The following is a 55,397-nucleotide window of genomic DNA, read 5'->3' as shown; positions in this document are numbered from 1 at the left end:
CTGAGACAGCGCAAGCGCCTCGACACGGCGACCGATCTCTGGCGGGCCCGCGTCCTGGTCAAGGACAGCCCGGGCGCTTTGAAGCGTATCTCCCACCAGTTGGCCCGTCGTGGCGTGAATATCCTGTCGCTGCACATCCACCCCGGCGCACAGGCCAGTGTCGATGAGTTCGTCCTCGCCGCACCCGCAGGCGTCGGCGAGCAGGACCTCGTTCGGGCCTTCACCGCTGGTGGCAGCCCATCGGCCCGCGTCTGGCCGTCGACGGCTCTGGCTCTCGCCGACGGGCAGACGAAGGCGCTCTCGCTCGCCTGCCGGGTCGCGCAGGACCCCGTGGAACTGCGCTACGCCGTCGCCGAACTCCTCAGGGCCGAACCCGTGCTGGCGCCGTCGCCGACCGTCAGGTCGTTCGTCGAAGGATCCGTGGTGCTCAAGATCCCCTCCCCCACAGGGGAACCGCTGGTCTTCTCCCGGGCCGGGGAGCCCTTCACGGCCGCCGAATCGGCGCGGGCCCATCGGCTGTCGGAGCTGGCCGCGGCGGCCACGCACCCCACGCATCGCACTTTCTGAGGGTGTGGCGCCTATACACTCCGGCGCAGCAGGCCTTGCCTACCGGTGACCAGGCACTCCCCTGGCCGGCCACGACTGACAGGGAATCAATTGGGGACCTGAGGTTTACCGAAGAAGACGAACCAGTTAACATGCCTGTGCGGCTTGGCGTCGACGACCCGCCTCACTGGTGTAGGTGAGTAAGGCGGGCTGTCGGCGAGACCGATCGTCCCTACTGGGCGGCAATATCTGGGCTGCATCACTCGATTCCGCGATTGTGAGGTCAGGTCGCCAGCGGCCCAAGAATCGAAAGGTCTGTCATGTCCGTCATTCGGCGACATCCCGTCCTCACCTTCTTCCTCCTCGCCTACGTCCTCTGCTGGGGTGCTATTCCCTGGCAGAGCTTTTTCGCCCCCGGCGTCTTGGTCGCGGCCCTGATCGTCGTATCCCTGACCGAGGGCGTCGACGGATTGAAGGCGATGGGGTCACGGTTGATCCGCTGGCGCGTCCGCTGGGTCTGGTACGCCATTGCGATCGTCGTGCCGCTGGCGGTCAAGTTCGCGTCCATCGGCCTCAACGTCACGTTGGGCGCCTCGGTTGCGGAGATCGCGGAATTCAGTGTCTGGTACAGCCTGCCGATGGCAATGGCGATCAACATCGTCAATCCCCTCAACGCGCAGTTACCGGAGGAGTCGAGCTTCCGCGGCTGGGCTCAGCCGAAGCTGCAGGCCACTCGCACCCCGCTTGCCGCGACCGTGCTGATGGCCGTCGGCGTCACCGTTTGGCATATCCCGTTCTTCTTGATGCCGCAGTTCGGGTCGAGTCCGGTCGAGGCCGCCGCCACGGTCGCGGTGACATTCTGGTACGCGTGGTTGTTCAATCACGCCTCCGGCAGCTCACTGATCACCTTGATCGCTCACGCGACCGAAGCACGATCGAAACGAGCACTCTGTGGCGGACCCTGGACGACACAACCCGGATGATGTGGCTCTACAGCCTGGTTTGGTGCCTGGTCGCCTTGGGCCTCCTGGTCTTCGACCGCAAGTTCTGGACCAAGCCACCGGAAGTCATCGAGTCAGGCCGGAAGACCTCACCCGTCGCAACAGAGCCCGAATAGAGCCTCGACACAGCCGCTGACCGTGCAGCGACTGAGCATCGAAAAAAGAAGCCACCCTGCCCGATGGGCGTTGTCGGTCGGCGAACTCATGGCCACTTGGCGGTCGGCCGATGCGCAGGAGGGTGACCGTCACGGGGCTTGGACGGGCAGGCGGAGGAGCTGATCGTCCGCCTCGGAGGGCTCCCCGCGTCCGTCGGTGTTGCTGGTGAGGATCCACACGTCGCCGTCGGGACCGACGGCGACGTCGCGGAGCCTGCCGTAGTCTCCGGTGAAGTAGTCCACGGATCGCCCGGGGTCGGCTGCCGGCACGGTGCGCAGCACCTGACCGCGGAGGTTGGCGATGTACAGGGTGCCGTCACGATGGGCCATGCCACTGGGGCTGGCAGCCTTCGGGTCCCATTGCTGGACGGGATCGGCGAACCCGTCCGTGCCGGCGATGCCTTCGACGACGGGCCACCCGTAATTGGCACCGGGCGTGATGATGTTGAGTTCGTCCCAGGTGTTCTGCCCGAACTCCGTGGCGAACATCGTGCCGTCGTCCGACCAGGCCAGGCCCTGGGGGTTGCGATGCCCGTAGCTGTAGGTGAGGGAGCCGGGGAACGGGTTGTCGTCCGGGGCGTCCCCGTCAGGGGTCATGCGGAGGATCTTCCCTGCGAGGGAGGTGCGGTCCTGGGCGGTGTCGCGTTGGCCGGCGTCGCCGGTCGTGGCGTACAGCATCCCGTCGGGGCCGAAGGCGAGACGGCCGCCGTCGTGGTAGTTCGCCGCAGGGATACCGTCGAGCAGTGTCTCCGCCTGCCCCAGCTCAAGGCCTCCCGGGTCCCCGGCGAGAGTGAAGCGCTGGATGCGGTTGCCGTCCGCGGCCGTGGAGTAGACATAGAGCCGCTGCTCGTCGTCGACCGCCAACCCGAGCAGGCCACCCTCCCCCGCTGCGGCGACGCCCTCGACGGTCCCGATGACACGGGTCGAACCGTCATCGAGAACCTCGAGGATCCTGGCGCTGTCCCGCTCACTGACGAGTGTCGCCCCGTCGGGGAATACCACCGACCACGGGGCCTCGAGACCCGAGGCGACGGTGACGGGCTCGGCAATCGCCGCCGCTCGGCCCTGCGACGGCGTTGCGCCCTGCGGTCCCGGCTGGTTCGCGTCGCCGGTTCCGCCGCAGGAGGTGATGAGCGCCGCAATGCTGAGACCGGCCACGGCGAGGGCCCTGCAGTGTGTGAAGCGAATATCCATGGTGGTCCTCCTGCGGCTGGGTCGATCGGCGCTCGTTCGGTGAACGTAGCATCAGTCGAGGGTCAGGAGGACCTTCGTGGCGCGGCGTTCTGCCATGGCCCGGGAGCCTTCCGCGGCGTCCTCGAGGGGCAGGGTGAGGTCGAAGACCTTGCCGGGGTCGATGGTGCGGTCCCAGATCAGCTGGATCAGGTGGGGCAGGTAGCGGCGCACGGGGCCGGTCCGCCGAGGGTGTGGATGCCGGCGAAGAACAGTTCCATGCCGGGGATCTGCACGTCGTGGTTCACGCCGACGTAGCCGAGGTGTCCGCCGCCGCGGTTGGCTCCGACGGCCTGCATGAAGGACTCCTGGGTTCCCACGGCCTCGATGACCGAGTGGGCGCCGAGTCCGCCGGTGAGTTCCTTGATCCTCGCCACGCCCGCCTCGCCGCGCTCCTCGACGATGTCGGTGGCCCCGTAGAAGCGGGCGAGTTCCTGGCGGTCATACCCCTGGTGGCACCCGGCTCACCGTCCGGGGTGAGCGAGCCAGGCCTCGAGCGCGTCCCGGACGAGTTCCGCGCCGCCCCGGCCGCCGTAGTTCACGGCGAACCGTGGATCCTGGACGTACATCGCCCCGAGTCCCCGGACGTACTCGGGCAGGAGTGCCCCGTCGTCGTCGCGGGGCACACCCGGGACGGAGGAGAGCCAGGCGATGTGGCGCCCGGCCAGCTCCTGGGCTTCGCTACCGGTCGGTGCGACACCCCGGGCCGCTGCGTCGGTCCAGCCTGCGTTGAGCTCCGCGACCTCCCGGCCGAACGCCTCCCTCTCCGCGTCGGTCCGTCCGCGCCACCAGGCATCGCCCTGGGCGTAGGCGTCGCGGCCCCACCGCTCCTCGACCTCCTCCCGGTAGCGCGTGTGGTCGAATCCGTCGAACATCTTCTCGGGCATGGGTTCCTCTCCTCGTTCCAGGGCCTCGACCGTCGTGAGGACCGCTCTGATCTGGCGGTCGAGCCGTTGCTGCTCCCCGCGGAGGTGGTCGAGGTGGGCGCGCAAAGCGGATGCCGGGGCCATCGCGTCGCCGTCGTCGAGCACCGCGCGGATGGCCGGTATCGGCAGTCCGAGGGATCGCAGCAGCAGGATGCGCTGCAGCCTCACGAGTGCCGTGGCGTCGTAGAACCGGTACCCGTTGGCGCCCACGCGGGACGGTCGTAGCAGGCCGGTATCGCCGTAATGGCGCAGCGTGCGGCTCGTGGTCCCGGCAAGCCGAGCCACGGTGGTGATCGGGTATTCCACGTCGCGCGCCTCCATCCGCCTCCTCCCGCCGCACGGTGCGCCGGGAGGATTCAACTGTAGGAATTGACGCTGCGTAAAGGTCAAGCGGCCCTATCGAGGCTGGGCCGCAGCGGGACGGGCGGGTCGGTCAGTTGTACCAGAACCATTGCGGCGGACGCCACGACGCCGGGACGGCGTGCGCGTTGAAGGTGCCGCATTCGGAGCACGTGTAGCTCGCGCTCGCGGGGAGGAGCTCGGTGGAGTGGTCGGCCTGGCGCGCGGGCACGAACTCCTCGAAGATCAGGTAGTCGTCCGTGAGGCACAGGGGGCAGGAGGGAACTTCTTCAGTGAGCGGGGCTGAGACGGCGGAGCTACTGGTACGCAGGCTCCGCCCGTGATCGATTGTTGTCATGAGGTTCACCGTTTCCGTACCTGCAACCGACGCTGGGTGCAGGTACTTGGGGTACGTATACGGCGAGAATAGACCTCTACTACTCAATGCGGAAGCCCAGGATCCCACGTAATCACGCCGATTACGGGCCCGGCTGGCACAATGGCCCCATGATCATCAGGGCTCCCAGATCGACGGCGGCACTTCCGCCGGAACAGGCCGCACCCCTGCGCCGCGCACTCGGTGGCAGCGCCGACGTCACCGTGTTCGTCGACGGCACCGCACACCGGCTTCCCGCAGAAGCCCAGGCCGCCGTCGTCGACCTCCTCGCCCGCCTGTCCGACGGCGACGCCGTCCAGGTGACGTCGGTCGCCGAGCTGCTCACCACCTCGCAGGCGGCCGAGCTCGCCGGCATCTCGCACAGCTACCTGCGCAAGCTCACCGATGCCGGCACGCTCCCGGTGGAGTACCGCGGATCGCACCGGCGCCTGCGCCGGGCCGACGTCGAGGACTGGCTGCGCAGCCAGCTGCGCCGCTCGGCCCCCTCGGCCGCTGAGCCTGCAGCGTCGGACCCCTCGTCGACTGCGCCCGACCAGGCGTAGCGGCGTCGTCGCCGTGATCGGCGGCGATCCTAGGACTGCTCGAAGCGGGGTCTGGAGCGCCACCTGCGGGCCTTGAGCGCGAGGTGCAGTTCCAGGCGCACCATGCCGGCCAGCGGGTCCGCGCCGATGATTGAGCGGATCCTCGTCAGGCGGTTGTAGACGCTGCTGCGGTGCAGGTGGAGTTGAGTGGCGACGTCCTGCACGGAACCGTTCTTGTCGTACAGCAGTTCGAGGACCGGCAGGAGTTCCCCGAGCCGGTCCGCCTCGCACAGTTCGTCGAACCGCACGCTGCCGTGTGCCGGGAACTGCCAGCCCATGGCGCCGAGGAACTGGTAGACGCCGATCTCGGCGAACGCCGACACCCCGCCGAGCTGGGGATCCACCGCGTCGGCCTGCGCTGCGTGCTGCGCTTGACGGAATGCGTCCGCGAAGTCCCGTGGGTCGGCGGCAGGTTCGCTGAGCCCCAGGACGAACCGCCCCGCGGGACGTCCTGCCCGCTTGGCCACTTCGACGCGGCACCGGTCCACCACATGCTGGAGGGCGCTGCGGCCCACCCTGGCCTCGCACAACAGGGCGGAGTGGGTGGACGCGCCGGCGCTGAACAGGACGGGCTCGACGCCGACCGTCGCCTGGAGGGCGATGGTGCGCTGGAGCAGGGCGGCCTCGTGCGGGTCCTCCCTCCCGGCGCGGGCCGACGACTCCGACAGCTCGTGGACGAGGGCCACGCGCCACGGCCCGTGCCCACCGAGCTCCCGCCAGCCGCGCAGGTCCTCCACCGCTGCGGGGACGCCGCGGCATGCGGCGAGGAACGTGGCCTCCCGCTGTGTGCGCCGCTCGGAGGATGCCGTGTCCGTCTCGAGCAGCAGTTCGGCGAGGCGGTCGATGGTCGGCCGGACCGCCGGCAGGGCGGCAAGGATGACCGGGGCGGGATCCTCGCTGGAGTGCTGCTGCACCCACAGATAGCCCACGCGGAAGCCCCGGACGAGGAGGGGGACGCACACCCGCCCCAGCATCCCGAGGTCATCGTTCGCGGGGACGACGACCGCGCGGACGGCCCGTTCGATCCCGTGGCGCAACTGCCACTCGCTGACGTCCGCCGGCACCTTCTTGCTCAGCAGGAAATTGACCCGGACGCGGTCGGCGGAGGTCTGGTGACTGCTGTACGCGAGGAGGACGCCGTCGGGATCCTCGAGGGACAGACCGCGCCCGAGCGTCTGCGCGAGCGACTCGACGAGGTCCTCGATCTGCTGGTTCTGCACAGCCCAACACTAAGTGGGGCCGGCCGCCATGGGCGACACTTGCCGCTTGCGGACTCGACAACTGTCGATGGCCCCGGCAGCGCCGATCTGCTAGTGATCCAGCTCACATCCCGCACGAATGGCGGTAGGACGGGGATCGACGACCACGAGGCACGGTCTGCGCCGCCGGGAATCGCCTGGCCGCCGGGACCGGCCCCGGGTCGCGCCTCGAACCGCTCCCTATTCTGGAGCTACCCCGTCCGCCCGATCGACCCCGTGGAGAACCCAATGATCATCGGCGTCCCCAAAGAAGTGAAGAACAACGAATTCCGCGTCGCCATCACGGCGTCCGGTGTGCACGAGTTCCGGGCCCACGGGCACACGGTGCTCGTGGAACGCGGAGCGGGGGTCGGTTCGAACATCACAGATGCGGCATACGAGGCTGCAGGCGCCGAGCTCATCGACGCCGCGGACGACGTGTGGGCACGCGCGGACATGGTCCTGAAGGTCAAGGAGCCGGTCGCCGCGGAGTACCACCGCTTCCGCAAGGGCCTCATCCTCTTCACCTACCTCCACCTCGCGGCGGAACCCGAGCTGACCCGTGCCCTGGTGGACGCCGGCGTCACCGCGATCGCCTACGAGACCGTCCAGGACGGGCGCGCCCTGCCCCTGCTCGCCCCGATGTCCGAGGTGGCCGGGCGCCTGTCCGTCCAGGTCGGCGCGCAGGTCATGACCGCGCCCGCCGGCGGCCCCGGCCTGCTGCTCGGCGGCGTGGCCGGGGTCCGCCCCGCCAAGGTCGTTGTCCTCGGGGCCGGCGTCGCGGGCACCAATGCGACGGCGATGGCGGTCGGAACAGGAGCCGAGGTCACCATCCTCGACATCAACATCGCCCGGCTGCGGGAGATCGACGCCCTGTACGCCGGGCGCGTCAAGACCGTCGCCTCGAACTCCCTGGAGATCGAGACCTCGGTCCTCGAGGCGGACCTGGTGATCGGATCCGTCCTGATCCCCGGCGCCCGTGCCCCGAAGCTCGTCACGAACGATCTCGTCGCCCGGATGAAGCCGGGCAGCGTCCTCGTGGACATCGCCGTGGACCAGGGCGGGTGCTTCGAGGACTCCCGCGTCACCACGCACGAGGACCCCACCTTCACGGTGCACGGATCACTCTTCTACTGCGTGGGCAACATGCCCGGCGCCGTCCCGAACACGTCGACCTACGCGCTGACCAACGTGACGCTGCGGTACGCCGTGGCGCTGGCCGACCGCGGCGTCCGCGCCGCCTTCGACGCCGATCCGTCCCTGGCCCGCGGGCTGAATGTCGCGTCGGGGCGGGTCGCACACCACTCGGTGTCCGAGGCGCACGGCCTGGAACTGGCGAAGGACTGGTCGGCGCTCGTCTAGTGCTGGGGGCACCCGGCCCGCCCGGTCAGGTGCCCTGCGGCCGGGACGGGTACGCGGCGTGGACCTGTTCGATCAACCGCACGACGTCGAGGGCGTCGTCCACCTGGACGGGCGGCGGCCCGTCGCCGTGGATCGCTGCGACGAGCCCCGCGTAGAAGTCCGGGTACCGGCCGGGGCCGACGGCGAGCACCTCGGTGGCGCCGTCGCGCCCCATCAGACCCCGGGGCGGCACCATCAGGGCACCGGCTGCGTCGGCGGGGCCGTCCGGCCTCACCCCCGCCGTGAGCAGTGCCTCCTGCGGGTCCGAGCCCGTGATCGTCAGTCCGCTCCGCGCGCCGGTGAGGTGGAAGCGGGGTCGGGCGAGCGGTGCGAGGGTCCCGGCGTGCAGCCGGCTGGTGACTCCGCCGTCGTGGCGCAGGACGAGGAACGCCGAGTCCTCGGCCGCACCCCCGCGGTCGTTGCGTAGTTCGGCATACACGGGGACGGCCGGTCCGAAGAGGGTGAGCGCCTGATCGATCAGGTGTGAGCCGAGGTCGTAGAGCACTCCCCCGCCGTCCGCCGGGCCGGCGTCGCGCTTCCACGGCTTGCTGATGGACGGCTTCCACGATTCCATCGCCGACTCGAAGATCCGCACTCCGCCCAGGGATCCCGACCGGACCACGGTCTGCACCGTCAGGAAGTCCCCGTCCCACCGTCGGTTGTGGAACGGGACGAGGAGCTTGCCGACCGCGCGTGCTGCGTCGATGAGCCGCTTGCCGTCGTCCACGTGCACCACGAAGGGCTTGTCGACGACGACGTGCAGGCCCCGCCCGAGGGCTGCGGCGGCCAGCGGCGCGTGCGAGGCGTGAGGGGTGGCGATGACGGCGAGGACGAGGTCCGGCACGGCCCGGAGCGCGTCGTCGAGGGTGGCAGCCACCTGCGCGGCCGGATAGGCGGTCCGTGCGGCGTCCCGACGTCCGGGGCTCGGCGTGACGACGACGGCGAGGTCCAAGCCGGGATCGTGCTGGATCAGCGGTGCATGGAAGACGCTGCCGCCGTGGCCGAAGCCGATCAGCACCGTCCGGACGGGCCGGTGCGGCATCGGGCCCACGGGCGTCAGGAGGGCTCGAAGTGGGCGCGGGGAACGGTGCCGTTCAACCCGGCGACCATGCCCGCGGCGAGCACCCGGAGCTTCACGTTGCGGGAGTTGGAGGCCCGGCGCATCTTGTCGAACGCATCCTTCTGCGAGCAGTTGTCCTGGCCCATGATGATCCCGACGGCGAGGTCGATCTCGGTGCGGGTCTGCAGCACGGCGTGGAGGTCCTCCGCCGTGGCAGCATGCTGCGCCACGCGCACGGCGAGCTTCAGGGCCTGCGACGCCTGCACCGTGAAGGCGCGGGCGACCCGCCGGTAGTCCTCGCTGAAGACGGAGACGTCCTCGGCGTAGAGGTTGAGGGCCGCACGCGCCGAGCCCTCGAGGTCCAGGGGAAGGCAGAACATGGCGCCGACGCCGTTCCGCGTGATGTGTTCCATGAACTCGGGCCAACGGGCTTCGGTACGGGCATCCGCGATGAACACCTCGTCGTGCACACGCAGGGCGTGCAGGCATGGGCCGTCATCGTGCTCGTACTGCACCTCGTCCATGGCTTTGGCCTTCTCCCCGCTGCTGCCCACGGTGAGCTGCTCGTGGACCGAACGCTGCAGGGTGATGCCGCAGTAGGTATCGTCCTCGGCGCCGAGCGTCTCGGCGGTGAACTCGGCCAGTTCCTGCAGGAAGGTCTGCACGTCGGGGTGGTCCACCAGGAGGTCCTGGAGCCGCGCGGCGGCGGTCTCGGGGGAAGGGAGGTCGACGTCGTCGGCCACGAGGTGGAGGCGCGGTCCGCCCATTGCCTCGTCCTCGACGGCTTCATGGGAGTCGGACATCTGCTCGGGTACCTCCTCCACGCTCCACCAACTTCACTCGACGGCCGGCAGGGCGCCGGCGCCTGCCAGTCTACAAGGGCCCGCGCTCGGTACGGCTGCGGTCGGCGTCCGACGCGAGGGCGGAGACCAGGGCGCACCATGCCCCGGCCAGGCGGGCGTTCGACATGCCGCGGTGCTCCTGCAGGTGCAGCAGCAGTCCCGCGTTCAGGAACGCCGACAACTGGTAGGCGCCCAGTTCCGGATCGGGAACGTGCAGGCCGCGCAGCAGCATGGCCAGGTGCAGCCGCGTGAGCTGCTGCGTCGGGTGTTCGAGGTCCGGCCCGCCCTGCTGCTCGGCCGCCCGGAGGATCTGCCCGTCGAATCGCATGCGCTCGATACTCGCCTCGCCGAAGGCGATCAGCCGTTCGAGGGGTGGCGCCCCCGGCCCCAGGGGAGGAGGGCCTGCCATGAAGGCGTGCTGGAAGGAGCGCCCTGCCTCGTCCGCGAGCGCGTGCATGAGGCCCGCCCTGTTGCCGAACCTCCGGAAGACCGTGCCCTTGCCCACTCCCGCGCGCCGCGCGACGGCGTCCGTGGTCAGCCGTTCGGGACCGCAGGTCGCGACGATCTCGGCCGCGGCGTCGAGGATGAGGCGGCGGTTGCGTGCCGCATCGGTCCGCTCTCCGTCGTCGCCCGTGACCCGGAGCAATTCCTCGCCCTGCATGCCGCAACTATAGCGGCGGAATAAAACGGACTGTAGTCCGCTTGCAGCAGGGGATGCATCTGTCGCAGTACCGAACACCCGGGCCGTACGGCCCCACAGCCTTGGAGGAAACCATGTCCACCACGATCCTCACCCTCGTCGGAAGCCTGCGCGAGGGCTCCATCAACCGCCAGCTCGCGGAAGCGGCGGCTACCCATGCCCCCGAGGCCGTCGACGTCGTCACGTTCGATGCGCTGAACGACGTGCCGTTCTACAACGAGGACATCGACAACGACACCGACCGCCCCCAGGCCGTCGATGCCCTCCGGGCCGCGGCAGCCGATGCGGACGCCGTCCTGCTCATCTCCCCCGAGTACAACGGCAGCATGCCGGCGGTGCTGAAGAACGCCATCGACTGGCTCTCCCGTCCCTACGGCGCCGCCGCGCTCTCAAGCAAGCCCGCAGCCGTCATCGGTTCGGCGTTCGGCCAGTACGGCGGGGTGTGGGCCCATGACGAGGCCCGCCGCTCCCTCGGCGTCGCAGGCGCCACGGTGCTCGATGAGGCCCGGCTCTCCATCGGCAGCTCGATCACGCGCTTCGCGGAGCTGCACCCGAAGGACGACGCCGAGGTCTCCGGCCTGGTCACCGGGGTACTGATGGCCCTCGCCGGGGCGGCCACCCCGATCGCGGCCTGATCCCCAGCATCCGCCCACGCAGCACCGATAGCAGCGCGGGGACGACAGGACGCCGGCGCATTCCGCGCCGGCGTCCTGTCGTTCGGCTGCGTTCGAGGTCCCCTCAGTGCCAGAGGTTGTCTGCCCAGGCGGCATCCCTCAAATAGTCCCGCGCCGGGCCGATCTCCCAGAGCTGGCCCTGCGGGGCGAGGACGCCGTCGTTCTGCATCGACTCGACTTCCTCCGACGAACAGCCGAGCGCCTCGGAGAGGTCGGCGTCGTCCATGGCCAGCACGATGGTGGTCCTCGCGTTCATGGTGCAGTCCTTCGGTCGATGGGTGGGCCGGTCTATGGGGCGGTGCGTGAGGCTCGGGCCGGGGCGGCCAGCGGCTTCCAGCTCCGCGCGTACAACCCCAGTGCCGCCTCCTCCCGGGCGGCGAAACCGAGGCGGTTCAGCGCCATGTGCGCCTGGTACACGGTCAGGTGCTGGGCGCTGCGGCTGACGCGGACCTTGTCCGCCCGGTACAGATAGGTGTCGAGTGCGCGGAACCAGCGCCGCCGCCAGTTCTGAACGGCGGATTCCGCGGCCGTGGCCGCCATGAGCGCATGGAACCCGGGGGCTTTCGCGGCCACCTGCGCGGCCATCGCCTCCCGGACCCCCGGGGCGCGCGGGCCGACGTCGGCGGTGCACGTGCGGAGGTGGCTGTCCCAGTAGAAGTCCCAGGAGAGTCTGCGGCGGTCCGGCCATCCCGCGGAATGGGGGCCGCGCATCATGCTCTGCGCGGAGTCGAAGAGGATCAACGCCCCGAGCGCCGAGCGGCTCTGCATGCGGGGGAAGCGCTGATAGCCCCAGAGGGCGAGCTCGGAGCCGAGTTCGAAGACCTCTTCGGCGAGGTGCAGACCCTCGACCCCGCCGTATCTGACGAGGTTGGCCTCGAGCTGTGGATCGGCCATCTCCCGGCCGCCCGAGTAGTAGGTGTTGCTGGCGGGAGCGGTGAAATGCTGGCGGACCACCAGCAGGGGCATGCTCCGTGCACTACGGGCCTGGAGTGCCCGCTCGAAGGTGCGCAGGGGTTCCAGGACGCGGGGGTGGGCGTGGATGCTGAGCTTGACCTGGCCCACGAGGCCCGTCGACGGATCCTCGCACCGGGTAAAGTACCAGCGCTTGGCCCCCAGTGCCCGGGCCTGCGCCACCAGCGGGGTGACCAGTTCTTCGATGATGCCGTCCGCTACATCGAAGCCACCCGTCGAGAGGGAGAGATGCCACCACTGAGTGCTGACGGCTGTCCGTGAGGCGGTACGAACGGCGGTCAGCTGGCTCATGGCTCTCTCCTTCAGGGTCTGTGATCACCCCCGCTGGGGCGGGCTCCGGGGGCGCCCTCCGGACTCCGGTCCGGGGGCACCTGTTACTTCGGCCAGTCCCAGCTCGCCGCTGTGGGCTGACCCTTCGGCCAGTCCCAGCTACCCGCACTGACGGACTGGCCTGCCGGCAGAACAGCTCCCACCACGATCAACAGGCCTGCAGTTGCGCCGAATACCTTCTTCATGGCGATCCTTCCTTGCCCGTGTCCGGGTGGTCGAGCTGTCCCCACACTGCCGATCGGCAGTGCCCGATCCGTTGCGGGAAGGCCCCCCTCGGGACTTCCACTGGATCGGCTTCATCAGAATGTCCGCCGCCGACAGGTAGTGTCCAGCAGTAGAGGTGGCCGTTTGCGGACATGGCGCGATCAGGACGCGGGGGCGCTCCGTGACGATCCGAGACAGCGGTGTTCCGGGCTCAGAACCGCGGAATCACGCGGATCCCGGCATTGCCGGGACGGCTGGATTGCCACCGTCCCCGCTGTGTCATTAACTGGACATGTCATCTTTTTTGCACGCGATTCGCCGCTGGTACCAGCGGCCGGACAAGGAGCTCACATGCTGGGTGCGACGTCGATCGAGGTGTACCGGTACGCCGTCGGACATCCGGGCTGGACGCGTTCCGAGGCCTCCGAGGCCCTCGGCCTGACGCTGCGCCGCATCGACGATGCCGTCTTCGAGTTGTCCGAGCGCCGACTCCTCAGCCCGCAGGCCGGCAGCCCGGACGGGCTCGTGGCGGTCTCCCCCGACGTCGCCCTCGCGGACCTCGTCGACGCGGACGAACGCGCCATGCAGGAACTCAAGGCGCGCATCAGCGTCCAGCGGCGCGAACTGTCCAGCCTCCTGCCCACCTTCCTGGACGCGCGCAAACACGTCCTCGCCAGCACGTCGGTGGAGACCCTGGAGGACCCGCACCTCATCCACCGGGTCCTCATCGACTACGGGCGCGACGTCACCGAGAAGGTGTACATCGCACAGCCCGGTCAGGGCTCGACGGCGGACGTCCACGAGGAGAGCGTCCGCAAGGATCTGGAGCTCCTGGGGAACGGGGTGCGACGGCGGACCCTGTACGACACGAGTACGCGCGACCACGTGCCGACCCGCAAGGCCGTGGAGGCGATCGCCGCGGGTGGCGGGGAGTTCGGCGTCCTCCCGTTCATCCCCCTCCGCATGCTCATCTTCGACGAGAAACTGGCCCTGGTGGGCCGCCAGCTCTCGCGCGACGACAAGGCCGCCCTGGTCATCAGGGACCACAGCCTCATCAACATCTTCACGCACCTGTTCGAGATCGCGTGGGAGATCAGCGAGTCCTTCCTCTCCCCGCAGCAGGTCGGGTCACCCTTGACCGCGATGCAGCGTTCCATCATCCAGGGCCTCGCGAACGGGCTGTCCGACGAGTCGATCGCGCGGCGCCTGGACATCAATGTGAGGACCTGCCGCCGGCACATCGCCTGGATGCTGGACACGCTGCGGGCGGACAGCCGCTTCCAGGCAGCCCTGAAGGCGCGCGAGGCGGGATGGATCTGAGCAGCACCGATGGGCAACACCTGTTGCCTGATAGTGAACCCGCGCCTAGACTCTGGGCGTGACGTCCTCCAGCGAGACCCCGACCGACTTCCTGCCCGCCGAGACCGAGGCGGCCCTCGAACGCGCCGTCGATTCCGCCGCGCGCCACGACCGGCTCTTCTCCCTGCGCGCGGCCAACATCAAGCAGTCGGCGGTGCGCGATGTCTTCGACATCTCCATCCGTCCGGGCCTCGTGTCGCTCGCGGGCGGGAGTCCGTACCTGAAGTCCCTGCCGCTCGAGGACCTCGGCCGGACCGCCCAGAAGATCATCGCCGAGCGCGGGCTCGAGGCCCTGCAGTACGGCGGCGGTCAGGGCATGGACGAGCTCCGGCGGCTCGTCTGCGACGTGATGGCGGCCGAGGGCATCGAGGGCGCGAGCCCCGATGACATCGTGATCACCACCGGCTCGCAATCGGCGCAGGACGTCGCGGCGAAGGTCTTCTGCGATCCCGGGGACGTGATCCTCTGCGAGGACCCCACCTACGTGGGCGCCCTCAACACGTTCGAGGCGTACGAGGTCGACGTCGTCACCATCCCGATGGACGACGCCGGGCTGATCCCCGAGGAGCTCGAACGGGTCATCGCCGAACTCCGGGCGCAGGGCCGCGCGATCAAGCTGCTGTACACGATCCCCAGCTTCAACAACCCGAGCGGCATCACGATGGCCGACGACCGCCGCCAGCGGGTCGTCGACATCTGCCGTGCCCACAACATCCTCGTCCTGGAGGACAACCCCTACGGCATGCTGCGCTTCGACGGCGAGCCCCTGAAGCCCATGCGCGCGGACAATCCCGACGACGTCATCTACCTCGGCTCCTTCTCGAAGATCTTCGCGCCCGGCGTGCGGCTCGGCTGGGCCCTGGTACCCAAGCACCTCTACCGCCGGTTCTATCTCGCCTGCGAGGCCGTGGTGCTGTGCCCGTCCCCGCTCACGCAGATGCTCGTGAGCGCGTACCTCACCGAGTACGACTGGCGCGGGCATCTGGACTCGATGCGCAGCCTCTACCGCGAGCGGTGCGATGCCATGCTCGGCGCCCTCGCCGAGGAATTCCCCGAGGGCGTCCACTGGACCACCCCGGACGGCGGCTTCTTCGTCTGGGTCACCCTGCCGGAGGGCATCGACACCTATCCGCTGCTCTACACGGCGATCGACGCCGGCGTCGTGTTCATCCCCGGCGCTGCCTTCACGCCGTCGGACGAGCCCTCGAACAAGCTCCGGCTGGCCTTCAGCGCCGTCTCACCCGAGGACATCGTCGAGGGCGTCCGCCGCCTCGCGCCGATCCTGCGCGGCGCGATCGAGCAGAACCGGTAGCCCACCGGCCGGGTCACGCCTACTGCGGCGGCCGCTTCTGCTGGCGGAGCGTCACCGCGATGGAGATGAGTGCGGCGACACTCACGAGGATGGACAGCCGCGCCACCGCGCCGAGGTCGGGGAAGACCCACTGGAGGACGGTCGACGCGAGGAAGCCGATGAGCACCACCAGCAGGAGCCTGCTCAGGGGGTAGCGCGGTCGCGGGCTGCGGCTCGTTCCCCCGCCGGGTAGCTGCTGGTCCATGGCCCCACCCTAGTCGAGCAGCAGGGCGGGCTCCTCGAGGATCGAGGCGACGTCGGCCATGAAGCGTGCGCTGAGATCGCCGTCGACCACCCGGTGGTCGAACGATCCGCCGAGCGTGGTGATCCAGCGCGGGATCACCTCCCCGTCGAGCACCCAGGGCTTCTGCTTGATCGTGCCGAAGGCCACGATCGCCACCTCCCCCGGATTGATGATGGGTGTCCCGGTATCGATGCCCAGCGCTCCGATGTTGGTGATGGTGAGCGTGCCGCCCTGCATCTGGGCCGGTTGGGTCCTTCCGGCGCGGGCCGTGGTCGCGAGGTCGTTGAGGGCGAGGGCCAGTTCCTTCAGCGAGAGATCCTGGGCGTCCTTGATGTTGGGCACCATGAGCCCCCGCGGTGTCGCGGCGGCGATGCCGAGGTTCATGAAGTGCTTGACGAGGATCTCGTCCTCGGCCCAGGTGGCGTTGACCGACGGGTTCCGCGCCGCCGCCCAGATGACGGCCTTCGCCAGGATGAGCAGCGGCGAGACCCGGATACCCTCGAAATCCCGGGACGCCTTGAGCCGCTTGACGAACTCCATGGTCCGGGAGGCGTCGACGTCCACGAAGATGCTCACGTGGGGTGCCGTGAACGCGCTCTGCACCATGGCCTTCGCCGTCGCCTTGCGGACCCCCTTGACCGGGATGCGTTCGATGCGGCCGCCCCCGAGGAGCTTGCGGTCCGACCAGAAGGAGTCCGCGCCGTCCTGCTCGGCGTCACGCTGGGACTGGTAGCTCATGAGGTCCTGCTTGGTGACCTCGCCCGCGGAGCCGGTCGCCGTGACGTCCGCGAGATCGATGCCGAGGTCCCGCGCGGCCTTGCGGACCGGCGGCTTCGCGAGCACGCGGCTGATGAGCTGGTTCAGCGGGTTGGTCCGGACGGGTGTCTCGGCGGGACGGCCCGTGCGCGTCCCCGTCGGAGCGGGTGCCGCCTGTGCGGGGGACGTAGGGACGGGCGACGTAGGGACGGGCGACGCCGGCGCGGCGGCCGGTGCGGCGGCCGGTGCGATCGGTGCCACCTGCGCCGCGGCAGGTGCGGCGGGTGTCCCCTGCGCGGACGGCGTCCTGCGTGGTCGGCGCTTCACGGCGTCGGCCTTCGGTCCGGTGCCCACCAGCGGACCGGGCGTGGGCTCGGGGTCCGCGGCCCCGGGACCGGTGGCGTCGACCCCGTCCTGTCGTGCCCCGGCGAGCTCCCCGGGCATCTCGGGCACAGGGACCGGGGCGTCGCCGGTCGGGGCATCGCCCGTCGGAGCAGCCGATCCGCCCCCGGCAGCACCGGGGGCCGCACCATCACCGACATGATCGCCGACATGATCGCCGGCATGATCGCCGGCATGATCTGCGCGATCGGCGCCGCCGGAGCCGCCCGCAGCCGTGTCCGGGACACTGCCGTCCCCATCCGGGGCGACGCCATCCTCGACCGCGAAGATCGGCGTCCCGACCTCGATGGTCTCGCCCTCCGCGACGAGCAGCTCGGACACGATTCCCGCGTAGGGGGAGGAGAGTTCGACGAGCGACTTGGCGGTCTCGATCTCGCAGATGATGTCGTTGACCGCCACCGGAGCCCCGGGGGCCACCTTCCACTGCACGATCTCCGCCTCGGTGAGGCCTTCACCGACGTCGGGCAGGTTGAACGTCTTGAGCGTCATGATGGTCCTTCAGTATGCGAAGGCACGGTCGAGTGCCTCGAGGATGCGGTCGATGTCCGGCAAGTAATGCTCCTCAACGCGGGCCACGGGGTAGGGCATGTGGAACCCGCCGACGCGGATGACGGGGGCCTCGAGCGACAGGAAGGCGCGTTCGGAGATCCGTGCGGCGATCTCCCCGCCGATACCGCCGAACGTCGGCGCCTCGTGGGCGACGATCAGGCGGCCCGTGCGGGTGACCGATTCGGTGACGGTGTCGAAGTCGATCGGCGAGATGGAGCGCAGGTCGATCACCTCGACGCTGCGGCCATCCTCCGCCGCCGCCGAGGCCGCGGCGAGGGCGACGGGCACGAGCGGGCCGTAGGCGACGATGGTGGCGTCCGTCCCCGCGCGCAGGACGTGGGCGGAGAACGGGTCACCGGCGGGCGCCGAGGTGTCCACCTCGCCCTTGAGCCAGTAGCGGCGCTTCGGTTCGAACACGATCACCGGATCCTCGCAGCTGACGGCCTGCTGGATCATCCAGTAGGCGTCCTGCGGGTTGGACGGCGTGATGATCCGGAGCCCGGCGGTGTGCGCGAAGAGCGCCTCGGGGGACTCCGAGTGGTGCTCGACACTGCCGATGCCGCCACCGTAGGGGATGCGGATCACCACGGGTGCGCTCAGCATGCCGTCGCTGCGCGTGCGCAGCTTGGCGAGCTGGGTGGTGATCTGGTTGAACCCGGGGAAGACGAAGCCGTCGAACTGGATCTCGCAGATGGGCCGGTACCCGCGCAGGGCGAGCCCGATCGCGGTGCCGATGATGCCGGATTCGGCGAGCGGGGAGTCGACGACGCGCAGGGCCCCGAAGTCCCTCTTCAGGCCGTCGGTCACACGGTAGACGCCCCCGAGCTCACCGATGTCCTCGCCCATCAGCAGGGTCTTCGGGTCCTGGGTCAGGGAGGCGCGGAGGCCCTCGTTGATCGCCTTCGCGATGGTCATCGTCGCCATCAGGCGTGCTTCCCCTCGTCGACGAACCCGGCCTCGTACTGCTGGAAGAAGCGGAGTTCCTCCTGCACCAGCGGGTGCGGCTCGGCATACACGGTCGCGAAACGGCTCTCCATGTCCGGCACCGTCATGGACAGCACGGCATCGCGGAGCGCGGTGGCCATGGCCCGGGCCTCCGCGGCGAGTTCGTCGAAGAACCCGCCATCGGCCAGGCCCTGCGACCGCAGGTGGGCCTCCAGGCGGACCAGCGGGTCGCGCGGCTGCCACTCCTGCTCGTCCCCGGACAACCGGTACTTCGTGGGATCGTCGGCGGTCGTGTGCGCACTCATCCGGTAGGTGTAAGCCTCGATCAGGACCGGTCCCTTCCCGGACCGGGCATGGTCGAGCGCCCAGCGCGTGACGGCTTCCACGGCGACGACGTCGTTGCCGTCCACGCGGACGCCCGGGAACCCGTATCCCTCGGCACGCCGCGCGAGGGGCACCCTGGTCTGGACGGCCGCAGGGACGGAGATGGCCCACTGGTTGTTCTGGCAGAAGAACACCACGGGAGCGTTGAAGGACGCCGCGAACACCATGGACTCGTGGATGTCCCCCTCGGAGCTCGCGCCGTCACCGAAGTAGGCGACCGAGGCCGCTTCCGGCAGCGAGGGGTCCGCGAGCTGGTCCCGCTGGATGCCCATCGCATAGCCGACGGCGTGCAGGGACTGAGCCGCGAGGACGAGCGTGTAGAGGTGGAAGTTCCGCTCGCGGGGATCCCACCCGCCGTTCGTCACCCCGCGGAAGAGGCGGAGGATCTCCGCCGGCTCGACGCCGCGGGTCAGGGCGACGCCGTGCTCCCGGTAGGTCGGGAACGCATAGTCCTGGGGCTGCAGAGCGCGTCCGGAGCCGATCTGCGCGGCTTCCTGGCCCGTCAGGGGCACCCAGAGCGCCAGTTGGCCCTGGCGTTGCAGGGCCGTGGACTCCTGGTCGAAGCGCCGGACCAGGAACATGTCCCGGTAGAGCGAGCGCAGATGGGCGGCGTCCGTTGCGGCGAGGTAGGGCGAGAAGTCGACGGGCTCGCCGTCGATCTCCGCGGTCAGGCCGCCGGCCATCGTTCCGTCGGGGGCGAGCACCTGCAGCATGTCCACGGCTGCCTCCTGCCGCCCGCCGATCGCGGAGTGGGCGGCGCGCAGGACCTCCTCGACCTCGAACTCCGCTGCAGGCACACGACTGCCGCTCATGATCACTCCTCACGTGACGCATTACATTCCGCTTGAGGAATGTATGCAGTAAGTCATACACGGGACAACATATGTTCCCGGGACGTACTGATCAAGACTAGTCAGCGCCGACCCGAGGGCCTATTTAAGTCCGCTTCTCCCACGGAGGGGCGGTGCGTGTACTCTCCGCACAGCTCGAGGAAACGGGTGTTGGCGGCCTCCTCACCGATCGACACGCGGACGCCCTCCGACCCGAAGGCCCGGACGGACAGGGCCCGCTCCGCTGCCTTCGCCGCGAAGTCCTGGGTGTGCTCGCCGAGCGCCAGCCAGACGAAGTTCCCCTCGGCCTCCGGGATGCGCCAGCCCAGCTCGCGTAGCCCCTCGACGACGCGGACGCGCTCGTCGACGATCGACTGGACCCGGGCTTCGACCTCCTCGATGTGCCGGAGCGACGTCACGGCAGCGTGCTCGGCGATCTGCGACACGGCGAACGGGACGGCGCTGACGCGCAGGTGCTCGGTGAGCGCCTGCTGGGACACCGAGTAGCCCACCCGGAGGCCGGCGAGGCCGTGGGCCTTGGAGAAGGTCCGCAGCACGATCACGTTCGCATGCTCCCGGTACAGCTCGATGCCGTCGACGGCGTCCGGGCGTCGCACGAACTCCTGGTACGCCTCGTCGATGACGACCACCACGTGCGAGGGCACCTTCGTCAGGAAGCCGACCACCTGGTCCCGCGTGAGAATGGGCCCGGTGGGGTTGTTGGGGGTGCAGAGCAGGACGACGCGCGTGCGGTCGGTGATCGCCGCAGCCATCGCGTCGAGGTCATGCGTGCCGTCCTCCCGGACCGGGACCTGCACACCCGCAGCACCCGCGAGGCCCACGCTGATGGGGTAGGCCTCGAACGAGCGCCAGGCGTAGATCACCTCGTCGGGTGCGTCGAAGTCGTTCTGGCCGGCGAAGGTGGCGAGGATCTGGTTCAGGGCGCCGAGGCTGCCCGCACCCGTGACGATGTCCGTCGCAGGAACGCCGAGGTAGCCTGCCAGTTCGGTCCGCAGCGCCGTCGTCATGGGATCCGGGTAACGGTTGATCGACGTCTCGGCGGCGATCGCGGCCAGGACCGCGGGCAGGGGCGGCAGCGGGTTCTCATTCGAGGACAGCTTAAAGCTCTCCAGTCCCTCGACCACCACGGGCGGTTTCCCGGCCGCATAGCGGGGAAGCCTGCCGAGGACCCCACGCGGGCGGATCCCGGCGGCCTCGGAAGCTGCGGCCGCGGGGCCTGGAGATGGTGCCGGACGGTCCTCGATCGATGTCATGGCCATAGCCTAGACCGGCCGTCCGCCTCGCGGCGCCTGCTCCCGGACGGCGGAGTGCGGCCGGTCGGCTCGACGCGTGGCCGCGAAGGAGTAGCGGCGCGCCACGCCGCCGGCGCCGGCGGTGGCCAGGAGCGCCGCCGCGGGGGCGAGCGACGGCGCGTCCCCGGCATCGACGAGACGCGCACCCCGCGCATAGTTCTCGAGTTTGTGGGCCGGACCGAAGCCCCGCGGTTCGGCCGAGCCATCGGGCCCTCGACCCGGATCCGGCACCGGGGTGGCGAGGGTGACGGTGGTCGTGTGGCGGTCGTCGCCGTTCGGCGAGGAGTCGAGATCGGGGACCACGTCCTCCTCGTGCTCCAGGTGCAGGTACTCCGTGGCGCCGGTCGCGGACCATCCGGTGGGTGACCCGACGGTCAGGACCAGCCGGACGTCGTAGCGGCCGCCCACGCCTGCCGACTCCGCGAGATTGACGGCGTGCAGGCCGCCCTGGCTGTACCCCGCGACGAGGAGTGCGTCCCCCTCCTGCGCGCCGGCTCGATCGAGGGCCCGCAGGACGGCCTCCTCCGTGAAGCGGCTGTCCTCCGCGAGGGCCTCCGCGATGCCCGACGCGTCGAAGGGATTGCTCCCCGCCTGCCCCTCGGGGCTCCCCGCTTGGGTGCCGGGCAGGACGACGACGTAGACGGGCTCGTCGTCGGACCCCGCCCGCAGCACCTCGAAGGTGCCGGGAGCATCACCTTCGACCGCGGCCAACCGCTCCAGCACGCCGCCGACCGTCCCGTCGAAGCGCACGGCCGCCCCCGTCTCGGCCGCGGTCAGCTCGACGGGGCCGACGGTCAGGACGCCGTGGTCGATCGCCGCACGCGCGAGGCTCCGGGCCGCATCCTCGGACGCCCGGCGTGCGGCCTCGGTCGCTGCGAGCGCGACGTCGTCGGCCAGGCGGTAGGCGAGTAGACCGGCACGGAGCCGCGCCTCCGCCGCGGCGAGCGCCCGGGCGTTCGCCAGGGCGGCGGTCCACGCTTCGTCGAGCTGTGCCAGGGCCGCCTGGTACTGCGGTCCGGCCACGCCGCCGGGGAGGTGGAGGTGCATGATGCGCCACGGGAGCTCGCTGACGTCGCGATCCAGGAACCCCAGGCCGACGGCGACGTCCCCCGCGTCCGCGGCGAGGAGGGCCAGCACGCGGGCGGCCTCCTCCAGCTCCTCCCACTGGAACCGGATCCCGCCGACGCCTCCGCGCACGGCCATCCGACCGTCGTCGCCCACGACGGGGTGCAGCCCGTCCGTCACGGCCCCACCCCGTGCTGCCATTCCTCGGCGTCCCGCACCAGGCGGGCGAAGGCGCCGAGGTCCTGTGCGGCGCACTCGAGCAGGTCCATGGTGCGGTTCAATTCCTCGCAGCGGTCCGCCAGGTAGGCACGGAAATTGCTGCCGGCGGGAGATTCCCAGGAGAGCAGGCCGACCGACAGGGCATGCGTGCGGATGTCCCCCAGCTGCCCTGCATGCCACCGGAGCCGGACAGCCATTGCAGCCACCTCGGAGCTCACGACCGCCCACGTTTCGCCCGACCCTCCGCCGTCCACGCCGGCGTCCATGGCCACTCCTCTCCTCCGCCCGTCCGTCAACGCTAGGAGGGGAGCGGGAGAGTCCGGACGGCGGGGCGGGTATGTGGACAGGGACGACGACGGGTCAAGGCCGCGGGACGCCCGACGGCGGGTGAGACCCGCCGTCGGCACCGTGAAAGGATGGGGGAATGGCTGACTCCGCGCTCCCCCGGGTTGAATTCGCTGCTCTGTCCAGAGGGGAGGGGACATCCCTGACGCTCGGCCCGCTCGACGGCCGGTATCGCGAGGCCGTCGCCCCGCTCGTCGACTTCCTCTCGGAGGCGGCGCTCAACCGGGACCGCGTCCACGTCGAGGTCGAATGGCTGATCCACCTCACACGGCACTCCGTGCTGCCCGGGACCGGTCCCCTCGACGCCGGCCAGGAGGCACGGCTGCGCGCGATCGTCACGTCCTTCGACGCGGGGTCCGTGGCGGAGCTCGGCGAGATCGAGGCCGTCACGGTGCACGACGTCAAGGCGGTGGAGTACTTCATCGGACGAAGGCTGGACGGGATCGGGATCGGCCACCTGAAGCCGCTGGTCCACTTCGGCTGCACGTCGGAGGACATCAACAACCTTTCCTACGCCCTCGGCGTGAAGGGTGCCATCCTGGACGTCTGGCTGCCGGCCGCCCGGGCGCTCGTCGCGTCGATCGCGGACCTGGCGCGCACGTCACGGGACACCCCGATGCTCTCGCGCACACACGGCCAGCCCGCGACCCCCACCACGCTCGGCAAGGAGATGGCCGTCGTCGTGCACCGCCTGACGCGGCAGCTCGACCGCATCGCGGCCACGGACTTCCTCGGGAAGATCAACGGGGCCACCGGCACGTACGCCGCCCACTACGCGTCCGTCCCGCAGGCGGACTGGCAGGACGTCGCGCGGTCCTTCGTGGAGGGCCTCGGCCTGACCTGGAACCCCCTCACCACGCAGATCGAGTCGCACGACTGGCAGGCGGAGCTGTATTCCGACGTCGCCCGCTTCAACCGGATCCTCCACAACTTCTGCACGGACGTGTGGAGCTACATCTCGATCGGGTACTTCGCCCAGATCCCGGTGGCGGGCGCCACGGGATCCTCGACGATGCCGCACAAGGTCAACCCGATCCGTTTCGAGAACGCGGAAGCCAACCTGGAGATCTCCTCCGGCCTGCTCGACGTCCTGGCGTCGACGCTCGTGACCTCCCGCTGGCAGCGCGACCTGACCGACTCGTCGAGCCAGCGCAACATCGGGGTCGCCCTCGGGCACTCGCTGCTGGCCGTCTCGAACGTCGTGAAGGGCCTCGCCCGGCTGGATGTGGCCGAGGACGTCCTCGCGGCGGACCTCGACGGCAACTGGGAGGTCCTCGGAGAAGCGGTGCAGATGGTCATGCGCGCCGAGGCGATCGCCGGCGTGCCGGGCCTCGACGACCCGTACGAGCGGCTCAAGGATCTGACCCGCGGGCACCGCGTGGATGCCGGACGCATGCGCGAGTTCGTCGGCGGCCTCGGCCTCAGCGCGGAGGCCGAGCAGCGGCTCCTCGCCCTGACGCCCGCGCGGTACACGGGGATCGCGGCTGACCTGGTGGACCACCTCCGCTGACCGGGCGCCGGCGTAGCGCCGGGCAGCAGCCGCCATGCACGTGCCGCACCGGAAGGGCCCCATGCCACGAATACCCACAGCATCGCCGTCACCCGCCCTGATCAGGACCGGCCGCCACTCCCTCCACGTGATGAGCTTCAACATCCGGTACGACCGCCCGGCGACGCAGCCCGACGACGTGGACTACTGGCCGGACAGGATCGCACCCCTGCAGGACCTGCTGCGCCGGGAGGTGCCGACGGTCCTCGGGGTGCAGGAGGCCCTCCACCACCAGCTGCCGGTGATCGAGGCGGCCCTGCCGCCGCGGTACCGCATGATCGGTGCCGGCAGGGACGGTGGCAGCCGCGGCGAGTACTCGGCGATCTTCTACGACGCCCGGCGCCTGCGGCTCATCGAATGGGACCAGTTCTGGCTGTCGGACACCCCCAGGCTCATCGGCTCGTCCACCTGGGGCAACGGCGTGACGCGCATCGTGACATGGGGCCGCTTCCACGACGGCGGGACCGACCGGGAGATCCTCCTCGTGAACACGCACTTCGACCACGAGTCCGACGACGCGCGGGTCCGCAGCGCCGCCGCGGTGCTGGACCTCGTGCGCTTCTTCCGCCCCGCCCTGCCCGCCATCGTGATGGGCGACTTCAATGCCGACGCCGGACCGTCCTCCGCGTACCGCCGATTCCTCGACTCGGGAGTCCTCGTCGATGCGTGGGCCCGCGCCGACGAGCGCCTGACGCCCGCGTACGGCACCTACCCCCGCTACGGCCGTCCCGTGGACGGCGGTGCGCGGATCGACTGGATCCTCACCACACCCGACGTGCTGGTCCGCCAGGCGGCCGTGAACACCTCCACTCTGGACGGCAGGTACGCGAGCGACCATGCCGCGGTGCAGGCACTCGTCGATCTCCCGCCCCGACGCCGGGAATCGGGTCCCCCGGAGCCGATCAGCTAGCAGGACAGCCCGCTCCGAGGCCGCAGACTCGGGGGTCGAAACGCCCTTGACGCCCCCTCGCCGGGGACCGGACGCTGAGGGGATGGAGTGGGTCGCCGGCGTCCTCGCCGCCGAGGACTACGAGGTGGGGCGGCAGATCGCGCAGCGCGGGGTCGCCGCCGTGTACCTCATCGCGTTCCTGTCCGCCGTCGCCCAGTTCCCGGCCCTCCTCGGCGAGAAGGGCCTGCTGCCGGTCCCCGTGTTCCTCGAACGGGCCGGCACCCGGGCCGGTCCGTCGCTCTTCCGCCGGGGCTATACGGACCGCCGCCTGCGGGCCGTGGCCTGGACCGGCGCGGCCGTCTCCGCCCTGCTCGTCCTCGGCATCCCGCAGGCCGGACCGCCGTGGGTCCCCCTGATCGCCTTCCTCCTGATCTGGTGGCTGTACACGTCGATCGTGAACGTGGGTCAGGCGTTCTACGGTTTCGGCTGGGAGAGCCTCCTGCTGGAGGCGGGGTTCATCGTCGCGTTCCTGGGGTCCACGGAGATCGCACCGCCGCTCCTGGTCCTACTGATGATCCGCTGGCTCGTCTTCCGGCTCGAATTCGGGGCCGGGATGATCAAGATGCGCGGTGACCGCTCCTGGCGTGACCTGACGGCCCTGTACTACCACCACGAGACCCAGCCCATGCCGAACCCGGCCAGCCGGTTCTTCCACCTGTTGCCGAAACCGCTGCACCGCCTCGAGGTGGCCGGGAACCACGTCACGCAGCTGGCCGTCCCGTTCCTCCTCTTCGCGCCGCAGCCGGTGGCGGGCTTCGCCGCGCTGGTCATCATCGTCACGCAGGGCTGGCTCGTGCTCTCCGGCAACTTCGCCTGGCTCAACACCCTGACGATCATCCTGACCTTCGCCGCGGTGCCCGATTCCTTCTACGAGGCGGTGGTCCCGGCCCTCGACCTGTCCGGCGCCTACCGGCCGACGCCGCTGTACGTGACCGTCGTCGTCGTCCCCGCGATGCTCCTGCTCGCCTACCTGAGTTGGCCGGCGCTGCTGAACCTGTTCGCCCGGCGGCAGCTCATGAACGCGAGCTTCAACCGGTGGCACCTCGGCAACGCCTACGGGGCGTTCGGAAGCGTGACGAAGGTGCGGTACGAGGTGATCGTGGAGGGGACGCTCGACGACGTGGGTCCCGGTGCACGCTGGCGTGAGTACGAGTTCAAGGGCAAGCCCGGCGACCCGTCGCGGATGCCGCGCCAGTTCGCGCCGTACCACCTGCGGCTGGACTGGATGATGTGGTTCCTCGCCCTGGGCTCGGAGCGGGGCTGGTTCACCCCGTTCCTGGTGAAGCTCCTCGAGGCGGACCCGCTGATCCTGAAGCTGCTCCGCCGGGACCCCTTCGACGGCGCGCGGCCCCGCTACGTCCGGGCCCGCATCTTCATCTACCGCTTCTCCACCCGGGAGGAGAAACGGGCCACCGGGCTGTGGTGGATCCGCGAGCCGCAGGGCGTCCTGGTGCACCCGGCGTCACTGCGGGCCGAGGCCTCCTGAGTGCGGGTCTGATGCGCCGTGGCAGGGTCAGCCCATGGTCGCTGCTGCAAACATGTCCCGCTTCTGGACCCGGCAACGACGAGTGCGTCGAGTTGCAGCCGCGCGTCCTAGGTCGATGTGCTCACGCGGGTGCATCCGAGATGCCTCATCCGACCAATGTGCCTCAGAAAGTCCTAATGAGACGGCGACTGAAACCGTTTGTGGTAAGACGGATTTCCGAGACAGGGCGTGCCCCAGATTCCCGCGGAAGTTCTCGGGCTCAGCGGACGCCGGCCAAGTGCCTTAGAAAACTGTAGTTTTATGAGACATGCACGGCGGGCGGCTGCCCTGGATGGGCGTACCGCTTGTGGTAGCTTTGCGCCCGTTTTCATCGTCCCGGCTAAACGCCTTTCCTCCGGCTTGGCGCGGCCGGCAGGTCCGGATCCCCTGCGTGGCGCCAGTGGACGACCGGCTTACGAACGCTGGTGGCTCGCTGTGATCGCTGAGCGGCGATGTTGGCCTCCGCGAGACGACAGGGTCGAGGTAGATAAGGTTCCTATGTGTATCGCCTTGAACCTTTCGGCCGCCGTCGCCACCAGGGTCGTTGACGCAACTCGCCCTGCGCGTGGGCGAGCAGGAGTTGAGTCTCGCGAAGAAGTTCTAGCGACGTCTCTTGAATTTCTCGCGACGCATCCGTCGCCGCCTCTGCCTTCTCTGCCGCACGGCGGGGCAGGAGAAATTCGATAAGAAGCGTTGCTGCGGTGCCGAGCAAGACGCCTGACAGCACCAGTAGGAATTGCGCCATGGATCGCATCTCGGGAACGGTCCAGCGGACGACGAAGCCGTAAGCGATTGCGGGGAGGCGAGCTATCCGCTGATCCAGGTTGTCAGCCACCCACGGACCCTTGGGACGAAGGGAGAATTGCACGACCGCGACCCATCCGATGTCGTTTAGGAGGACAGAGATCGTTTGCTGGTCAGGGGTGTCTGCGATGCCGTTCTGCGTCGAGTGGAGACCTCGTGAGGGCACAGGCCAGACCCTCCCTCCTGCCGGAGGAGGGCAGGTGACGGGGTGGTGGGAGCAAGCGCTTACTTGACGGCTCCCCAAAATCCGCGCAGGATTTGCGTCCATGGGCGACTCGCACGAGGAAATGCTTCGTCACTACGAGCCGGGCGGACTTCTGCCGCGAATCGTGGCGGGGTTGCAAGCTCTCGGCAAGGACCTGGACTCGGTCACGCACGAAGATCTCGCGCCGTCCGACGAGTTTCACTCCGCGGGACGTTTGGCCACGCGCGCATTGGTGGAGCTTGCAAAGATTCCGCCAGGATCGCGAGTGCTCGACGTGGGCAGCGGGTTGGGCGGCCCGGCGCGTTACCTCGCCGCAACTTTGGGTTGCGACGTGACAGGCATCGATCTCTCGCCTGAATTCTGCGGGGTGGCCAACGCCCTTTCTCGGATGACGCGGTTGTCCGATCGCACCCGCTTTCAGGCGGGTGATGCCCTGGAGCTTCCGTTCGCCGCGTCCAGCTTCGACGTGGTGTGGACGATACAAATGCAGATGAACATCCGGGACAAGCGCCGCCTGTATTCCGGAATCGCCCGGGTACTCAGGCCGGGCGGGCTGTTCGTCTGCCAGGAAATCTGCGCGGGGAACGGCGAGCCGATCGAGCTTCCGGTCCCATGGGCGAGCCGCCCCAACCAGAGCCATCTGGCCGATGCGGAATCCCTCCGCGGGTTGATCCGCGGTGCAGGTCTCCTGGAGCGCACCTGGCGCGACATTACCGCCGACATCGTGGCGGCGCGCAAGGCACAGCAGGCGAAGGCGCAAGCGTCGGGTGCGAGCGGCTCCAGCGCCCCTCCTCCGCTTGGAATGCATCTCGTGCTGGGAGAACAGGCAGCCGTCAAAATGAGCAACTCCGGGCGCAACACCGACGCCGGGCGCACGGTGTTCATCCAGGGCGTATTCGACAAGCCTGGCTAGTGGTCCGATCCGCTGATCCCGCTGGAAACTCTGTCGAAAGCACGGGCGCGGCGAATCTCCATTGATCGTCCGGTCAAAGGGCACATTCGGTCACGACGACCGAGATTCGCCCGCTGAGGGATCGGTGGATTCTGGCGGTCATCGCAACAGAATGTCTCCGATGACTTCGATCGGTGGGACGCCTGGAATTACCGTGATTCGTCGGCTCGCGCAGCTGAGTCCGGCACCATCGTGGGCTATCCCGTTCACGCCTCCGATGGCGACATCGGCAAGGTCGACGAGGCCAGCAACGCGGTCGATGAAAGCAGCATCGTGGTCGACACCGGCCCATGGATCTTCGGCCGGAAGGTAATTCTTCCGGCGGGCACGATTCAGCGTGTCGACGACGCGGACGAGAAGGTCTACGTCGATCTCACGAAGACCCAGATCAAGGATTCGCCAGAACTCGATAATGCCACCGCTGACGATCCCGCCTATCGAGACCAGCTCGGGACCTATTACGGCGAGTTCTACCGTTAGCCCTGCGGGTGCCCGGCGCCTGCCGGGCACCCGGCGCCGCTGCCCGCTTCGCCACCCATCCGCCCATCCGCCCATCCACCCATTCACCCATCCACGGGATCAGCACACTCAAACTCAGGGGAGTCCGCACTGGACGTCCTCGCGTCGGCCTGCCATGTAGAAGCCGACTGCGATCGGTGAAGGAACCTTCTACGGGACGGTTGCCAACGATCTCGTGACCAGTGCCCGGGTAGGGATCCCTCAGTGTGCTTCTGCTGGGATAGGCCAACCATCAGGTAGTAGAGCCCCTTACCAGCGTCCTGCCTCAAACTCTCCAATGACCGTCTCACCGTCGGACTCGTACACCGGGATCAGTGCCACTGTTCCTTGTCGTGCCTCCTGCCAAGACTGGGCTTCGGACGGGCTGGTGAACTCGGTGGATGCGGTTTTTCCTGAGGCTTCGTTGAGTTCGTCGGCGTAGACGTAGCCGAGTTTCCCGTCGGTGGTGATTACGGAGATAAGGTCCGGCTCGCCCCTGGCGTTCGTGGCACCATAGGTGTCGCCGTTTTCGTTGACGGCCCAGTCGGTGGGGGTCGTGCTCGTGTACGTGATGTGCGCCTGATAGCTCACGTCAGCAGCGCTTGTACGTACCTCGAGAGAGTTCTGTCCCGGCGATAACGCCAAAGATGTGGACGTTATTGCGCCTGTACCGATGTCGGGGCAGGTCGTGCCTGCTCCGTCCGGCAGGTAGATGCTGCCGCCACTGAGACATGTCAGTTCCACCATGATGGAGGTCGCACTGTCAGGTGCTGCCCCCAACTCGATGGTCTGCGGGCCGGTGTAGGTGCCGGAGACCGGGTTCCCGTACTCGGTGACAACGTCTGCCCCTGGCTCGACGAGGAAACCTGCCGCTGTCGCTCCAACCCCGCCAATGAGTCCGATGCCGGCGAAGACCCCGGCTCCGATCCACCATCGGTGTCGGCGCACCCGGGCGGGTGAGGTGGCGTTGACCTGCTCGATCAGGGCGGTTCGCAGTCCCTGGGCGAAGGTGGGGTCCATCTGGTTGACGTTCATGCCTGTCCCTCCTGGGAGAGCGTGAGTGGTCGTGCCGGTGCGGGGTCCGGTGGCTGGTCGCGGAGTCGTTTCCGGGCCCGGTGCAGCCTGGTCTTCGCGCTTCCCGGAGTGAGATGCAGGATCGTTGCAGCCGCGGCAATGTCTCAGCCCTCAAGGGCTACGACGGTGATGAGTTGCAGGTCCACGGGCTTCAGCGCCCGCAACGCGTGCGCGAGGTGTGCGTCGACGCTGTCCAACCCGCCGCGCTGCAGGTGAGTGTCCGCGGGGTCCTCAGCGTCGGGGCCTGGACTTCTACTCCACGACCCCGGACGCCTTCGACGCCACAGGCATCACGGTGGCCGATGGCCTCGCCCGCGATGCCTCACGCTCCCTCCGCCTGGCCGTGCGGATCGCGAAGCTCAGCGAGGACACACAGCACCTCAAGGCCGCCATGACGACCCGCACCACGATCGACACGGCCGTCGGCGCGATCATGGCCCAGAACAGGTGCACCCAGAAGGAAGCGTTCGCGATCCTCCGACAGGCATCCTCCACGCGCAACGTGAAGGTATCGGACCTCGCCGCCGGCATCCTCGCCTCCGTGGGCCAGGCAGAACCGCTGACCACGCACTTCAACCACTGACGACGACCACGCGTCGCATGCACCAGCCCATAGGGCGTTCCATGGTGCCCGATGGAGCAGGTTTCCCTTGAGGCATCCAGCTACCTCTGGCAGGCGGCCTCTTCGCCTGAGCAAATCAGGTGGTGGGCGACGTAGACGAGCTTGCGGTGGCTGAGGTTGCTGTGGCGCACTAGCGTCGTGAAGGCGGCCTCAGCGCTGATTTTGTGCCTCTCCATGAGGATGCCCTTGGCCTGTCCGATGATGTCGCGACTGTCAATGGCTTGGTGGAGCTGCTGTACGGTGTCGCGTTCTTGTTCTAGTTGGGCGCGTGTTGCTTCCAGTTCGCGGGTGAGGGCAGCGACGTGGGTAAGTTCCTCATTGCGAGCCTGGGCGGCATCGAGGGCGACCAACGAGTTCGACGGGTTGTCGCCTTGAACGGGCTCGGGAGACCCGGTGGGTTCATTGGAATCGAAGGTTTTTCGCTGATCAGATCGGGCGGCTAAGAGGGTCTTCTCGTAGTGCGCTGTGATGACCTCGTAGGTGAGGTCCTCGACGCGTGAGAGGCCAAGGACCCGCAGTGCTTGATGCAGGTGGCCTTGTACTGTGCGCAGCGGGAGCATCAATTCGAACGCGATGTCCTGGCAGGTGACCCCGTTTGTGGTCATGACCGCGATGACAGCTTGGCGATCGCTGAGTCCACGGGCCCTGGCAGGATGAGGCGGTCTTATCTGTAAAACACGATTGTCACGAGGATCGGTACGGGGATCGCTTGCGGGAGTGTTGCGGGTGAGGTGATCGATTGCGTGTGTCATGGGGCTCCCTGATTGGCACGGCAATTGCGGCTCGGTGCCAGGGTCCGGGGCAATACAGTAAGCATGCTGTCATTCGAAAAGGGTGTCAAGGAAACGATGAAAGTTTTTGCCACTGCAGCAATCGTCTCGGCCGTACTACTAGGCGTCGGGTTTGGGTCCTTGGCAGGGTAACGCTTCTAAAGACAATTGCGGTGATAGCTATTTCTCTGCTGGTCGCTTTGGTCGCGGGGCGCCTTCGCGAATCCGATGCGAGACTCCCGGTCGACGATGAAGGGCAACGCCATAGCCGTGGACGCGGCGGCAGTGGGCTGGTGTGAGGGCGTACCGGCTAGTCATCACGTCCTCCTACGGGTCTGACGATGGACAGTTCCAAAGCTGAGGATGCGCTGGATCATGACGGACTAGCCGAGCAGCACCACTCGGGCGGAGCATGAGCTCATCATCGAACGCGTGTCTGTTCAACCACCGCGGGGGCTTGGTCCTACGTACGTGTCAGGACGCGCCTTCAAAGGTTCGGTCACCGGAGACAGGCACCGGGACAGAACGGACTCCAGATATGCGGGTATGAGTGCCCTTTTGCTGGCTGCGGTGCGAAACGACAGCTTCTCCGTCAAGGTCCCGCTGCGGGTGTTGATCATCCTCGCTCCGACCTTCGGGTCCTTCCACTAGATGGGGACGACTCCTCAGCGGGCCATCTCGAGGCGGACCAGCGCTCGAGCATGCTCTCGAAATACACCGTGCACGCCCAGAGCTTTCGCCACGGACGGGTGGTCGGGAGGGCTCCGCCAGGATCCCGCAAGGGACATCGGTCAAGTGATTGACGTCACAGCCCTAGCTGTATACATTTTTAGTCAACTGTAGACGGGACGGATAGATGGCATACCCAAATGCATCGGGACGAGTGGTCGATCAACTGCGCGAAGAGATCCTCTTGGGTGTTCTCGCGCCGGGAACCAAACTCTCGCAGGTGAGGATCGCCGAGCGATTCGGGGTGAGCCGCATTCCTGTACGTGACGCTCTTCAGCTGCTGGCCGCCGAGGGGCTGGTCAATCCAACGTCGGGTTCCACCGCACTCGTAACGGGGATGTCGGTACCCGAACTGCAGGAAATCTACGAAATGCGAGAAGCGATCGAGCCGGTCGCGACACACCTCGCGGTCCCCAATGTGGGACGGGCGGAAATCCTGCAGATGCGGCAGGAACTCGAAACCATGAGTGTCAGCAACAATGCCCGTACCTGGCTTGCGGCCAACGCCGACTTCCATGCCACTGTCTACAAGCGCGCCAACCGCCCCCGCATGATCGACACGGTCGAGCAGTTGAGGAAGCTCGCGGACCGTTATCTCCACCTTCATCTGGAGGTGATTGGGAATACGGAGCATCTGCATGCCGAACACACCGCCATCCTCGCGGCGGTCGAGGACGGAGATGCAGCCCTCGCAGCGTCGCTGACACGGGAGCACCTGGCCACGTCGCACGATTTCATCCTGAAGTACCTGCTCGAGAGTGCAGCTGCCGAACCAGAGCTGCTCGCTGCATTACACAAAACCCGCCGGTAGCACCTACCTGCCATTCCGCAACGATGCGGATGGTTCACACCTGGAAGGAAACGCACCATGACTCCACGCAGTCGCCTTGGATTCGCAGCCCTTGCCCTGTGCACGGCTCTGACCGTCACATCCTGCGGAGGGGCTGGCAACAGCTCATCCGCAGGAGGTGGTGGGGCCTCGGAGAACACCATCAGGTTCACCTTTGCACCTGACCCGGTTTGGGACTACATCACCGACGAGGGGATCCTCGCGGAGATGGAGGAGGAGTCAGGGATGCGAATCATTGCTTCGTCGACGTGGGACGAATTCGGCGTGTTCGCGGGAGGCCATGCCGATGTCGTCTCCACTGCCAGTTACGAGATTCCGATCATCGAGAAGGAAACCGGCCGAGACACGTCGACGATCGGAAAGTACAACAAGGACCGCAGTGTGGTCATTGTCAGTGCTGACAATCCTGCAGAAACCCTTGAGGACCTCAAGGGCGAGGACATCGCCGTTTTCACCGCGGTCTCTGCGACGCTCGTATGGGGCGCGTACGCGAACCAGATGCACGGCGTGGATTTCCGGACCGGCGGCGGCGATTACAACCTCATTGTTGCCGACCCCCAAAACCAGGCGGACCTCGTGGAGCGCGGCGAAGTGGCAGCCTGCGTCTGCCTGCCCGAATTCGCAGCGCCCGGACTCCGCAGCGGTGAATTGAAGGTGCTCTACGACGGAAAGTCCTCATCCGACCTGTACTCCGAGCAGGTCGTCGAGGGCCATGAAGGTCCGATGATCAACGTCTTCCTCGCCGGCGCGGAGTGGGCGGAGGAGTACCCGGAAGAAGTGGAATTCTTCCTCGACGTATGGCAGCGCGGCCTCGAGGAATGGTCCGCCAACCAGGAAAAGATCATTGAGACCTACCCCCAGCACTTCGCCGTTGAAGACCCGGAAGACGTCAAGTTCGTGCAGGAATACATCGCCGAGCACGACTGGTTCGTCGACGACATTCGATTCGACGAGCAGTGGGTTGAGGGCGAGTCCCAGATCTTCGACCTGCTGAAGTCGACGGGCTTCATGGAGGAAGACCAGGAAGTGCCCGCGTTCCGGACCGCAGGAAGCTGAGATGGCTACGACCAACCTCGCGCGGCCGCGGAAAGCGCCTGCAAGTGCGAAGAGCGTCCGACCGAACGGCAAGAGCCGCTTCGATATCCGCCGGGTGGGCCTGGTAATCGCCGGCTACGTTCTCCTGCTCGCCGTCTGGTCCTTCTTCTCGACCTACTATTTCAATCCGTACATCCTGCCGACGCCACTCGCCGTCGCAGAGGAGATGTGGAGCCTGGTCAAGGACGGCACCGCTTTCGTGCAGTTCGGTGCGAGCATTGGCAAGATCACCGCCGGCTTCGTCATCGGGGCCCTGATCGGCGCCCCCATCGGACTACTGATGGGCCGCAGCACCTACTGGAAGAACTTCTTCCAGCAGCCACTGCTGGTTCTCGGAAACGTGCCCGGGCTGACTTACGCCGTCTTCGCCCTGATCCTGTTCGGCATCGGTGCCGTTGGCCCGGTAGTAGCAGTGACACTTGTCGCTATCCCGTACGTTGCCCTCAACGTCGCCCAAGGCGTGGAGGAAGTGGACCCCCACCTGGTGCACATGAGCGGCGTCTATGGCCGCAACCGCAGGGAGATAGCTTGGTCGGTCTTCCTCCCCTCGATCATGCCGTACCTATTCGCTGCGCTCCGATACGGGTTCGCGATGGCGTGGAAGGTGGAGGCACTCACAGAAGTGTTCGGTGGCAGGAGCGGCATCGGGTTCATGATCCGCGCTGAGTACCAGGAGTTTTCGGTAACGGGCGTTCTGGCCTGGACCGGCTTCTTCGTCCTATTCATCCTGATCGTCGAGCGGGTCTTCCTCGCTCAGATCGAAAATCGCATTTTCGCATGGCGAGGGGGACGGTAGACATGAGCACAACAATTCCCCGCGAATCAGACACGCAGGAGCCCAGTTCGCTGAAGAACTGGCTCGTTGGCCCTACCGGGGCCGCCGCCACAGCCGCCGTGGTGTTTCTCCTCATCTGGCAGTTCTCCGACCTGGTCGGCGACCGCATTCCGGGACCGATAGCCACCGTCCAGGCTGCGCTCGAAGAGGTCGGTCGGGGCGAATTCATGCTCAACTTCCTCATCAGCATGCAGAGGTTCGGAATAGGCATCGCCCTCGCCATCGTCATCGGTACAGCGCTCGGACTTGCAATCGGAGCTTCACGATTCCTGAATGACCTGCTCGGAGACCTGAACTTGGTAGGACTGGCAATCCCGGCCGTCATCTGGGCGCTGCTCTGCGTGATGTGGTTCGGATTCGGGAACACCGCACCGATCCTTACGATCGTGCTGTCGGCCGTACCATTCATTGCCGTGAACGTAGCAGCGGGCGCACGGTCGATACCGCCCCAGTTGCGCGCCATGTCCGAATCCTTCGACGTTCCCTTCCGCCGCCGCCTTCGTCACGTCATGCTGCCGGCCGTTTCCGGCTACCTGGTTGCCGGCATCCGCTTTGCCGTCATGTCGGGCTGGAACGGCCTGCTGCTTTCGGAGTGGTTCGGGGCTTCGGACGGAGTAGGCCACCGTGCGCGGTACTGGTACGACGCCAACCAGATGCCCGGATTCATAGCCTGGATCGCGTTCTTCATTCTCTTCATGGTTCTGACCGACCGGTTGCTGCTGGAGCGGATGTCACGGCATGCATTCCGCTGGCGCACAACCAGCACCAAGGCGCCGCGTGTTGGACTCACCACCAAAGCCGCCGTCTGAGCAACGACACCAAAACCTCAAGCTAAAGGAGTGTCCCCATGGCTACAGTCACCGTCGACAGCCTGAACAAAGTATTCGAAACACCTACCGGACCGCAGATCGCACTCGACAACCTCAGTTTCGAGGTGGCTGATCGGTCCTTCCTCTCACTGGTCGGCCCGTCGGGCTGCGGCAAAACCACCCTGCTCAACGTCATCTCGGGTATCGAACCCGCCACATCGGGCACCGTCGAGATGAAAGAGGACGGCAAGCCGGCCAAGCTCGCCTACGTATTCCAGGAACCACGGCTGCTCCCGTGGCGGTCCATTTTCGACAACCTCATGTATGTACAGGAGGTTCAGGACGAGGCGGCCAAAGAGCGCGTCCATACAGCCCTCGAACGGGTGGGACTGGCGCACGCGGCAAAGAAGTGGCCCAGCCAGCTCTCCGGAGGCCAGCAGCAGCGCATCGGTATCGCCCGGGCCTTTTCGGTGGAGCCTGACGTTCTGCTGATGGACGAGCCCTTCAGCCATTTGGACGCCATCACCGCCCGCGGGTTGCGGGAACACCTGCAGGAGCTATGGGCACACACCCGCAAGACGGTCGTCTTCGTGACACACGACGTCAGCGAAGCAGCAGAACTTTCCGACCGCATCCTCATGCTGGCACCCGGGGGACGGATCCACGAAGACATCCAGGTGACACTACCCCGCCCACGTCGCGCATCCGATCCTGAAGTCGCCGTTCTCGAAGCATCCGTTCTCCGACGCTTCGAAGACCTTGAAGCGTCGACAAGAATCCTCAAGCCCGCCGCAAGCACGGCCTGAAACAGAAGAGGCATCCCACATGAATTCGGTTACCGCAACCCAACGCGAGCAGACCGCGACGTCGGGGACACACGCCCCCCACAAACTCATCATCGGCGGAGAGGAGGTCGAGGGCGGGGGAGAACTGCTGCAGATCGTCAACCCGGCCACAGGCCAGGTCTTCGCCGAATGCCACAATGCCGACGCCGACGACATCGACGCCGCGGTGCGCTCGGCTCGGGCCGCTTTTGACTCAGGCGTCTGGCGGAACATGCCAATCCACCAGCGCGCCCGGATCCTCAACCGCTTCGGGGACCTCCTCGAGCGGAACATGAACCAGCTCTATGAGCTCGAGACGATGAACAACGGGCGTCCGATCACGGAAACCAAGGCCCAGATCACCCGCTTGCCCGAGTGGTACCGCTACAACGCGGCCCTCCTATTGGCCGACCGCGACGCGGTTGTTCCAATGACCGGGCCGTACCACTCCTACACCTCCCGCTTCCCCATCGGCGTGGTCGCTACCCTCTCCTCCTTCAACCACCCGCTGATGATCGCCTCCAAGAGCCTGGCGCCGGCACTGGCTACGGGTAACAGCGTTGTTCTGAAACCATCAGAGCAGACACCCCTCACAGCCCTCGTGATCGGTCGCCTTGCGCTCGAAGCCGGGATTCCCCCGGGAGTGCTCAACGTGGTTCCGGGCCTCGGCCCAGTGGCCGGCGCGTCCCTGGTCGAGCATGAGCTGGTGGACAAGGTGGTTTTCACCGGAGGCACCGAGCCCGGACGCACCATCGCCGTTGCCACGGCGAAGCGGTTCGCGAAGTCGACCGTCGAGCTGGGCGGCAAGACGCCCGTACTGGTCTTCGACGATGTTCCGGTCGAGGTCTCGGCACGGGGCGTGGCATTCGGCGGGTTCATCGGTGCAGGGCAAACCTGTATTGCCGGAACACGCGTGCTCGTGCAGGAGAACATCTACGAGGATTTCGTCGCAGCACTGGCATCCCAGGCCGACCAGATCCGGATTGGTGACCCCAGCCTCGCCTCGACCCAGTTGGGCCCGGTGATCTCCGAACGTGCCCGCGACCGAATCCTCGGCTACGTACAAACCGGCCTCAATGAGGGCGCACGGCTCGCAGCCGGCGGCAGCGCGGTCGACGTTGCTGGGCTCGAGGGCTACTTCGTGGCGCCGACGGTGCTTGCCGACGTCACGAACCAGATGCGGGTGGCACGAGAAGAAATCTTCGGGCCGGTCCTGGTGGTCATTCCCTTCTCCGCCGAAGAGGACGCCGTGCGGATCGCGAACGACTCCCAGTTCGGTCTTGGCTCGTCGATCTGGACGCGCGATGTTGCCCGGGCGCACAGGGTTGCTTCGAAGCTCGAGCACGGCATCGTGTGGGTCAATGACCACCACCGCCTAGATCCATCGTCACCATGGGGCGGTGTCCGTGACAGCGGACACGGCCGGGAGGGCGGGTGGGAATCGTTCCATGACTTCACCCACGTCCGCAGCGTCACCGTGCGGACAGCAGAAGACGACGTCGACTGGTACGGCGGCGTCGCCTTGGAGCGGCTGAACTGACATGACGATTCAACAGGAAACCCAGGAGACGAACGAGCAGTCACTCGACGCCGTCGACGGCATCACGTTCAGCCGTGATGGATCACTGATCACAGCACGGTTGGACCGCCCTGACGGAAATCTCATGACCCTTGCCATGTGCGATGCGCTCGTGCAGGTGCTCCGCAATCCGCCCGTTGACGCACACGTGCTTCTGCTTGAAGCCGCCGGAGGCTCGTTCTGCCTAGGCCGGGAGCGAACGGCATCCACGCCTGAGGACCTCCCCGGGGAGGTGCGGAGGCTTATCAGCCTTAACGAGGCGCTGCTGCGCACTCCGTTGGTCACCGTGGCGAAAGTCCACGGTGACGCTGCGGGATTCGGTGTCGGGCTGGCAGCGCTCACTGATGTCTCGGTGACTACGGACGCGGCCAGGTTCAGCTTCCCCGAAGTGAAGATGGATCTCGCGCCGACGCTGGTGCTGGCTTGGCTTGCGCGCATTGTCGGACGTCGTCAGGCATTCTGGCTAACTGCGACAGGAGAAGCGGTTTCCGGAGCACAGGCAGTTCGGCTTGGGCTCATCAACGAGGTCGTCGCGACAGAGGCGGATCTCGATGAGGAGACCGATCGACGCGTTCAGATGTTGCAGGAACGCTCGCCACGCGTGCATACCGAGATCCGGTCGATGCTGCGCTCGGCATCGACTCTCACCGAAGAGCAGTCCTATGACTTGTCAGCGGACAGGCTGGTGCTGGGCTCGATGCGCCGCAGGATGAGCTGAATGGCGGAGCAGCGGGCGCCCATCATCGATGTGCACGCGCATCTTCTGCCGGAATCGGCCTGGTCGATCCCGGGGGCCCAAGGCGTGGTTGTCATGACGGACCACAGTGATGGGGTCAATCTGGGGGCGTTTCCTCTTGCGGTGGAGCGCGCCGCGCTGACGGATCCGTTGGTGATGCTCGCCGATATGGACCGCGCGGGGATCGACGTGCGGGTGGTGTCACCGCCGCCCTATGCGTTCCCTCTCGGGGCAGGCGAGGACGCCGGCGCTGCGTACTCTGAGCTCGTCACCCGGGCTTTGGTGGAGGCCTGTTCCGCGGACCCTGTCCGGTTGCTGCCGTTTGGAACAGTTCCGTTGGCAACTCCCTCCGGTGCTGCTGCGGCGGTTGCGCGCCTTAGGACTTTGGGCGCTGTCGGTGTCGCTCTGCCGCCGATCATCGACGGCCGGCCCATTGGCGAGGGGGTCGGTCGTGCGGTGCTGGAAGCCGCTGACAGGGCTGGGCTTCCGGTGCTTGTGCACCCGGTTCAGGGCGCCCGCTCCGAACTGTCCACGCATTACCTCCGCAATCTCGTGGGAAACCCCTACGAAACCTCGGTCGCGATAGCCTCGTGCGCGCTGTCCGGCGTGCTTGACGAATTACGCCAGCTACGTATTCTCTTCGTCCACGCCGCGGGCTGCGCACCGGCACTCGTGGGCCGCTGGGATCACGGGTGGCGAGTGCGACGCGACGTCGGCGCCGGAACGACCCGCCCGCCGTCGCAAGTCCTGAAGGACCGGGTGTTCCTGGACGCCCTTGCCCACCACCCTTCGGCAGCACAGCTTGCCGCCGACGTCTTTGGCACCGGATTCATCACACTGGGCTCGGACTACCCGTTCGACATGGGGGATCCAGACCCGGTGCGCTCAGCGCTCCTCGCAGGTCTCAAGCCTGAAATCCTCTCCCGCAACGCACTCCGTTGGCTCGGAGAGCAACCCATCCATGCAATGAGCGTGAACGGCACATTCCTTATTGGCAGTCCACTACCTGAAAGAGTCCCATGACACAGATGCAGACGGTCGAGCAGACGCTCACCATCAATCACTTCATAAACGGCGCGGAAACGTCTGGTTCGGGAACGAGAACCCAGGACGTCTTCAATCCGGCGACGGGAGCGATAACCGGTGAGCTTCGGCTGGCCAACCGGGAAGACCTGGAGAACGCGGTGGCTGCGGCCAAGGCCGCCTCCCGGGTATGGAACGACATTTCACTCGCCAAGCGCACAGCCGTGCTCTTCGCATTCCGGGAGCTCGTCGCTGCCCATACCGAAGAGCTTGCCGTTCTGGTCACGGCAGAGCACGGCAAGGTGCTCGCCGACGCGAAGGGCGAGATTAACCGGGGCCTGGAAGTGGTCGAGTTCGCCTGCGGAATCCCGCAGCAGCTCAAAGGCGACTATTCGGACCAGGTGTCCACCGGGATCGACGTGTTCTCCTTCCGGCAACCGCTGGGCGTGGTCGCCGGAATAACTCCGTTCAACTTTCCCGTCATGGTCCCGCTATGGATGGCACCTATGGCCATCGCAACCGGTAACGCATTCATCCTCAAACCCTCCGAGCGGGACCCGTCCGCGTCGCTGCTGCTCGCCCGGCTCTGGAAAGAAGCAGGACTTCCCGACGGCGTATTCCAGGTGCTCCACGGCGACAAAGAGACAGTGGACGGACTCCTGACACACCCCGATATCGACGGCATCTCCTTCGTCGGGTCGACTCCGGTTGCCCGGTACGTGCACGAGACCGCCACCGCGCACGGCAAGCGTGTGCAGGCTCTCGGTGGCGCCAAGAATCACGCCATCGTTCTTCCGGATGCAGATCTGGACAACGCCGCCGATCACCTAAGTGCGGCAGCCTTCGGCTCGGCAGGAGAGCGATGCATGGCAATCTCCGTCGCCGTGGCCGTCGGAGCTGCAGCGGACCTCCTCGTGGATAAGGTGACGGAGCGTGCCACTGCGATCAAGGTTGCCAACGGTATGGAACCGGACGCTGAGATGGGCCCGATCATCACGCAAGCATCACGGGAACGCATTGTGCAGATCGTCACTGAGGCGGAGAAAGCTGGTGCAGCTCTGGTGGTAGACGGCCGGGCGCTCATGGTGGAAGGCCATGAGGAAGGGTTCTGGGTAGGGCCCACAGTTCTGGACCACGTGAAAGCGGAGATGAGCGCCTACACAGAGGAAATTTTCGGTCCGGTGCTGGCGGTCGTCCGGGTCGACACCCTCGAGGACGGCATCCGCCTCATCAACGCCAACCCTTACGGCAACGGGACAGCAATCTTCACCTCATCCGGTGCAGCCGCGCGCCTCTTCCAACGCTCAGTCACCGTCGGCATGATCGGCATCAACGTTCCGCTTCCCGTTCCCGTTGCCTACCATTCCTTCGGTGGCTGGAAGGCATCCTTCTTTGGGGACAAGCACATTTACGGACCAGAAGGCGTCTCCTTCTACACCCGAGGCAAGGTCGTCACCTCCCGCTGGCCAGAGCCCAAGCAGCCATCCGGGGCTTCGTACAACTTCCCCAGCAACAGCTGATCTGGTTGCCCGGCTGTTATCAGCGGGGCAACCAGTCAGCCGTTGAACTCAGGTCGTATCCAGTCGGCCGAAATTGACCCCTTCATCCTTCAACCATGGGCGGAGTCCGCGCCTGCGTCTCACATTAGCCGGAGGTTGATTGTGCTGGCGCAGACCACTCACGTCGAGTGAGCCTGCACGGCAGGGTTGCGTCTATGCGGCGCTGGTGGCGTCCTGGACTTCGTCGACGAGTTCTTCGAGGATGTTCTCGAGGAAGAGCATGCCAGTGGTGTTTGCTCCGGCGTCGAAGACCCGGGCGATGTGCGCGCCGGTGCGGCGCATGGTCGCCAGGGCGTCCTCGAGGTCGCTGTTGCGCAGCGCGGACGCGAGCTTGCGGACGCTCTGGCGGGCACCGGCGCAATGAACGACTCCCGGGTACAGAGATTTATGACGTCCTTCAGGTGCAGGTATCCGGGGGGCTCCCCGTCGCGGGTAGTAGCGGAGCTCTCCGGCAGGGCCTCTTGCTCGCCAGCGTCGCGAGCTACTCATTTTCGAACCAGCCCCATTTCGCTGATTAGAGGTGTGATTAGACGACGCCGAGTGCAAGCATGGCGTCCGCGACCTTCACAAAGCCGCTGATATTCGCGCCTGCCACATAGTCTCCCGGCAGACCATACTCCTCCGCGGTTGTCGCGCATCTGTCATGGATGCCCACCATGATTTCGGTCAGGCGCTGCTCGGTGTGCTCGAAGGTCCAGGAATCGCGGCTGGCGTTCTGCTGCATCTCCAGTGCCGATGTTGCAACACCGCCGGCGTTGGCAGCCTTTCCGGGACCGAACAGGACACCTGCCTGCTGGAAAGCTTCCACAGCCTGAGGGGTGCACGGCATATTCGCCCCCTCGGCCACCGCCAGCACCTCGGAGCGGATGAGCGAGTCTGCTGCTGCTTCGTCGAGTTCATTCTGCGTGGCACATGGCAGTGCGACGGTTGCTCCCACATCCCAGATCGAACCACCCGCTACGAAGTGAGCCTTGGAGCCTCGACGCTGCGCGTAGTCGGAGATCCGTCCGCGCTCGTTCTCTTTCACCTCTCGCAGCAGGTTTACGTCGATGCCGGTCTCGTCCACGACATAGCCGGAGGAGTCCGAGCATGCCACGACGGTCGCACCGAAGTGTTGTGCTTTCGCGATGGCGTGGACAGCGACATTGCCCGCACCGGACACGATGACCCGCTGTCCCTCGAGGTCCAGTCCTCGCGCTCGAAGCATCTCCCGGGCGAACAGGACCGCCCCGTACCCTGTTGCTTCCGGGCGGACCAGTGACCCTCCCCAGCTGATCCCCTTGCCGGTCAGTACCCCGGATTCGTACCGGTTCGTGATCCTCTTGTACTGCCCGAACAGGTAACCGATCTCCCGTCCGCCGACTCCGATATCACCGGCCGGGACGTCTGTGTATTCGCCGATGTGCCGGTACAACTCCGTCATGAAGGACTGGCAGAACCGCATGACCTCCCCATCCGATCTGCCCTTGGGGTCAAAGTCCGAGCCGCCCTTCCCCCCACCGATCGGCATCCCGGTGAGTGCGTTCTTGAAGACCTGCTCGAAACCGAGGAATTTCACGATCCCCAGGTAAACGGAGGGGTGAAACCGCAGGCCGCCCTTGAAGGGCCCCAGCGCGGAGTTGAACTCCACCCGGAACCCTCGGTTGATCTGCACGTTCCCAGCGTCATCAACCCAGGGAACCCGGAAGATGATTTGCCGCTCGGGTTCGCACAATCGCTCCAATACCGCCGCATCGACGAACTCAGGGTGCTTCTTCAACACCGGCCCCAGCGAGTCGAACACCTCGACCACAGCCTGATGGAACTCCGTCTCACCCGGGTTACGCCGAAACACCTGATCGCGCACAGCAGACAACGCCGAATCCATGACACCCACCGATCTCAACAATGGAACCCTCTGAAGGACGAAGAACAAACACGTCCCCGGCCTAGTCGCGGCAGCACAGACTGCAGGCCCTCAGTGCACCGTACCGCGCGGAGTTCACTCCGGGCATCTACAGAGATTCGCCTCCATGATTTGATCCGGTCTACGGCGAGATGTAACAACCCGCGCTTGCTCAAGCGGCGGAACGCTGACATCGACCTCGGCGAATGACGGGCGATGTTCCCCGACGCAGGCCACGTCCTCTGACCACCCCAATCAAGGCCCGTGGGAAGCGTTTACAGGCTGAGTGTGCGGTCCAGCACTGCTTTTGCCGTGTCGGTCAGACTGGTCCTGTGGGATCGGGCGTAGGTACGCAGGCGTTCGAAGGCCTCGTTCGTGGTGACGTTGGAGATCTAGGAGCTCACGCCCTTGGCTCGCTCGACGAGGATCCGGCTGTTCAGGGCGCGTTGCAGCTGGTCATTGACGATCGCGGATTCCCGGATGGAGCGTTCCTGGAGGATGCTGATCGTCGATACATCGGCCAGGGCCTGGCCGATGGCCACATCTTCCTCGGTCAGTCCACCGATGTCGGTGCGGGTGTATTGCCACCTCGTCTTCCAAGTGGTGACCGTGATCCGCAACAGCGAAGTTGGTCACGAGACAGTCTTCGGATTCATCACCACCGCGAGGCGGAGACATCGACAGACCGATCGACGTGGGCGGGGTGCCGAACACAGGGCGTTAGTCGACAGATCTGGGCTCCTCTAAAGGGATCTGCCGGATGCCCAGCGTCTTGTCAGCGGCGGGTGCGTGCGAAGAATTTGAAGCGGTCTCCCCTGAATACTGACCGAGTCCACTCGACTGGCACTCCCTCGGCATTTAGGCCCCGTCGATGGATGAGCAGCAGGGGGGCGCCCATCTCGATGGCGAGGAGGCGAACATCCTCCGGGCCGGCGACCATCGTCCCCACAGTGTCTTCGGCTTCAGCAATATCTACACCGTAATGGCTGCTGAGCACTGAATAGAGTGAACCGTCTTGCTCGAGTTGTCGCCGCAGTTCGGGCATGACTCTAGGGAGGTAAGCCGCCTCATGCGCCATGGGCTCGCCGTTGATAAGGCGTACGCGTGCGACGCGCGTGAGATCCGATTCGACGGGAACGCCAAGCTGCGCTGCCAGGTCGGCGTCGGCAAGGACGGACTCGATTCCTAGTATGTTCGATGCACTTCTGAGGTGTTGGGCTTCCGCATCTGCGGTGAAGGATGTGAGCTGGCGAAGGTAGCTGGGGCGCGATGGCGCAACGAACGTTCCCTTCCCTTGCGTGCGGTTCAGCATGCCTTCGGCCACGAGCTCAGAGATGGCCTGCCGAACGGTGGTACGAGAAGTTTCATAGCGCGCGGCCAGTGCTCGCTCGGTCGGCATGGGCGCTCCGGGGCCGGCTTCAGCGGCCAAACGGCGCAGGTCTTCCTTCACCGTGTAGTACTTCGGAGCAGTAGACGCCAACGTGGTCATCCGACGATAGTACCGCTCCTTCGATATTGGTCTACTCCAATCCATTGACTTCAACATTGGTCTAGTCCAAAATTGGGGAATTGAAGACTTACCTACCCGCTCGGACCGGAAGGAATTTTTGTGATGACTGCATCTAGGAGGTCCCGGCCCGCGGTCGTGACGATCGGCGCGGGGCTTTCCCTAGCCCTCATGCTCAGTGCTTGCTCGGGAGGGTCGGGGGGCGATAACTCCTCCGACGGCACGATCGATGTGTGGGCCCATAGCGGCCAAGCCGCAGAGGCGGAAGCACTCGAGGCTCTCGTCGATGAGTTCAACTCGTCGCAGGACGACGTCACCGCGAACCTGACGCTCATTCCGGAAGCGGACTACACCAGCACGATCCAGGCGACCTCTGTCGATGAGCTGCCCGAGGTCATGGAGATGGATGCTCCTACGATGGCGTCCTTCGCCTACGACCGGAAGCTCCTTCCCCTCGAGGGTGTCGTTTCGTCCGAGGTGCTCGACAACAGGATTAGCGGTGTCACGGAGAGCGGAACCTACAACGACGAGACCTACGCGGTCGGCTTGTTCGATGTCGGTCTAGGTCTGTGGGGCAATAAAGCACTTCTCGCGGAGGCGGGCATCGAAGCGCCTACCACTGCGGAGGATGCGTGGACTGTCGACGAGTTCCGCGCGAACCTTGCGAAGCTGGCCGAGGTTTCGCCGTCCGGCAAGGCCATCGATCTTGGGGAAGCCAACGGCTTCGCTGCCGAGTGGGGAACTTTCACAACCTCGCCGGACATCTGGTCTGCCGGTGGCACCCTGATGAAGGATGGCAAGGCTGACGGCGTGCTCAACAGCACGGAGAATGTGGAAGCGCTCAAGGAATGGGCGTCGTGGCGGGAGTTCGCGGACCCCAACACGAGCGGTAGTGCGTTCCAAGACGGGCAGACCGCACTGACGTGGACCGGGAACTGGATGTATCCGACGTTCAGCGAAGCGTTGGGTGAGGACCTTGTTTTGATGCCACTGCCCGACTTCGGCAATGGTACGAAAGCCGGTCATGGGTCCTGGCAGTGGGGCGTTACGCCTGCGGCCGAGGGCAACACGGAGGCCGCGGGATCCTTCCTGGACTTCCTCCTCAGGGACGAGAGCATCGCCGCGATGGTCGAAGCGAATGCCGCAGTACCGGGCAGCACCACGGCACTGGAGCAGAGTGAGCTGTACGGGCCGGGCAAACCGCTCGAACTGTTCGCGACCAACCTCGAATCGGCGTGCGGTTCGGACAACGTCACGCAGGAATGCGTCGCCGTCGCCAGGCCGGTCACTCCCGGCTATCCGACGGTTACCAGTGCATTCGGCAGCGCCCTCCTGGCAATCTGGGGCGGGGCAGACGTGCAGGATGAACTCGATTCTGCAGCCCGCGCCATCGACTCCGACTTCTCGGACAACAACGGCTACCAGAACGACTAACCGGCCGTGAGGTGGGGCCGATCGGCCCCACCTCCCTGTCAGAGGAGTTTCCCATCGCTACCACAACAGGCCTTACACCCCCTCAGGCGCCGACGGCAACCGAGCGACCTAGACGGCGAAACAGGTCGGCGAGCCTCGCCGGTCCCTTGATGGCCACGCCTGCCCTGCTGCTCCTGATCCTCTTCGTCGCGGTACCTTTCCTGGCAGCGATCGGATTCTCGCTCTACAACGTCCGGCTCGGAGACCCCCGAGCACCGACCTTCATGGGACTCACGCAGTATGCGCGGATCCTGACGGACCCCGATGTCTCCCGCGACTTCCTCAGCGCACTGCTGCACAACCTGATCTTCGCCGCGATCGTCGTACCCGTACAGACCGCCCTGGCGCTTTCCCTGGCATTGCTGGTGAAAAAGAGCATTCCAGGGATCGGCGTCTTCCGGTCGTTGTACTTCCTCCCGGTCGTCTTCCCGATCGCGCTGGTCGCCATCATCTGGCGCCTGATCCTCGCCCGGGGTGACCAGGGACTGCTCAACTCGGCTTTGTCCTTCTTCTCCGGAGGAGCCTTCGGCTCACAGGACTGGCTGGGCTCCGCAACCACCGCGCTGGCATCCGTGATCGTCCTGTCCATCTGGCAGGGTTGCGGCTTCCAGATGGTCATCCTCCTCGCAGCATTGCAGCAGGTTCCCGCCGAGCTCTACGAAGCAGCCGAACTCGATCGCGCCAACGCCTGGCACCGCTTCATCCACGTCACCGTGCCAGGCATCAAAACCACGCTGGTATTCGTCGCCCTCTACACGATGATCCTGTCCCTGCGAGTGTTCGACCAGATCTACGTCCTGGCGAAATCAGGCGGCGGACTCAACGAGGGAGCTACCCGGACCGTCATGTACGAAGCCGTTACCGCAGCCTTCGACGAGAACAACATTGGCCGCGCGAGCGCGATATCCGTGGTGTTCTTCGTCATCGTCGTCATCCTGTCCGTGATCCAGCGCCGCGCAACCCGCGAGAAGGAGAGCTGAGATGGCCCAGCCCGTCGCGCCGTCGCAGAAAATCAGCAAACGCGAATTGACGTCCCGCATCCCGCACTACGCCGTTCTGATTATCACCGGCCTGCTCTTCCTCGCCCCCGTCGCCTACATGATCGCGGCGTCACTCGCCCCTGCAAACGACACCCTCGCCGGCTTTGCGGTCTTCGATGTGACGCAGTGGGGACTGCACAACTACTCGGGTGTGGCCTCCAGCCTCTCCTCGGACAGCACCGGGCATCTGTGGCGGTTCTTCGCCGTCTCATTCACCGTGACCGTCGCCGTCGTCGGGCTGGGACTCGTCGTGAACTCGATGGCAGCGTTCGCGCTCTCCCGACTGTCCTGGCGCGGTCGAGGAGTCGCACTCCTCGCCATCCTGCTCCTGCTGATCGTGCCCTTCGAAGCGGTCGCCGTCCCGATGTTCTACCTCTACAACGACGCCCGCAACACGCTATGGATCCAGATCGTGCCGTTCATCGGCAACGCTTTGTCCATCTTCCTTTTCTACTCCTTCTTCTCCGGCATACCGCAGAGCATCGACGAGGCAGCCCGGATGGACGGGGCGGGGCCCTGGCGTATCTTCTGGCGAATCATCGCCCCCATGAGTAAACCCGCCTACGCATCGGTAGCGATCCTCACCTTCCTCACACAGTGGGGGTCCTTCCTTTGGCCGGTGCTCATGATCTCCGACCCGAACCTGCGACCGCTGCCGCTGCAGATCAGCGTCTTCGCCGGGCAACTGCCCCCCGCGTGGGGCCAGGTCATGGCTTTCGGTGTCCTCCTCGTCGTACCGGTCATCGTGGTGTTCCTTGTGTTCCAGCGCTGGTTCATCGAAGGCGTGGCCAGTTCAGCCGTCAAGGGCTAGGCACCTCCTCTCCTCACGTTGTTCACCCACCAGAAGGGAAAGATCGTGGACGTCATCATCCTGCCCGGCCCCGAAGCGGTCGGTTCCCACGCCGCAAATCTCATCGCGCAGCGCGCAGCGGCCAACCCGGAGATGGTACTCGGCATCGCCACCGGGTCATCGCCGTTGGGAACCTATCGGGAGCTCGCCCTGCTGCGGGCACAAGGACAGGCCACGCTCGACCGAGTGCGGTGTTTCGCACTCGACGAGTACGTGGGCCTGCCCGACGGGCACCCGGCAAGTTACGCCGTCGTCGTCGCCGACGAGGTGACGACACCCCTGGGGTTGGATCCGGCGAACGTGCACATCCCCGACGGAAGTGCCGTGGATATCCACCAAGCATGTCTGGACTACGAGCAGGCACTGACCGGGGCCGGAGGCGTGGACCTCCAGATTCTCGGTATCGGAACCAACGGCCATATCGGTTTTAACGAGCCGATATCGTCCCTGGCCTCCCGCACGCGCATCAAGGCCCTATCCGCGCAGACGCGCAGGGACAACGCACGGTTCTTCTCATCGGGCGATGCCGTGCCCACGCACTGCATCACGCAGGGACTCGGAACCATCATGGACGCGCAGGAAATACTCCTGGTGGCACAGGGACCATCGAAGGCGGAGGCGGTCGCCGCCGCCATCGAAGGCCCCGTGGCAAGCATGTGCCCGGCTTCCCTGCTCCAATTCCACCCGCGCGTGACGGTCCTGCTGGATGAAGACGCCGCTTCACAGCTGACGCTGACCGACTACTACCGCTTCGTGACCGACGCCAAACCGCTCCTCATCGGGGAGGGTCAATGACATTCCGGCTGCCCGACCAATGGGTGTGGGACAGCTGGCTTGCCGACGACGGGGAGAACTATCACCTGTTCTTCCTCAGAGCGAGCAGGGCACTGATCGATCCCACCAGGCGTCACTTCCGGGCCTCGATCGGTCACGCCGTGTCCCCGGACCTCGAGGAGTGGACTCTTCTGCCGGACGCCCTCGTCGCCGCCGACGAACCGGCATGGGATGACCTGGCCACCTGGACCGGCTGTACCGTCCAAGGCCCGGATGGCACTTGGCACCTGTTCTATACCGGCGTCAGTCGCGGTGAAAACGGGCTGCAACAGCGCATCGGTTCCGCCGTGTCCGATGACCTGATCACTTGGACCCGATCCGAGATGCCGGCGCTCGAGGCAGACCCCCGGTGGTACGAGAAGTTGGGTGAGGGAACCTGGCCGGATGAGGCGTGGCGGGATCCGTTCGTCTTCTTCGACGAGGAAACGCAGTTGTGGCAGATGGTCATCACCGCCCGCAGCCGCACCGGGGACCCCGACCAGCGTGCTGTCGTCGGGCACGCCGTCAGCGCGGACCTTACGCATTGGGAGACACACCCGCCGCTATCCTCTCCTGCCGGCTTCGGAGAGATGGAAGTGATCCAGTCACGAGAAGTCCATGACGAAGCAGTACTGCTCTTCTCATGCCTCCCGGACAAAGCGCCCGGCATAACGTTCAACACCGCCAGCACCGGCACATGGATCGCCCGGGGCGAGAGCCTTGTAGGTCCCTGGGACCTCACCGGCAGCTCGAGTTTCTTCCTCCCAGGCGTTTACGCCGCCCAGCTGTTCAAGAAACGCGACGGCGAATGGGTCGTCTTCGGCTTCCAGAACAGCGTGGACGGACGCTTCGTAGGGGAGATCGCTAGCCCCGTTCCGCTGGCGGACATCCTCGCCGGAGAGGCGCTCTTCCCCGTACCAACCACCAGCATGTGACCGCGCACCACACCCAAAAGGAGAAACCATCATGTTCAGACGACAGATCGCAACAGCATCGATCGCCGCGCTCATCGCCAGCGGCGCCGTGCTCGGCGCAGGACCAGCCCTCGCTGCACCAGGGAAGGGCTCGCAGAAGACCACCGACGTGACAGTGATGTCCTTCAACATTCACTACGGCGCCGACGGCGACAACGTCTTCGACATCGAACGCACCGCCTCCGTCATTGAAGATTCCGGCGCTGAAATCATCGGCCTGCAGGAGGTCGACAACCACTGGGGCGCACGCAGCGACTTCCTCGACGAAGCCGAATGGCTCGCGGAGCGACTCGACATGCACGTCGTCTACGGGGCGAACCTGGACGAGCCACCACTGCCCGGTGATACGGACAATCGCCAGTACGGCACCGCGATCCTGAGCGAATACCCCATCATCTCCTCGGAAAACCACCTGCTGACGAACATCGCGTACGAGGAGCAGCCCACGGAGCAGCGCGGCCTCCTCGAAGCCGTGGTCAACGTCCGCGGCAACCACATCGCCTTCTACAGCACACACCTGGACTTCCAGCGCGAGGAACAGCGCGCACTGCAGGTCCAGGAGATCATCGACATCACCGGCACCAGCAAGCGCCCCGCAGTCATCGTCGGCGACCTCAACGCGACCCCGGACGCTCCCGAGCTGCAGCCCCTCTTCTCGGTCTTCACCGACACCTTCGCGGCCCTCGGGCAGAACGAGGACTACACCTTCGGACCCGACCTCGAGGGCCTCCCCGGCAGCGGTTCCGTTGAGAACCCCAGCCTGCGCATCGACTACATCCTGACCGGTCGGGGCGCCACAGCAACGTCCGCGAAGGTCATCCACACCACGGCGTCGGATCACCTGCCCATCGTCGCCGAGTTGTCGATCACCAAGACCCCCAACGGCAAAGTGAAGTAGCGGCAACCAGACATGACATCAGGGCAGTGCACGGTGCCAGAGGTTGTACTGGCAATCGATATCGGTGGAACCACAGTCAAGGGCTCCGTCTTCGTCGATGGTAACGAGGTACCTCCGGGGAGCACTGTCCCAACCTTCGAAAAGTCCTCGGGCGCTTTCGACGCGGTCCTCGCGGTGCTCTCTGCACTCGCGGGGACCGCGCGTGCGCTCGGCCACGAGCCCACCGCCATCGGGGTAGGAACTCCTGGCCTCGTGGACAGACGAGCCGGAATGGTGCGGTACGCCGCGAATCTCGGATGGACCAACCTGCCCCTGGGGCAACTCCTCGAAACACGCTTCGGCGTCCCGACACTGATCGATCACGACGCCCGCACAGCAGCACGCGCAGAAATGGCTGCGCGCCCGGCACTGCGGAACTTCGTGTTCATTCCCATCGGCACCGGCGTCTCCGCCGCCGTCGTCGTCGCCGGAAAAACAGTGGCCGGAGCACGCGGACAGGCCGGCGAACTGGGGCACATCCCCACCGTTCCCAACGGTCGACCCTGCTCCTGCGGGCAGTTCGGGTGCCTGGAGGCGTACGCCTCCGCCGGCGCCGTCCTGGCAAGGTACATCGCGGGCGGAGGCAACGCCGAGAGCGCTGCGGACGTCGCCGGGGTGGTGGGCAAGGACGGACTCGCCAATGAAGTGTGGGCCGACGCCGTCAACAGCCTCGCCACGGGAATCACGACCCTGACAGCAACACTCGATCCGGAGGAAATCATCATAGGAGGAGGCCTGGGCGCCGCAGGATCCGTACTACTGGACCCCCTCCGCGAGAAGGTCGAAAGCCTGCTGCGGTGGCGCGACCCGCCGGCGATCAGCGCCTCCCGCGCCGGTCCTCGGGCCGGGCTCCTCGGCGCCGCACTACTCGGCAGCGCCGCTCGATCCAACTCGACCCATACCGGCCAGGAAAGTTCATGACCCACACACAGCGCCAAATGATTCTCGGACGAGTCCACACGGGACTCAGCGAGCACCCAGAGGGCGCGGTAGCCATCAAAGATGGGCACATCGAGTACGCGGGGGCACGGGAGCATTTCGATGCAGAGAGTTGGCCCGCACCGATGGTGCTGGGACCCGAGGAGATCCTCGTCCCCGGATTCATCGACACCCACTGCCATGGCGCCTTCGGCGCGGACTTCTCCACATCATCGGAGGCATCGATTCGGCAGGCCCTGATCAAGCTCCACGAACATGGCACCACCACGGTGGTCGCCAGCCTCGTCACGGCCCACAAAGACGACATGCTCGACGCCGCCGCCCTCCTCGGCGCATTGGCCGCCGATGAGGCCGTGGCAGGTATACACCTCGAAGGCCCGTTCCTCTCCCACGCGCGCTGCGGGGCACAAGATCCACGGTGGCTGTCACTTCCCGACCTTGAGCTGACCGCGCAGCTCATCCAGGCCTCCGGCGAAACCATCCTCGCCATGACCTACGCGCCGGAACTGGAAGGAGCCGATGCTCTCGTCGAATTCCTGGTGAGCCGAGGCGTCATACCCTCACTCGGCCACACAAATGCTGATGCGCCGACCACTGAAACTTCCTTGGCACATGCACGACGACGAATGGCTGCCACGGCCACCCCCGCAGCAGTGCCGACCGTTACCCACTTATTCAACGGCATGCCCACCATCCACCACCGATCACCCGGCCCCGTAATGGCCTGTCTCCGTGCGGCAGCCCGCGGTGAAGCCGTTATCGAGCTGATTGCGGACACCCTGCACCTGGATCCCTACACGGTCGAATCCGTGTTCGAACTGGTCGGGCCCGACAACATCACACTAGTCACGGACTCCATGGCCGCCGCAGGCCTCGACGACGGAACCTACAAACTAGGACCTGCGACAGTGCACGTCACCGAAGCCGCAGCCACTCTCAGCTCATCCAACGCAATCGCAGGAGGAACCGCCTTTATGCAGGACATCTTCCGAAACACCGTCCAGGCAGGAGTTCCCTTCGACCACGCCATCCGCTCCGCCACCGTCATACCCGCGCGCACCCACGGGCTGAGCAAGTACATCGGCCGTCTGGCAGCGGGCCTGAACGCCGACGCCGTCGTCCTCAGCAGCGACCTCAGAGTTACGCGAGTCCTCCGACAAGGAACCTGGATAACCTGACAAGCCTCATGCAACGTAGGTCATAGGTCCTCGTGTCTGATCTCTCGCCGCCAAGTATGTTGCCGGTATGGAAAGAATCACATACTCTTTCCGTTATGGAAACTAACCCTCAAGGACCGTCCCGTGGTGAAGTCATGGATACGTTGCGTGGGCTCTCGGCCGACCGTGCCCGACTCGCGGACAGCATCCGAGTTCCCTGGTCTCTTCTGGCGGGGTTCGGCGCAGTGGCCGCGTGGTGGGTCGGCGCAGCTGCTGGGACAACTCCCGGGGAGGAGTACGATCCGCCGGCGGCAGGTCTCCTGGCGCTGGCGGTGGTGCTCGTGATCATCTATCTGATCCAGCGGGAGACTGGCGTCCGGTTCCGGAGCATGGGCCCGCAAGCCGGGGTGGCTGTGGCCGGGATCGTGGTCGGCTGCCTGGTGTTGTTCAGCATCTCTTTGGGCTTGGTGTCCTTTGGCCTGCAATGGGCTGTGATCCTCACCAGCGCCCTGGCGTTCGGCCTCACGACGTGGTTGGCGGGGGTGGCGTATCGAGGCGCCGCCCGGAACCTTCGCCGTGGGTGAGGCGCGCTTTGACGATGTCATCCACGCACCGATGCGGTTGCGGATCTGCGGGCTCCTGCGCCCCGTCGACCGAATCGACTTCGCGGTACTCAGGGATACCCTGGAGGTTTCGGACGCCACCCTGTCCAAGCACGTGAAGACCCTCGTCGCAGCCAGTTACGTGGTCTCCGACAAGGCGGCATCACCGGAACGAGGGGACGCGCGGCGGGTCATGTGGCTCTCCCTCACCCCGGTCGGCAGGGCAGCGTTCGACAGCCACATCCAGGCACTTCGGGATATCGCCGGCACCTCCTGACGCATCATGACAAGGAACCCTGCACTGCCCCACCAACTGCACGGGAGTGTCGGTTTCCGGAGCACCGGCAGTATCTCACTCATCCCCTAAACGGATGAGCAATGGGAGGTTGCCACGGTGGCCCGCACAGCCGCTGCGGCATGAGCCGGGTCTCAGGCCTGAGCTCATGCCAGCGGGTCAAATCGATCCGAGGCTCAGGTACCGGTACACCGTGCCCCGGCTGGCGCCGATGATCTTCCCGATATCCGCCGGCGCCAGCCCCTGAGCCCTCAACTCACGGACACGCTTCACCTTCAGGTGCTCGGAGGTGACCTCCCGCCGGCCAGCCTTCCGCCCATGCTCGGCGGCCGCTGCCATCCCCGCCCTGGTCCGTTCGGCCAGCTGATCCCGTTCGAGCTGCGCGAACGCCGACATCACCGTCAGCATCGCCCGACCCATCGGACCGGTGGTACTGATGCCCTCGGTGACACTCCGGAAATGTACACCCCGCTGTTCGAGGTCATCGATCAGGGCCAGCAGGTTCCGGGTGTTGCGGCCCAGCCGATCCAGCTTCCACACCACCACCTCATCTCCCGCCCGGAGATGATCCAGGAGCTTGTCCAGCTCGGGCCGGCTCGCCCTCGTGCCGCTCACCCCATGGTCGGTGAAAATCCGGTCGCAGCCGGCCGCCGAGAGCGCTGCGTGCTGAAGATCCGCGTTCTGCTCCAGCGTGCTGACCCTGGCATACCCGATACTTCCCAACCCGACTCCCTACTCACTCATCAAACGCTGCTTTCCACATTTCTGAGAATGCCCCGAGTGAGACACATTGTTGGGACGAAAAACCCCCACCTACTCCCCCGCCGATCCTGGAGTTGCCCGACCCGGTGGTGAACTTTGCCGCTCGTCCAGTCAAAGGATCCTTCGCAAGAACGGTCGTTCAGCACGCTCTCGACACGGCGACGACACGAGTGCGATAAGTACCGGGGACCTCAAGGGGCAAAGATCATTCAGGTGGCTGGTATCAGATGTCCAGGATGGTGTTACGGGCGTTCCCGACCGGTGGAAGAGCTCCCGTGTCGAGGTCTTCCATGAGATGGATCGAGGCGTACTGCACCGATCTGATGCGCCCGGCGTCATCGAACACCCGATACGTTCTCCGCACCCGACCCTGCGGGTAGTGAGGGTGTGCGAAGCTCACCTCGACCCTGATGACGGGCCATTGCCCGATGACGTCGATGCGGGTCTCCTTCACACCGTCTGCGAGGGGCGACGTGTCTCCCTGGGGCGTCCGCCAGTACGCGTCGAGATCGGCGAACTGCGCGCAGACGGCGTCCACGGCTGCTTTCATCTGCTCGGCGGGAAGATCGCCCCTGTCCCACTGCGCGCGTGGATCCCCCGCAGCGAGAGGATACGTCGCAGGAATGTCGTCCTCGGACCACCCCGGAATGCTTGTCGCTTCAATCGGGGTGGAAGGTGGTTCTCCGACCCGAAGCGCAGCAGGAAGATCGCCGGCAGGCAGATCGATCTGCAGGTAACGGTAGGTGTATTCGGTGCCACCGTAAGCGTCGTGGAGTTCCTTCGGTGCCGAGGCATACACCACCAGGTGTGGTGATGAC

The 55,397-nt window shown here is 66.4% G+C and carries 58 protein-coding genes and 2 pseudogenes (2 of these 60 running past the window's edge); 32 read left to right on the top strand and 28 right to left on the bottom strand.

The window, feature by feature from the left end; genetic code table 11:
- Both CXQ92_RS10790 and CXQ92_RS10785 read left to right on the top strand, forming a co-directional pair.
- Positions 1–567, top strand: the 3' portion of a protein-coding gene (locus CXQ92_RS10790; protein ID WP_104167732.1) for an amino acid-binding protein. Its footprint begins 267 nt before the window's first position; 567 of the gene's 834 nt are visible here — the last part of the coding sequence; its start codon lies off the left edge, out of view; the stop codon is at positions 565–567.
- 299 nt (positions 568–866) lie between these two features.
- A complete protein-coding gene (locus CXQ92_RS10785; RefSeq protein WP_104167731.1) occupies positions 867–1,529 on the top strand; it encodes a CPBP family glutamic-type intramembrane protease in 663 nt (220 codons plus the stop codon).
- Positions 1,530–1,792: 263 nt separating this feature from the next.
- On the opposite strand, the gene CXQ92_RS10780 is transcribed toward CXQ92_RS10785, so the two are convergent.
- The 4 genes and pseudogenes from CXQ92_RS10780 to CXQ92_RS10765 form a co-directional block, all read right to left on the bottom strand.
- Positions 1,793–2,896: a sorbosone dehydrogenase family protein gene (locus CXQ92_RS10780; RefSeq protein ID WP_104167730.1), complete on the bottom strand. Its 1,104-nt coding sequence runs from the start codon at positions 2,894–2,896 to the stop codon at positions 1,793–1,795.
- Positions 2,897–2,947: 51 nt separating this feature from the next.
- A pseudogene (locus CXQ92_RS10775) lies at positions 2,948–3,375 on the bottom strand (zinc-binding dehydrogenase); the annotation flags it as partial.
- 21 nt (positions 3,376–3,396) lie between these two features.
- Positions 3,397–4,179 carry a MerR family transcriptional regulator gene (locus CXQ92_RS10770; RefSeq protein WP_104167729.1) on the bottom strand — a complete coding sequence of 261 codons (783 nt, stop codon included), beginning with the start codon at positions 4,177–4,179 and terminating at the stop codon, positions 3,397–3,399.
- A gap of 112 nt (positions 4,180–4,291) precedes the next feature.
- Positions 4,292–4,555 carry a hypothetical protein gene (locus CXQ92_RS10765; protein ID WP_104167728.1) on the bottom strand — a complete coding sequence of 88 codons (264 nt, stop codon included), beginning with the start codon at positions 4,553–4,555 and terminating at the stop codon, positions 4,292–4,294.
- 149 nt (positions 4,556–4,704) lie between these two features.
- Here CXQ92_RS10765 and CXQ92_RS10760 point away from each other — a divergent pair, with 149 nt between their 5' ends.
- Positions 4,705–5,136 (top strand): helix-turn-helix domain-containing protein, encoded by a 432-nt coding sequence (locus CXQ92_RS10760; protein ID WP_104167727.1) that lies wholly within the window; start codon positions 4,705–4,707, stop codon positions 5,134–5,136.
- A gap of 29 nt (positions 5,137–5,165) precedes the next feature.
- Here CXQ92_RS10760 and CXQ92_RS10755 read toward each other — a convergent pair whose 3' ends face one another.
- On the bottom strand, positions 5,166–6,395 hold the full coding sequence (locus CXQ92_RS10755) for a CdaR family transcriptional regulator (RefSeq protein ID WP_104167726.1): 1,230 nt from the start codon (positions 6,393–6,395) through the stop codon (positions 5,166–5,168).
- Positions 6,396–6,662: 267 nt separating this feature from the next.
- Here CXQ92_RS10755 and ald point away from each other — a divergent pair, with 267 nt between their 5' ends.
- Positions 6,663–7,775: an alanine dehydrogenase gene (ald, locus tag CXQ92_RS10750; RefSeq protein WP_104167725.1), complete on the top strand. Its 1,113-nt coding sequence runs from the start codon at positions 6,663–6,665 to the stop codon at positions 7,773–7,775.
- Between the two features lie 25 nt (positions 7,776–7,800).
- Here ald and CXQ92_RS10745 read toward each other — a convergent pair whose 3' ends face one another.
- Genes CXQ92_RS10745 through CXQ92_RS10735 form a run of 3 tightly spaced genes read right to left on the bottom strand, consistent with a single transcriptional unit; the run spans position 7,801 to position 10,377 of the window.
- Entirely contained in the window at positions 7,801–8,856 is a 1,056-nt protein-coding gene (locus tag CXQ92_RS10745; RefSeq protein ID WP_104167724.1) for a Gfo/Idh/MocA family oxidoreductase, read from the bottom strand.
- A gap of 14 nt (positions 8,857–8,870) precedes the next feature.
- Entirely contained in the window at positions 8,871–9,698 is an 828-nt protein-coding gene (locus tag CXQ92_RS10740; protein WP_146067446.1) for a GAF and ANTAR domain-containing protein, read from the bottom strand.
- A gap of 49 nt (positions 9,699–9,747) precedes the next feature.
- Positions 9,748–10,377: a TetR/AcrR family transcriptional regulator gene (locus CXQ92_RS10735; RefSeq protein ID WP_104167722.1), complete on the bottom strand. Its 630-nt coding sequence runs from the start codon at positions 10,375–10,377 to the stop codon at positions 9,748–9,750.
- A 113-nt stretch (positions 10,378–10,490) separates the two neighbouring features.
- On the opposite strand from CXQ92_RS10735, the gene CXQ92_RS10730 reads away from it, so the two are divergent.
- Complete coding sequence (locus CXQ92_RS10730; protein WP_104167721.1) at positions 10,491–11,051, top strand: NADPH-dependent FMN reductase; 561 nt, start codon at positions 10,491–10,493, stop codon at positions 11,049–11,051.
- Positions 11,052–11,154: 103 nt separating this feature from the next.
- On the opposite strand, the gene CXQ92_RS10725 is transcribed toward CXQ92_RS10730, so the two are convergent.
- Positions 11,155–11,346 (bottom strand): hypothetical protein, encoded by a 192-nt coding sequence (locus tag CXQ92_RS10725; RefSeq protein WP_104167720.1) that lies wholly within the window; start codon positions 11,344–11,346, stop codon positions 11,155–11,157.
- A gap of 32 nt (positions 11,347–11,378) precedes the next feature.
- Positions 11,379–12,353, bottom strand: coding sequence for a lantibiotic dehydratase C-terminal domain-containing protein (locus tag CXQ92_RS10720; protein WP_104167719.1), 975 nt, complete (start codon positions 12,351–12,353; stop codon positions 11,379–11,381).
- Positions 12,354–12,947: 594 nt separating this feature from the next.
- Between CXQ92_RS10720 and CXQ92_RS10715 the strand changes: the two genes are divergently transcribed.
- Both CXQ92_RS10715 and CXQ92_RS10710 read left to right on the top strand, forming a co-directional pair.
- A complete protein-coding gene (locus CXQ92_RS10715) occupies positions 12,948–13,916 on the top strand; it encodes a LuxR C-terminal-related transcriptional regulator (protein ID WP_104167718.1) in 969 nt (322 codons plus the stop codon).
- Positions 13,917–13,974: 58 nt separating this feature from the next.
- Positions 13,975–15,267: a PLP-dependent aminotransferase family protein gene (locus tag CXQ92_RS10710; RefSeq protein ID WP_258069859.1), complete on the top strand. Its 1,293-nt coding sequence runs from the start codon at positions 13,975–13,977 to the stop codon at positions 15,265–15,267.
- 19 nt (positions 15,268–15,286) lie between these two features.
- On the opposite strand, the gene CXQ92_RS10705 is transcribed toward CXQ92_RS10710, so the two are convergent.
- From CXQ92_RS10705 to CXQ92_RS10675, 7 genes are all read right to left on the bottom strand, one after another.
- Positions 15,287–15,511, bottom strand: coding sequence for a hypothetical protein (locus CXQ92_RS10705; protein WP_104167717.1), 225 nt, complete (start codon positions 15,509–15,511; stop codon positions 15,287–15,289).
- 9 nt (positions 15,512–15,520) lie between these two features.
- On the bottom strand, positions 15,521–17,197 hold the full coding sequence (locus CXQ92_RS10700; RefSeq protein WP_104167716.1) for a dihydrolipoamide acetyltransferase family protein: 1,677 nt from the start codon (positions 17,195–17,197) through the stop codon (positions 15,521–15,523).
- A gap of 9 nt (positions 17,198–17,206) precedes the next feature.
- Positions 17,207–18,181: an alpha-ketoacid dehydrogenase subunit beta gene (locus CXQ92_RS10695; RefSeq protein WP_104167715.1), complete on the bottom strand. Its 975-nt coding sequence runs from the start codon at positions 18,179–18,181 to the stop codon at positions 17,207–17,209.
- Positions 18,181–19,398, bottom strand: coding sequence for a pyruvate dehydrogenase (acetyl-transferring) E1 component subunit alpha (gene pdhA, locus CXQ92_RS10690; RefSeq protein ID WP_104167714.1), 1,218 nt, complete (start codon positions 19,396–19,398; stop codon positions 18,181–18,183). The genes CXQ92_RS10695 and pdhA overlap by 1 nt, the downstream gene beginning before the upstream one ends.
- Positions 19,399–19,499: 101 nt before the next feature.
- On the bottom strand, positions 19,500–20,690 hold the full coding sequence (locus CXQ92_RS10685) for a histidinol-phosphate transaminase (RefSeq protein WP_104168201.1): 1,191 nt from the start codon (positions 20,688–20,690) through the stop codon (positions 19,500–19,502).
- A gap of 9 nt (positions 20,691–20,699) precedes the next feature.
- Positions 20,700–21,974 (bottom strand): hypothetical protein, encoded by a 1,275-nt coding sequence (locus tag CXQ92_RS10680; RefSeq protein ID WP_104167713.1) that lies wholly within the window; start codon positions 21,972–21,974, stop codon positions 20,700–20,702.
- Positions 21,971–22,285, bottom strand: coding sequence for a hypothetical protein (locus CXQ92_RS10675; protein WP_146067445.1), 315 nt, complete (start codon positions 22,283–22,285; stop codon positions 21,971–21,973). Before CXQ92_RS10675 ends, CXQ92_RS10680 begins: the two co-directional genes overlap by 4 nt.
- 152 nt (positions 22,286–22,437) lie before the next feature.
- Between CXQ92_RS10675 and purB the strand changes: the two genes are divergently transcribed.
- The 3 genes from purB (at position 22,438) to CXQ92_RS10660 (ending at position 26,342) form a co-directional block, all read left to right on the top strand.
- Entirely contained in the window at positions 22,438–23,868 is a 1,431-nt protein-coding gene (purB, locus tag CXQ92_RS10670; protein WP_104167711.1) for an adenylosuccinate lyase, read from the top strand.
- A 61-nt stretch (positions 23,869–23,929) separates the two neighbouring features.
- Positions 23,930–24,817: an endonuclease/exonuclease/phosphatase family protein gene (locus tag CXQ92_RS10665; protein ID WP_219815709.1), complete on the top strand. Its 888-nt coding sequence runs from the start codon at positions 23,930–23,932 to the stop codon at positions 24,815–24,817.
- 82 nt (positions 24,818–24,899) lie between these two features.
- Positions 24,900–26,342, top strand: a complete 1,443-nt coding sequence (locus CXQ92_RS10660) for a lipase maturation factor family protein (RefSeq protein ID WP_104167709.1) — start codon at positions 24,900–24,902, stop codon at positions 26,340–26,342.
- Between the two features lie 535 nt (positions 26,343–26,877).
- Here the strand turns inward: CXQ92_RS10660 and CXQ92_RS17845 are convergent.
- A complete protein-coding gene (locus CXQ92_RS17845; RefSeq protein WP_146067444.1) occupies positions 26,878–27,216 on the bottom strand; it encodes a hypothetical protein in 339 nt (112 codons plus the stop codon).
- Positions 27,217–27,451: 235 nt separating this feature from the next.
- Here CXQ92_RS17845 and CXQ92_RS10655 point away from each other — a divergent pair, with 235 nt between their 5' ends.
- Both CXQ92_RS10655 and CXQ92_RS10650 read left to right on the top strand, forming a co-directional pair.
- Positions 27,452–28,303, top strand: a complete 852-nt coding sequence (locus tag CXQ92_RS10655) for a cyclopropane-fatty-acyl-phospholipid synthase family protein (RefSeq protein WP_104167708.1) — start codon at positions 27,452–27,454, stop codon at positions 28,301–28,303.
- A gap of 231 nt (positions 28,304–28,534) precedes the next feature.
- Positions 28,535–28,822 carry a PRC-barrel domain containing protein gene (locus tag CXQ92_RS10650; protein ID WP_258069858.1) on the top strand — a complete coding sequence of 96 codons (288 nt, stop codon included), beginning with the start codon at positions 28,535–28,537 and terminating at the stop codon, positions 28,820–28,822.
- A 288-nt stretch (positions 28,823–29,110) separates the two neighbouring features.
- Here CXQ92_RS10650 and CXQ92_RS10645 read toward each other — a convergent pair whose 3' ends face one another.
- Together CXQ92_RS10645 and CXQ92_RS18865 are read right to left on the bottom strand one after the other, a co-directional pair.
- Positions 29,111–29,875, bottom strand: coding sequence for a hypothetical protein (locus CXQ92_RS10645; RefSeq protein WP_104167706.1), 765 nt, complete (start codon positions 29,873–29,875; stop codon positions 29,111–29,113).
- Positions 29,872–30,015 (bottom strand): hypothetical protein, encoded by a 144-nt coding sequence (locus tag CXQ92_RS18865; protein WP_368784584.1) that lies wholly within the window; start codon positions 30,013–30,015, stop codon positions 29,872–29,874. Before CXQ92_RS18865 ends, CXQ92_RS10645 begins: the two co-directional genes overlap by 4 nt.
- Positions 30,016–30,209: 194 nt before the next feature.
- Between CXQ92_RS18865 and CXQ92_RS10635 the strand changes: the two genes are divergently transcribed.
- On the top strand, positions 30,210–30,497 hold the full coding sequence (locus CXQ92_RS10635; protein ID WP_258069857.1) for an ANTAR domain-containing protein: 288 nt from the start codon (positions 30,210–30,212) through the stop codon (positions 30,495–30,497).
- Between the two features lie 80 nt (positions 30,498–30,577).
- Here the strand turns inward: CXQ92_RS10635 and CXQ92_RS10630 are convergent, their stop codons facing one another.
- Complete coding sequence (locus CXQ92_RS10630) at positions 30,578–31,288, bottom strand: ANTAR domain-containing protein (RefSeq protein WP_104167705.1); 711 nt, start codon at positions 31,286–31,288, stop codon at positions 30,578–30,580.
- Positions 31,289–32,189: 901 nt separating this feature from the next.
- Here CXQ92_RS10630 and CXQ92_RS10625 point away from each other — a divergent pair.
- The 9 genes from CXQ92_RS10625 to CXQ92_RS10585 are packed head-to-tail and all read left to right on the top strand — an operon-like array spanning position 32,190 to position 41,306.
- Entirely contained in the window at positions 32,190–32,846 is a 657-nt protein-coding gene (locus tag CXQ92_RS10625) for a GntR family transcriptional regulator (RefSeq protein WP_219815708.1), read from the top strand.
- A gap of 57 nt (positions 32,847–32,903) precedes the next feature.
- A complete protein-coding gene (locus CXQ92_RS10620; protein WP_104167703.1) occupies positions 32,904–33,941 on the top strand; it encodes an ABC transporter substrate-binding protein in 1,038 nt (345 codons plus the stop codon).
- A gap of 1 nt (position 33,942) precedes the next feature.
- Positions 33,943–34,776: an ABC transporter permease gene (locus tag CXQ92_RS10615; RefSeq protein WP_104167702.1), complete on the top strand. Its 834-nt coding sequence runs from the start codon at positions 33,943–33,945 to the stop codon at positions 34,774–34,776.
- A gap of 2 nt (positions 34,777–34,778) precedes the next feature.
- Complete coding sequence (locus CXQ92_RS10610; RefSeq protein ID WP_104168199.1) at positions 34,779–35,624, top strand: ABC transporter permease; 846 nt, start codon at positions 34,779–34,781, stop codon at positions 35,622–35,624.
- Positions 35,625–35,662: 38 nt separating this feature from the next.
- Entirely contained in the window at positions 35,663–36,430 is a 768-nt protein-coding gene (locus tag CXQ92_RS10605; protein WP_104167701.1) for an ABC transporter ATP-binding protein, read from the top strand.
- Positions 36,384–37,988, top strand: coding sequence for an aldehyde dehydrogenase (locus tag CXQ92_RS10600; protein WP_219815707.1), 1,605 nt, complete (start codon positions 36,384–36,386; stop codon positions 37,986–37,988). Before CXQ92_RS10605 ends, CXQ92_RS10600 begins: the two co-directional genes overlap by 47 nt.
- 1 nt (position 37,989) lies before the next feature.
- The gene (locus tag CXQ92_RS10595; RefSeq protein ID WP_104167699.1) at positions 37,990–38,745 is read left to right on the top strand and encodes an enoyl-CoA hydratase/isomerase family protein; all 756 of its coding nucleotides are present in this window, start codon (positions 37,990–37,992) and stop codon (positions 38,743–38,745) included.
- Complete coding sequence (locus CXQ92_RS10590; protein ID WP_104167698.1) at positions 38,746–39,786, top strand: amidohydrolase family protein; 1,041 nt, start codon at positions 38,746–38,748, stop codon at positions 39,784–39,786.
- The gene (locus CXQ92_RS10585) at positions 39,783–41,306 is read left to right on the top strand and encodes a CoA-acylating methylmalonate-semialdehyde dehydrogenase (RefSeq protein WP_181033623.1); all 1,524 of its coding nucleotides are present in this window, start codon (positions 39,783–39,785) and stop codon (positions 41,304–41,306) included. The genes CXQ92_RS10590 and CXQ92_RS10585 overlap by 4 nt, the downstream gene beginning before the upstream one ends.
- 192 nt (positions 41,307–41,498) lie before the next feature.
- Here the strand turns inward: CXQ92_RS10585 and CXQ92_RS10580 are convergent.
- The 5 genes and pseudogenes from CXQ92_RS10580 to CXQ92_RS10565 all read right to left on the bottom strand — a co-directional run.
- A pseudogene (locus tag CXQ92_RS10580) lies at positions 41,499–41,770 on the bottom strand (hypothetical protein); the annotation flags it as partial.
- Between the two features lie 101 nt (positions 41,771–41,871).
- Positions 41,872–43,212: an NADP-specific glutamate dehydrogenase gene (gene gdhA / locus CXQ92_RS10575; protein ID WP_104167697.1), complete on the bottom strand. Its 1,341-nt coding sequence runs from the start codon at positions 43,210–43,212 to the stop codon at positions 41,872–41,874.
- A 293-nt stretch (positions 43,213–43,505) separates the two neighbouring features.
- Positions 43,506–43,622 (bottom strand): ANTAR domain-containing protein, encoded by a 117-nt coding sequence (locus CXQ92_RS18675; RefSeq protein ID WP_258069926.1) that lies wholly within the window; start codon positions 43,620–43,622, stop codon positions 43,506–43,508.
- On the bottom strand, positions 43,623–43,772 hold the full coding sequence (locus tag CXQ92_RS18670; RefSeq protein ID WP_258069856.1) for a hypothetical protein: 150 nt from the start codon (positions 43,770–43,772) through the stop codon (positions 43,623–43,625).
- Between the two features lie 233 nt (positions 43,773–44,005).
- Entirely contained in the window at positions 44,006–44,719 is a 714-nt protein-coding gene (locus CXQ92_RS10565) for a GntR family transcriptional regulator (protein WP_104167695.1), read from the bottom strand.
- A 123-nt stretch (positions 44,720–44,842) separates the two neighbouring features.
- Here CXQ92_RS10565 and CXQ92_RS10560 point away from each other — a divergent pair, with 123 nt between their 5' ends.
- From CXQ92_RS10560 to CXQ92_RS10515, 10 genes are all read left to right on the top strand, one after another.
- Positions 44,843–46,171, top strand: coding sequence for an ABC transporter substrate-binding protein (locus CXQ92_RS10560; protein ID WP_104168197.1), 1,329 nt, complete (start codon positions 44,843–44,845; stop codon positions 46,169–46,171).
- 149 nt (positions 46,172–46,320) lie between these two features.
- Positions 46,321–47,190, top strand: coding sequence for a carbohydrate ABC transporter permease (locus CXQ92_RS10555; protein ID WP_104167694.1), 870 nt, complete (start codon positions 46,321–46,323; stop codon positions 47,188–47,190).
- A 1-nt stretch (position 47,191) separates the two neighbouring features.
- On the top strand, positions 47,192–48,061 hold the full coding sequence (locus CXQ92_RS10550; RefSeq protein WP_104167693.1) for a carbohydrate ABC transporter permease: 870 nt from the start codon (positions 47,192–47,194) through the stop codon (positions 48,059–48,061).
- 45 nt (positions 48,062–48,106) lie between these two features.
- The gene (gene nagB / locus CXQ92_RS10545; protein ID WP_104167692.1) at positions 48,107–48,895 is read left to right on the top strand and encodes a glucosamine-6-phosphate deaminase; all 789 of its coding nucleotides are present in this window, start codon (positions 48,107–48,109) and stop codon (positions 48,893–48,895) included.
- Positions 48,892–49,848 (top strand): glycosyl hydrolase family 32, encoded by a 957-nt coding sequence (locus CXQ92_RS10540; protein WP_104167691.1) that lies wholly within the window; start codon positions 48,892–48,894, stop codon positions 49,846–49,848. Before nagB ends, CXQ92_RS10540 begins: the two co-directional genes overlap by 4 nt.
- A gap of 31 nt (positions 49,849–49,879) precedes the next feature.
- Positions 49,880–50,785: an endonuclease/exonuclease/phosphatase family protein gene (locus CXQ92_RS10535; protein ID WP_104167690.1), complete on the top strand. Its 906-nt coding sequence runs from the start codon at positions 49,880–49,882 to the stop codon at positions 50,783–50,785.
- A 12-nt stretch (positions 50,786–50,797) separates the two neighbouring features.
- A complete protein-coding gene (locus tag CXQ92_RS10530; protein ID WP_104167689.1) occupies positions 50,798–51,745 on the top strand; it encodes an ROK family protein in 948 nt (315 codons plus the stop codon).
- Entirely contained in the window at positions 51,742–52,941 is a 1,200-nt protein-coding gene (nagA, locus tag CXQ92_RS10525) for an N-acetylglucosamine-6-phosphate deacetylase (RefSeq protein WP_104167688.1), read from the top strand. The genes CXQ92_RS10530 and nagA overlap by 4 nt, the downstream gene beginning before the upstream one ends.
- Positions 52,942–53,075: 134 nt before the next feature.
- The gene (locus CXQ92_RS10520; protein WP_258069855.1) at positions 53,076–53,504 is read left to right on the top strand and encodes a hypothetical protein; all 429 of its coding nucleotides are present in this window, start codon (positions 53,076–53,078) and stop codon (positions 53,502–53,504) included.
- Positions 53,497–53,799 carry a transcriptional regulator gene (locus tag CXQ92_RS10515; RefSeq protein WP_104167686.1) on the top strand — a complete coding sequence of 101 codons (303 nt, stop codon included), beginning with the start codon at positions 53,497–53,499 and terminating at the stop codon, positions 53,797–53,799. Before CXQ92_RS10520 ends, CXQ92_RS10515 begins: the two co-directional genes overlap by 8 nt.
- Positions 53,800–53,976: 177 nt before the next feature.
- Here CXQ92_RS10515 and CXQ92_RS10510 read toward each other — a convergent pair whose 3' ends face one another.
- Positions 53,977–54,540, bottom strand: a complete 564-nt coding sequence (locus tag CXQ92_RS10510) for a recombinase family protein (protein WP_104167685.1) — start codon at positions 54,538–54,540, stop codon at positions 53,977–53,979.
- Between the two features lie 262 nt (positions 54,541–54,802).
- Positions 54,803–55,397, bottom strand: the 3' portion of a protein-coding gene (locus tag CXQ92_RS10505; protein WP_104167684.1) for a hypothetical protein. 236 nt of this gene lie beyond the right edge of the window; the window shows 595 of its 831 coding nt (coding positions 237–831); its start codon lies off the right edge, out of view; it ends in the stop codon at positions 54,803–54,805.

Source organism: Arthrobacter sp. SX1312 (assembly GCF_002929295.1).
GTDB lineage: Bacteria > Actinomycetota > Actinomycetes > Actinomycetales > Micrococcaceae > Arthrobacter_D.
The sequence above is the reverse complement of the archived record's forward strand: the minus strand, read 5'-3'. Positions and strand labels throughout refer to the sequence as shown.

What these genes read in the sequence shown, in the direction of transcription:
- CXQ92_RS10785 (WP_104167731.1), top strand. Translation starts at nt 867, where the DNA reads ATGTCCGTCATTCGGCGACATCCCGTCCTCACCTTCTTCCTCCTCGCC.
- CXQ92_RS10780 (WP_104167730.1), bottom strand. Translation starts at nt 2,896, where the DNA reads ATGGATATTCGCTTCACACACTGCAGGGCCCTCGCCGTGGCCGGTCTC.
- CXQ92_RS10770 (WP_104167729.1), bottom strand. Translation starts at nt 4,179, where the DNA reads ATGGAGGCGCGCGACGTGGAATACCCGATCACCACCGTGGCTCGGCTT.
- CXQ92_RS10765 (WP_104167728.1), bottom strand. Translation starts at nt 4,555, where the DNA reads ATGACAACAATCGATCACGGGCGGAGCCTGCGTACCAGTAGCTCCGCC.
- CXQ92_RS10760 (WP_104167727.1), top strand. Translation starts at nt 4,705, where the DNA reads ATGATCATCAGGGCTCCCAGATCGACGGCGGCACTTCCGCCGGAACAG.
- ald (WP_104167725.1), top strand. Translation starts at nt 6,663, where the DNA reads ATGATCATCGGCGTCCCCAAAGAAGTGAAGAACAACGAATTCCGCGTC.
- CXQ92_RS10745 (WP_104167724.1), bottom strand. Translation starts at nt 8,856, where the DNA reads ATGCCGCACCGGCCCGTCCGGACGGTGCTGATCGGCTTCGGCCACGGC.
- CXQ92_RS10735 (WP_104167722.1), bottom strand. Translation starts at nt 10,377, where the DNA reads ATGCAGGGCGAGGAATTGCTCCGGGTCACGGGCGACGACGGAGAGCGG.
- CXQ92_RS10730 (WP_104167721.1), top strand. Translation starts at nt 10,491, where the DNA reads ATGTCCACCACGATCCTCACCCTCGTCGGAAGCCTGCGCGAGGGCTCC.
- CXQ92_RS10725 (WP_104167720.1), bottom strand. Translation starts at nt 11,346, where the DNA reads ATGAACGCGAGGACCACCATCGTGCTGGCCATGGACGACGCCGACCTC.
- CXQ92_RS10720 (WP_104167719.1), bottom strand. Translation starts at nt 12,353, where the DNA reads ATGAGCCAGCTGACCGCCGTTCGTACCGCCTCACGGACAGCCGTCAGC.
- CXQ92_RS10715 (WP_104167718.1), top strand. Translation starts at nt 12,948, where the DNA reads ATGCTGGGTGCGACGTCGATCGAGGTGTACCGGTACGCCGTCGGACAT.
- CXQ92_RS10705 (WP_104167717.1), bottom strand. Translation starts at nt 15,511, where the DNA reads ATGGACCAGCAGCTACCCGGCGGGGGAACGAGCCGCAGCCCGCGACCG.
- CXQ92_RS10700 (WP_104167716.1), bottom strand. Translation starts at nt 17,197, where the DNA reads ATGACGCTCAAGACGTTCAACCTGCCCGACGTCGGTGAAGGCCTCACC.
- CXQ92_RS10695 (WP_104167715.1), bottom strand. Translation starts at nt 18,181, where the DNA reads ATGGCGACGATGACCATCGCGAAGGCGATCAACGAGGGCCTCCGCGCC.
- pdhA (WP_104167714.1), bottom strand. Translation starts at nt 19,398, where the DNA reads ATGAGCGGCAGTCGTGTGCCTGCAGCGGAGTTCGAGGTCGAGGAGGTC.
- CXQ92_RS10685 (WP_104168201.1), bottom strand. Translation starts at nt 20,690, where the DNA reads ATGACATCGATCGAGGACCGTCCGGCACCATCTCCAGGCCCCGCGGCC.
- purB (WP_104167711.1), top strand. Translation starts at nt 22,438, where the DNA reads ATGGCTGACTCCGCGCTCCCCCGGGTTGAATTCGCTGCTCTGTCCAGA.
- CXQ92_RS10665 (WP_219815709.1), top strand. Translation starts at nt 23,930, where the DNA reads ATGCCACGAATACCCACAGCATCGCCGTCACCCGCCCTGATCAGGACC.
- CXQ92_RS10660 (WP_104167709.1), top strand. Translation starts at nt 24,900, where the DNA reads ATGGAGTGGGTCGCCGGCGTCCTCGCCGCCGAGGACTACGAGGTGGGG.
- CXQ92_RS10655 (WP_104167708.1), top strand. Translation starts at nt 27,452, where the DNA reads ATGGGCGACTCGCACGAGGAAATGCTTCGTCACTACGAGCCGGGCGGA.
- CXQ92_RS10645 (WP_104167706.1), bottom strand. Translation starts at nt 29,875, where the DNA reads ATGAACGTCAACCAGATGGACCCCACCTTCGCCCAGGGACTGCGAACC.
- CXQ92_RS10630 (WP_104167705.1), bottom strand. Translation starts at nt 31,288, where the DNA reads ATGACACACGCAATCGATCACCTCACCCGCAACACTCCCGCAAGCGAT.
- CXQ92_RS10620 (WP_104167703.1), top strand. Translation starts at nt 32,904, where the DNA reads ATGACTCCACGCAGTCGCCTTGGATTCGCAGCCCTTGCCCTGTGCACG.
- CXQ92_RS10615 (WP_104167702.1), top strand. Translation starts at nt 33,943, where the DNA reads ATGGCTACGACCAACCTCGCGCGGCCGCGGAAAGCGCCTGCAAGTGCG.
- CXQ92_RS10610 (WP_104168199.1), top strand. Translation starts at nt 34,779, where the DNA reads ATGAGCACAACAATTCCCCGCGAATCAGACACGCAGGAGCCCAGTTCG.
- CXQ92_RS10605 (WP_104167701.1), top strand. Translation starts at nt 35,663, where the DNA reads ATGGCTACAGTCACCGTCGACAGCCTGAACAAAGTATTCGAAACACCT.
- CXQ92_RS10595 (WP_104167699.1), top strand. Translation starts at nt 37,990, where the DNA reads ATGACGATTCAACAGGAAACCCAGGAGACGAACGAGCAGTCACTCGAC.
- CXQ92_RS10590 (WP_104167698.1), top strand. Translation starts at nt 38,746, where the DNA reads ATGGCGGAGCAGCGGGCGCCCATCATCGATGTGCACGCGCATCTTCTG.
- CXQ92_RS10585 (WP_181033623.1), top strand. Translation starts at nt 39,783, where the DNA reads ATGACACAGATGCAGACGGTCGAGCAGACGCTCACCATCAATCACTTC.
- gdhA (WP_104167697.1), bottom strand. Translation starts at nt 43,212, where the DNA reads ATGGATTCGGCGTTGTCTGCTGTGCGCGATCAGGTGTTTCGGCGTAAC.
- CXQ92_RS10565 (WP_104167695.1), bottom strand. Translation starts at nt 44,719, where the DNA reads ATGACCACGTTGGCGTCTACTGCTCCGAAGTACTACACGGTGAAGGAA.
- CXQ92_RS10560 (WP_104168197.1), top strand. Translation starts at nt 44,843, where the DNA reads ATGACTGCATCTAGGAGGTCCCGGCCCGCGGTCGTGACGATCGGCGCG.
- CXQ92_RS10555 (WP_104167694.1), top strand. Translation starts at nt 46,321, where the DNA reads ATGGCCACGCCTGCCCTGCTGCTCCTGATCCTCTTCGTCGCGGTACCT.
- CXQ92_RS10550 (WP_104167693.1), top strand. Translation starts at nt 47,192, where the DNA reads ATGGCCCAGCCCGTCGCGCCGTCGCAGAAAATCAGCAAACGCGAATTG.
- CXQ92_RS10540 (WP_104167691.1), top strand. Translation starts at nt 48,892, where the DNA reads ATGACATTCCGGCTGCCCGACCAATGGGTGTGGGACAGCTGGCTTGCC.
- CXQ92_RS10535 (WP_104167690.1), top strand. Translation starts at nt 49,880, where the DNA reads ATGTTCAGACGACAGATCGCAACAGCATCGATCGCCGCGCTCATCGCC.
- CXQ92_RS10530 (WP_104167689.1), top strand. Translation starts at nt 50,798, where the DNA reads ATGACATCAGGGCAGTGCACGGTGCCAGAGGTTGTACTGGCAATCGAT.
- nagA (WP_104167688.1), top strand. Translation starts at nt 51,742, where the DNA reads ATGACCCACACACAGCGCCAAATGATTCTCGGACGAGTCCACACGGGA.
- CXQ92_RS10520 (WP_258069855.1), top strand. Translation starts at nt 53,076, where the DNA reads ATGGATACGTTGCGTGGGCTCTCGGCCGACCGTGCCCGACTCGCGGAC.